The organism is Asinibacterium sp. OR53 (genome assembly GCF_000515315.1).
Taxonomy (GTDB): domain Bacteria; phylum Bacteroidota; class Bacteroidia; order Chitinophagales; family Chitinophagaceae; genus Sediminibacterium.
In genome coordinates, this window is the sequence record NZ_KI911562.1 from 3,437,719 (window position 1) to 3,495,389 (window position 57,671).

Annotated in this window: 50 protein-coding genes and 6 tRNA genes (2 of these 56 only partly in view); 18 read left to right on the forward strand and 38 right to left on the reverse strand. The window is 46.8% G+C overall.

What is annotated here, in order from left to right; all coding sequences use genetic code 11:
• The 5 genes from SEDOR53_RS0115280 to SEDOR53_RS0115300 form a co-directional block, all read right to left on the reverse strand.
• A protein-coding gene (locus tag SEDOR53_RS0115280) for a DEAD/DEAH box helicase (RefSeq protein ID WP_026770499.1) crosses the window boundary here: on the reverse strand, positions 1-911 show its 5' portion. The gene continues 781 nt to the left of window position 1, outside the view; only the first 911 of its 1,692 coding nucleotides appear in the window; it begins with the start codon at positions 909-911; its stop codon lies beyond the left edge, outside the window.
• 54 nt (positions 912-965) lie between these two features.
• A complete protein-coding gene (locus SEDOR53_RS0115285) occupies positions 966-1,805 on the reverse strand; it encodes a prephenate dehydrogenase (RefSeq protein ID WP_026770500.1) in 840 nt (279 codons plus the stop codon).
• Positions 1,802-2,968: a pyridoxal phosphate-dependent aminotransferase gene (locus SEDOR53_RS0115290; protein ID WP_037361439.1), complete on the reverse strand. Its 1,167-nt coding sequence runs from the start codon at positions 2,966-2,968 to the stop codon at positions 1,802-1,804. Before SEDOR53_RS0115290 ends, SEDOR53_RS0115285 begins: the two co-directional genes overlap by 4 nt.
• Entirely contained in the window at positions 2,965-3,801 is an 837-nt protein-coding gene (locus SEDOR53_RS0115295) for a prephenate dehydratase (RefSeq protein WP_037361442.1), read from the reverse strand. The genes SEDOR53_RS0115290 and SEDOR53_RS0115295 overlap by 4 nt, the downstream gene beginning before the upstream one ends.
• 466 nt (positions 3,802-4,267) lie before the next feature.
• The gene (locus tag SEDOR53_RS0115300) at positions 4,268-4,459 is read right to left on the reverse strand and encodes a hypothetical protein (protein ID WP_026770503.1); all 192 of its coding nucleotides are present in this window, start codon (positions 4,457-4,459) and stop codon (positions 4,268-4,270) included.
• Between the two features lie 147 nt (positions 4,460-4,606).
• Between SEDOR53_RS0115300 and SEDOR53_RS0115305 the strand changes: the two genes are divergently transcribed.
• Together SEDOR53_RS0115305 and SEDOR53_RS0115310 are read left to right on the forward strand one after the other, a co-directional pair.
• Positions 4,607-5,173: an RNA polymerase sigma factor gene (locus SEDOR53_RS0115305; protein WP_037361444.1), complete on the forward strand. Its 567-nt coding sequence runs from the start codon at positions 4,607-4,609 to the stop codon at positions 5,171-5,173.
• A 5-nt stretch (positions 5,174-5,178) separates the two neighbouring features.
• Complete coding sequence (locus tag SEDOR53_RS0115310; protein WP_026770505.1) at positions 5,179-6,288, forward strand: S1C family serine protease; 1,110 nt, start codon at positions 5,179-5,181, stop codon at positions 6,286-6,288.
• 128 nt (positions 6,289-6,416) lie between these two features.
• Here SEDOR53_RS0115310 and SEDOR53_RS0115315 read toward each other — a convergent pair whose 3' ends face one another.
• Positions 6,417-7,322, reverse strand: a complete 906-nt coding sequence (locus SEDOR53_RS0115315) for a sugar phosphate nucleotidyltransferase (RefSeq protein ID WP_026770506.1) — start codon at positions 7,320-7,322, stop codon at positions 6,417-6,419.
• A 69-nt stretch (positions 7,323-7,391) separates the two neighbouring features.
• On the opposite strand from SEDOR53_RS0115315, the gene SEDOR53_RS0115320 reads away from it, so the two are divergent.
• Positions 7,392-8,285, forward strand: coding sequence for a 1-aminocyclopropane-1-carboxylate deaminase/D-cysteine desulfhydrase (locus SEDOR53_RS0115320; RefSeq protein ID WP_026770507.1), 894 nt, complete (start codon positions 7,392-7,394; stop codon positions 8,283-8,285).
• A gap of 29 nt (positions 8,286-8,314) precedes the next feature.
• Positions 8,315-9,136 (forward strand): hypothetical protein, encoded by an 822-nt coding sequence (locus SEDOR53_RS0115325; RefSeq protein WP_026770508.1) that lies wholly within the window; start codon positions 8,315-8,317, stop codon positions 9,134-9,136.
• Here SEDOR53_RS0115325 and lipB read toward each other — a convergent pair.
• Entirely contained in the window at positions 9,133-9,840 is a 708-nt protein-coding gene (gene lipB, locus SEDOR53_RS0115330) for a lipoyl(octanoyl) transferase LipB (RefSeq protein WP_026770509.1), read from the reverse strand. The genes SEDOR53_RS0115325 and lipB overlap by 4 nt on opposite strands.
• 44 nt (positions 9,841-9,884) lie before the next feature.
• Here lipB and SEDOR53_RS0115335 point away from each other — a divergent pair, with 44 nt between their 5' ends.
• The 6 genes from SEDOR53_RS0115335 to SEDOR53_RS0115360 all read left to right on the forward strand — a co-directional run bounded on the left by SEDOR53_RS0115335 (position 9,885) and on the right by SEDOR53_RS0115360 (position 15,752).
• On the forward strand, positions 9,885-10,937 hold the full coding sequence (locus SEDOR53_RS0115335) for an RluA family pseudouridine synthase (RefSeq protein WP_157576853.1): 1,053 nt from the start codon (positions 9,885-9,887) through the stop codon (positions 10,935-10,937).
• Between the two features lie 76 nt (positions 10,938-11,013).
• Positions 11,014-12,012, forward strand: a complete 999-nt coding sequence (bioB, locus tag SEDOR53_RS18270) for a biotin synthase BioB (protein ID WP_051416772.1) — start codon at positions 11,014-11,016, stop codon at positions 12,010-12,012.
• Between the two features lie 45 nt (positions 12,013-12,057).
• On the forward strand, positions 12,058-12,759 hold the full coding sequence (locus SEDOR53_RS0115345; protein ID WP_026770511.1) for a hypothetical protein: 702 nt from the start codon (positions 12,058-12,060) through the stop codon (positions 12,757-12,759).
• A gap of 162 nt (positions 12,760-12,921) precedes the next feature.
• On the forward strand, positions 12,922-13,434 hold the full coding sequence (locus tag SEDOR53_RS0115350) for an RNA polymerase sigma factor (RefSeq protein WP_255346357.1): 513 nt from the start codon (positions 12,922-12,924) through the stop codon (positions 13,432-13,434).
• The gene (locus SEDOR53_RS0115355) at positions 13,421-14,737 is read left to right on the forward strand and encodes an outer membrane beta-barrel protein (protein WP_026770513.1); all 1,317 of its coding nucleotides are present in this window, start codon (positions 13,421-13,423) and stop codon (positions 14,735-14,737) included. The genes SEDOR53_RS0115350 and SEDOR53_RS0115355 overlap by 14 nt, the downstream gene beginning before the upstream one ends.
• A 40-nt stretch (positions 14,738-14,777) precedes the next feature.
• Positions 14,778-15,752: a Gfo/Idh/MocA family protein gene (locus SEDOR53_RS0115360; RefSeq protein WP_026770514.1), complete on the forward strand. Its 975-nt coding sequence runs from the start codon at positions 14,778-14,780 to the stop codon at positions 15,750-15,752.
• A gap of 11 nt (positions 15,753-15,763) precedes the next feature.
• Here SEDOR53_RS0115360 and SEDOR53_RS0115365 read toward each other — a convergent pair whose 3' ends face one another.
• The 10 genes from SEDOR53_RS0115365 to rplK all read right to left on the reverse strand — a co-directional run bounded on the left by SEDOR53_RS0115365 (position 15,764) and on the right by rplK (position 30,375).
• Complete coding sequence (locus SEDOR53_RS0115365; protein ID WP_232214787.1) at positions 15,764-16,456, reverse strand: 2-C-methyl-D-erythritol 4-phosphate cytidylyltransferase; 693 nt, start codon at positions 16,454-16,456, stop codon at positions 15,764-15,766.
• Positions 16,435-17,436, reverse strand: coding sequence for a bifunctional heptose 7-phosphate kinase/heptose 1-phosphate adenyltransferase (locus SEDOR53_RS0115370; RefSeq protein WP_051416691.1), 1,002 nt, complete (start codon positions 17,434-17,436; stop codon positions 16,435-16,437). The genes SEDOR53_RS0115365 and SEDOR53_RS0115370 overlap by 22 nt, the downstream gene beginning before the upstream one ends.
• A 21-nt stretch (positions 17,437-17,457) precedes the next feature.
• Positions 17,458-18,888 (reverse strand): APC family permease, encoded by a 1,431-nt coding sequence (locus SEDOR53_RS0115375; protein ID WP_026770517.1) that lies wholly within the window; start codon positions 18,886-18,888, stop codon positions 17,458-17,460.
• Between the two features lie 56 nt (positions 18,889-18,944).
• On the reverse strand, positions 18,945-19,526 hold the full coding sequence (locus SEDOR53_RS18275; RefSeq protein WP_026770518.1) for an OmpH family outer membrane protein: 582 nt from the start codon (positions 19,524-19,526) through the stop codon (positions 18,945-18,947).
• 164 nt (positions 19,527-19,690) lie between these two features.
• Positions 19,691-23,974, reverse strand: coding sequence for a DNA-directed RNA polymerase subunit beta' (gene rpoC, locus SEDOR53_RS0115385; protein ID WP_026770519.1), 4,284 nt, complete (start codon positions 23,972-23,974; stop codon positions 19,691-19,693).
• A gap of 98 nt (positions 23,975-24,072) precedes the next feature.
• Positions 24,073-27,876: a DNA-directed RNA polymerase subunit beta gene (gene rpoB / locus SEDOR53_RS0115390; RefSeq protein ID WP_026770520.1), complete on the reverse strand. Its 3,804-nt coding sequence runs from the start codon at positions 27,874-27,876 to the stop codon at positions 24,073-24,075.
• A 289-nt stretch (positions 27,877-28,165) separates the two neighbouring features.
• Entirely contained in the window at positions 28,166-28,540 is a 375-nt protein-coding gene (rplL, locus tag SEDOR53_RS0115395) for a 50S ribosomal protein L7/L12 (protein WP_026770521.1), read from the reverse strand.
• A gap of 90 nt (positions 28,541-28,630) precedes the next feature.
• On the reverse strand, positions 28,631-29,146 hold the full coding sequence (gene rplJ / locus SEDOR53_RS18280) for a 50S ribosomal protein L10 (protein ID WP_037361455.1): 516 nt from the start codon (positions 29,144-29,146) through the stop codon (positions 28,631-28,633).
• 66 nt (positions 29,147-29,212) lie between these two features.
• Entirely contained in the window at positions 29,213-29,905 is a 693-nt protein-coding gene (rplA, locus tag SEDOR53_RS0115405; RefSeq protein WP_026770522.1) for a 50S ribosomal protein L1, read from the reverse strand.
• A 26-nt stretch (positions 29,906-29,931) separates the two neighbouring features.
• Positions 29,932-30,375: a 50S ribosomal protein L11 gene (gene rplK / locus SEDOR53_RS0115410; protein ID WP_026770523.1), complete on the reverse strand. Its 444-nt coding sequence runs from the start codon at positions 30,373-30,375 to the stop codon at positions 29,932-29,934.
• Positions 30,376-30,517: 142 nt separating this feature from the next.
• Here rplK and SEDOR53_RS18285 point away from each other — a divergent pair, with 142 nt between their 5' ends.
• Positions 30,518-31,006: a YqgE/AlgH family protein gene (locus SEDOR53_RS18285; RefSeq protein ID WP_051416692.1), complete on the forward strand. Its 489-nt coding sequence runs from the start codon at positions 30,518-30,520 to the stop codon at positions 31,004-31,006.
• A 54-nt stretch (positions 31,007-31,060) separates the two neighbouring features.
• Here the strand turns inward: SEDOR53_RS18285 and nusG are convergent, their stop codons facing one another.
• From nusG to rpsU, 11 genes are all read right to left on the reverse strand, one after another.
• The gene (gene nusG, locus SEDOR53_RS0115420) at positions 31,061-31,663 is read right to left on the reverse strand and encodes a transcription termination/antitermination protein NusG (protein ID WP_026770524.1); all 603 of its coding nucleotides are present in this window, start codon (positions 31,661-31,663) and stop codon (positions 31,061-31,063) included.
• Between the two features lie 6 nt (positions 31,664-31,669).
• Entirely contained in the window at positions 31,670-31,864 is a 195-nt protein-coding gene (gene secE / locus SEDOR53_RS0115425) for a preprotein translocase subunit SecE (protein WP_026770525.1), read from the reverse strand.
• Between the two features lie 16 nt (positions 31,865-31,880).
• Positions 31,881-31,952 (reverse strand) — tRNA-Trp (locus tag SEDOR53_RS0115430).
• Positions 31,953-32,062: 110 nt separating this feature from the next.
• Entirely contained in the window at positions 32,063-33,250 is a 1,188-nt protein-coding gene (gene tuf / locus SEDOR53_RS0115435) for an elongation factor Tu (RefSeq protein ID WP_026770526.1), read from the reverse strand.
• Positions 33,251-33,315: 65 nt separating this feature from the next.
• Positions 33,316-33,387, reverse strand: a tRNA-Thr gene (locus SEDOR53_RS0115440).
• A gap of 10 nt (positions 33,388-33,397) precedes the next feature.
• Positions 33,398-33,470 (reverse strand) — tRNA-Gly (locus tag SEDOR53_RS0115445).
• Positions 33,471-33,642: 172 nt separating this feature from the next.
• Positions 33,643-33,725, reverse strand: a tRNA-Tyr gene (locus tag SEDOR53_RS0115450).
• A 13-nt stretch (positions 33,726-33,738) separates the two neighbouring features.
• Positions 33,739-33,811 (reverse strand) — tRNA-Thr (locus tag SEDOR53_RS0115455).
• A gap of 200 nt (positions 33,812-34,011) precedes the next feature.
• Complete coding sequence (locus tag SEDOR53_RS0115460; protein ID WP_026770527.1) at positions 34,012-34,311, reverse strand: HPF/RaiA family ribosome-associated protein; 300 nt, start codon at positions 34,309-34,311, stop codon at positions 34,012-34,014.
• Between the two features lie 140 nt (positions 34,312-34,451).
• Positions 34,452-35,348 carry a tyrosine-type recombinase/integrase gene (locus SEDOR53_RS0115465; RefSeq protein WP_026770528.1) on the reverse strand — a complete coding sequence of 299 codons (897 nt, stop codon included), beginning with the start codon at positions 35,346-35,348 and terminating at the stop codon, positions 34,452-34,454.
• 64 nt (positions 35,349-35,412) lie between these two features.
• Positions 35,413-35,610 carry a 30S ribosomal protein S21 gene (rpsU, locus tag SEDOR53_RS0115470; protein ID WP_026770529.1) on the reverse strand — a complete coding sequence of 66 codons (198 nt, stop codon included), beginning with the start codon at positions 35,608-35,610 and terminating at the stop codon, positions 35,413-35,415.
• A gap of 244 nt (positions 35,611-35,854) precedes the next feature.
• Here rpsU and SEDOR53_RS0115480 point away from each other — a divergent pair, with 244 nt between their 5' ends.
• Positions 35,855-36,445, forward strand: coding sequence for a riboflavin synthase (locus tag SEDOR53_RS0115480; RefSeq protein WP_026770531.1), 591 nt, complete (start codon positions 35,855-35,857; stop codon positions 36,443-36,445).
• On the opposite strand, the gene hscA is transcribed toward SEDOR53_RS0115480, so the two are convergent.
• Both hscA and SEDOR53_RS0115490 read right to left on the reverse strand, forming a co-directional pair.
• Positions 36,442-38,301: a Fe-S protein assembly chaperone HscA gene (gene hscA / locus SEDOR53_RS0115485; protein ID WP_026770532.1), complete on the reverse strand. Its 1,860-nt coding sequence runs from the start codon at positions 38,299-38,301 to the stop codon at positions 36,442-36,444. The genes SEDOR53_RS0115480 and hscA overlap by 4 nt on opposite strands.
• 29 nt (positions 38,302-38,330) lie before the next feature.
• Positions 38,331-38,720 carry an RDD family protein gene (locus tag SEDOR53_RS0115490; RefSeq protein ID WP_026770533.1) on the reverse strand — a complete coding sequence of 130 codons (390 nt, stop codon included), beginning with the start codon at positions 38,718-38,720 and terminating at the stop codon, positions 38,331-38,333.
• 55 nt (positions 38,721-38,775) lie between these two features.
• On the opposite strand from SEDOR53_RS0115490, the gene tyrS reads away from it, so the two are divergent.
• Positions 38,776-40,059, forward strand: coding sequence for a tyrosine--tRNA ligase (tyrS, locus tag SEDOR53_RS0115495; protein ID WP_026770534.1), 1,284 nt, complete (start codon positions 38,776-38,778; stop codon positions 40,057-40,059).
• Positions 40,060-40,113: 54 nt separating this feature from the next.
• Positions 40,114-41,700 carry an amidohydrolase family protein gene (locus SEDOR53_RS0115500; RefSeq protein ID WP_026770535.1) on the forward strand — a complete coding sequence of 529 codons (1,587 nt, stop codon included), beginning with the start codon at positions 40,114-40,116 and terminating at the stop codon, positions 41,698-41,700.
• Between the two features lie 3 nt (positions 41,701-41,703).
• Here the strand turns inward: SEDOR53_RS0115500 and SEDOR53_RS0115505 are convergent, their stop codons facing one another.
• Positions 41,704-42,378: a GDSL-type esterase/lipase family protein gene (locus SEDOR53_RS0115505; RefSeq protein WP_037361459.1), complete on the reverse strand. Its 675-nt coding sequence runs from the start codon at positions 42,376-42,378 to the stop codon at positions 41,704-41,706.
• Between the two features lie 108 nt (positions 42,379-42,486).
• On the opposite strand from SEDOR53_RS0115505, the gene SEDOR53_RS0115510 reads away from it, so the two are divergent.
• A tRNA-Gln gene (locus SEDOR53_RS0115510) sits at positions 42,487-42,557 on the forward strand.
• A gap of 1,083 nt (positions 42,558-43,640) precedes the next feature.
• On the opposite strand, the gene SEDOR53_RS0115525 is transcribed toward SEDOR53_RS0115510, so the two are convergent.
• The 3 genes from SEDOR53_RS0115525 to SEDOR53_RS0115535 are packed head-to-tail and all read right to left on the reverse strand — an operon-like array spanning position 43,641 to position 45,991.
• Complete coding sequence (locus tag SEDOR53_RS0115525) at positions 43,641-44,741, reverse strand: MBL fold metallo-hydrolase (protein ID WP_026770539.1); 1,101 nt, start codon at positions 44,739-44,741, stop codon at positions 43,641-43,643.
• Complete coding sequence (locus SEDOR53_RS0115530) at positions 44,728-45,324, reverse strand: hypothetical protein (protein WP_037361461.1); 597 nt, start codon at positions 45,322-45,324, stop codon at positions 44,728-44,730. The genes SEDOR53_RS0115525 and SEDOR53_RS0115530 overlap by 14 nt, the downstream gene beginning before the upstream one ends.
• A gap of 1 nt (position 45,325) precedes the next feature.
• Positions 45,326-45,991, reverse strand: coding sequence for a hypothetical protein (locus tag SEDOR53_RS0115535; RefSeq protein ID WP_026770541.1), 666 nt, complete (start codon positions 45,989-45,991; stop codon positions 45,326-45,328).
• 669 nt (positions 45,992-46,660) lie between these two features.
• On the opposite strand from SEDOR53_RS0115535, the gene SEDOR53_RS0115545 reads away from it, so the two are divergent.
• Positions 46,661-51,313: a DUF3320 domain-containing protein gene (locus tag SEDOR53_RS0115545; RefSeq protein WP_026770543.1), complete on the forward strand. Its 4,653-nt coding sequence runs from the start codon at positions 46,661-46,663 to the stop codon at positions 51,311-51,313.
• 91 nt (positions 51,314-51,404) lie between these two features.
• On the opposite strand, the gene SEDOR53_RS18290 is transcribed toward SEDOR53_RS0115545, so the two are convergent.
• Together SEDOR53_RS18290 and SEDOR53_RS19400 are read right to left on the reverse strand one after the other, a co-directional pair.
• Positions 51,405-52,724, reverse strand: a complete 1,320-nt coding sequence (locus SEDOR53_RS18290) for a Fic family protein (protein WP_051416693.1) — start codon at positions 52,722-52,724, stop codon at positions 51,405-51,407.
• A gap of 727 nt (positions 52,725-53,451) precedes the next feature.
• Positions 53,452-53,580 (reverse strand): hypothetical protein, encoded by a 129-nt coding sequence (locus SEDOR53_RS19400; RefSeq protein WP_255346348.1) that lies wholly within the window; start codon positions 53,578-53,580, stop codon positions 53,452-53,454.
• Positions 53,581-53,705: 125 nt separating this feature from the next.
• Here SEDOR53_RS19400 and SEDOR53_RS18295 point away from each other — a divergent pair, with 125 nt between their 5' ends.
• Positions 53,706-54,035, forward strand: a complete 330-nt coding sequence (locus SEDOR53_RS18295; protein WP_070415596.1) for a hypothetical protein — start codon at positions 53,706-53,708, stop codon at positions 54,033-54,035.
• Positions 54,028-54,702, forward strand: coding sequence for a nucleotidyl transferase AbiEii/AbiGii toxin family protein (locus tag SEDOR53_RS18705; protein WP_051416695.1), 675 nt, complete (start codon positions 54,028-54,030; stop codon positions 54,700-54,702). The genes SEDOR53_RS18295 and SEDOR53_RS18705 overlap by 8 nt, the downstream gene beginning before the upstream one ends.
• Positions 54,703-54,805: 103 nt before the next feature.
• Here SEDOR53_RS18705 and SEDOR53_RS0115570 read toward each other — a convergent pair whose 3' ends face one another.
• Both SEDOR53_RS0115570 and SEDOR53_RS0115575 read right to left on the reverse strand, forming a co-directional pair.
• The gene (locus SEDOR53_RS0115570; RefSeq protein WP_026770544.1) at positions 54,806-56,797 is read right to left on the reverse strand and encodes a SusD/RagB family nutrient-binding outer membrane lipoprotein; all 1,992 of its coding nucleotides are present in this window, start codon (positions 56,795-56,797) and stop codon (positions 54,806-54,808) included.
• A gap of 20 nt (positions 56,798-56,817) precedes the next feature.
• A protein-coding gene (locus tag SEDOR53_RS0115575; RefSeq protein WP_026770545.1) for a SusC/RagA family TonB-linked outer membrane protein crosses the window boundary here: on the reverse strand, positions 56,818-57,671 show its end. It continues 2,296 nt past the right edge of the window; 854 of the gene's 3,150 nt are visible here — the last part of the coding sequence; its start codon lies off the right edge, out of view; its stop codon occupies positions 56,818-56,820.

Here is a 57,671-nt window from a genome sequence, read left to right on the forward strand (position 1 = left end):
CGTGCCGCCACATCGGTGGCGATCAGTAATTGCAAGCTCTTATCGCGAAACTGGCCCATCACCTTATCGCGCTGCACCTGTGTGAGGTCGCCGTGCAATGCATCGATATCATATCCTTCCCTGGTGAGCCGCTCAGATATTTCCTGTGCGTCTACTTTGGTGCGGGTAAAAATGATACCATAGATACCGGGGTTGAAATCGATGATGCGCTTCAATGTTTGATAACGATGCTGCGCCGAGGTTACATAGTACTGGTGGTCGATGCTTTTATTGGCTGTATTTACTTTGCCAACAGTTACTTCAACTGGTTCTTTCATGTAACGTTTGCTCACCTTGCGTATTTCCGGCGGCATAGTAGCACTGAATAACCAGGTGCTCTCGCGCTGCGGGGTATTCTTGAGGATGAATTCAATATCATCCTGGAAGCCCATGTTCAGCATTTCATCCGCTTCATCCAGTACCACATATTCAATTTGTTCCAGGTTGATCGCTTTTCTTTCGATCAGGTCTATTAACCTGCCCGGTGTAGCCACCACGATCTGCACCCCTTTTTTCAGGTCGCGGATCTGTAGCCCAATAGAAGTACCCCCGTAAACAGCTACTACAGAAACCCCTTTGATGTATTTTTTAAAGAGCTCTATTTCTTTTACGATCTGCAAGCAGAGTTCCCTCGTGGGACAAACCACCAGCGCCTGCGGATGTTTGGCTGCCGCATCGATGATGTGCAGCAGGGGCAATCCGAATGCCGCTGTTTTGCCTGTACCTGTTTGTGCCAGCCCAATAAAATCCTTGGTTCCGCTGAGCAAAACCGGTATCGCCTGTTCCTGTATGGGGGTTGGGTTCACATACCCCAACTCATCGGTTGCCTGAATCAATCTGGCGTCAATTCCCAACCCTTCAAATGTCGTCATGTATTAAAATTTGCCGCAAAGTTACCGTTTCTACAGGGCTTTGCTGTTTTTTGTTTACTTCAATATGCGTCTGATCCCGTTGGCATTTTCAATCAGTTCCTGCAGGTAATCGAAATTTTCCTTCTCCAGGCATGATTTGAATTTGCGCAACTGGGCAATATGTTCATTCAGTACATCCAACACATTTTCTTTATTCTGCATAAAGATGGGCACCCACATAGCGGGATTACTCTTGGCCAATCGCACCGTACTCTCAAAACCACCACTGGCCAGTTCAAAAATGGCGTCCTCTTCTTTTTCTTTTTCCAGTACCGTGTTGGCCAGTGCAAAAGAAGTGATGTGTGATATATGGCTCACATAAGCCACGTGCACATCGTGGTCACCGGCGTTCATGTACACCAGGTGCATGCCCAATAACCGATATACTTCTTCAACACAGGCTACCGCATCGGCATCGCTGTTGGCTTTATCGCAGATCACAGTGGCTTTATCGGTGAATGCGCCTTTTACAGCAGCTTCCGGACCGCTGTATTCCGTTCCCCACATCGGGTGTGTGGCCACGAAGCGCCCTCTTTTTGCATGACCTGCTACCGATGCACAGATCATTTTTTTAGTAGAGCCTACATCCATCACTACCTGTCGGTCTGCCATATCAAGCACCTGCGGCAATAAAGTTTCAGCCGCATTGATCGGCGTGGCCAACACTACCAGATCTGATTGTGCTACAGCTTCCTGCAATGGCAACACTGCATCTATCAGCCCCAGTGCCAGTGCCTTTTCTGCATGCGCGGCATGCTTTTCCACCCCAATGATATGCTTCGCAAAGCCTTTCTCTTTCAGGGCGATGGCCATGGAGCCACCTATCAATCCCGTACCAATGATCGTTACTCTCATATACCTGCGTTGCTGATCCTGTTAATGGCTTCTGTGAACCGTTCTACCGATCCGCACAAGCTGACCCTGATATAAGGTTCTCCGGCTTTGCCGAATATGCCTCCCGGTGTGATGAATACATTTGCATTGTATAATACTGCATCGCTCAGGGCAAAACCGTTTGCATGCGTAGCGGGAATCTTTGCCCACACAAACATGCCTGCCTGTTTTGTATCAAATGCACAACGGAGCAGGGTCAATAATTCAAATACTTTTTCTCTTCTTTCTTTATAGATCGCATTCACTTCATCGTACCAGTCTTTGCCGAGGCCCAGCGCTTTGGCTGCAGCCAGTTGCACGGGCAGGAACATACCGCTGTCCATATTGCTTTTGAAGCGCAATATTTCATCGATCCGCTCTTTCGCGCCCGACAACATCCCCACGCGCCATCCGGCCATATTGGAACTTTTGCTCAGTGAGTTCAGCTCAACAGCAGTTTCTTTTGCCCCTTCCACACTCAGCAAACTGAGTGGTGCATCATTCAAAATAAAACTGTAAGGATTATCGTGGCAGATCAGGATATGGTGTTTCTTTCCAAACGCGATCAGTTTGTTAAAGAGGTCTTTCTGTGGCAAGCGGCCGGTTGGCATGTGCGGGTAATTCACCCACATGAGTTTTACCTTGCTGAGATCTGTTTTTTCCAGTTGCGCAAAATCGGGTTCCCAGTTGCTGGCTTCCGATAATTCATACACTACGGGAGTAGCGCCCGACAGGCGAACGGCGCTGCTGTAGGTAGGATAGCCGGGATCAGGAATCAATGCCTGATCGCCTTCGTTGAGGTAGGTCATGCAAATATGCATGATACCTTCTTTACTGCCGATCAGCGGGAGTATCTCGCTTTCGGGGTTCAGCGTTACACCATACCATTTCGCATACCAGTCGGCAATCGCTTTTCGCAACACCGGCGACCCTTTGTAATTCTGGTAAGCATGCACGTTGGGCTTGGCCGCTTCGTCCTGCAATACTTTGATCACATCGGGATGCGGGGGCAGATCGGGACTACCGATACCCAGGTTGATGATCTGCTTGCCCTGTTTGTTCAGCTCCTCTATTTCGCGCAGTTTTTGCGAAAAATAGTATTCACCAATGCCTTCCAGTCTTTTTGCTGTGTTTACCTGTATCATCCTTTCACCAGTTTTCCCTGTTTATAAATACCGAATGTTTTGACCAAATTGGTCAGTGGCTGCATGGCTTTCAGCACTTCGTTCAATTGTTGCATGCCTTCGAATTCCATATCGGCATAGAAACCATATTTGAAATCGCTGCCCGGTATGGGCATGCTTTGCAATTTGCTCAGGTTGATGCCGGCGCTGGCAATATGTGTGAGCACGCGGGCCAGTGATCCTTTGGAATGATCGGTCTGGAAATAAACCGATGCTTTGTCGGCATCAGGTACCGGCTCCACATCATTTTCTTTTTGCAGCACCAGGAACCGGGTCACATTGTTTTTGAGTGTATGGATATTGGGAGCCAGGATTTCCAGTCCGAATAATTCGGCTGCGAGTCTGCTGGCAATAGCTGCAGCGTGTTGGCGCCGGTGCTGGTGCAGCAGTTTGGCGCTTAAAGCGGTGTCTTCTGTTTCCACCAGTTTCCAGTTGTGCTTTTCGAGGTAGTCGAGACATTGCAGGATGGCCATCGGGTGACTGTGCACTTCGCGGATGTCTTCGAACCTTACACCGGGATTGACCATCAGGTTCTGGCTGATGGAGAGGTATACTTCGCCGGTTACTTTCAGTTTGCTTTTTTGCAGGAGATTGTAATTGGGCAGGATGCTGCCCGCGATGGAGTTTTCGATGGCCATTACCGCGCCGTCGGACTGCTTTTTGTCTTCCGCTATTTTGATAAGTTCCCTGAAAGTATCACAGGGAATTACGTCAATGTTCTTACCGAATATGTGCATGGCGGCTACCTGGTGGAAGCTGCCTTCATATCCTTGAATAGCGATTCTTTTGTTCATAGTGGTTGGGTGGGGGGTATAAAAAATCCCGGCCTTTGAGCCGGGATCGTATTTTGATTCATTTTATCTTTTAAGCTTTCGCAAATACTACCCGGCTCCTTTGTGTAAAGAAGAAAAAGTAATAAAAGAAAAAGAAAGTATTTGTTGTTTTCATTCTGTGTCAAAAATAGCTACTGATTTGATACCAACCATCAATTCATGAAAAAAAATTAAGCTAACAAATAGTAGTTAGGAGTACAGCAGAAGATCACAATCGTACAATTGAAGCCTGTTTTTTGCCAACTGGCGGATGAAATCTGACAACTCGTTAACGGAACTATTCTCTTCACTCAAAAAAGAAAAAAGCCCCTCCGTGGAAACGGAGCGGCCTCTAACGATTGCTTGCCATATGAAAAAATCTTTGATAAGCTACCAGGGGCAGGCAAGCACGCCTCCGTTCGTTTTATATTCGGCAGCCTAAAATAAATTACTTCTTCTTAGCTGAAGTGTCAACAGCAGCTTTAGCAGCTGTATCTGCTTTCTTAGTGGTGTCAGCAGCAGCTTTAGTAGCTCCTGCTGCTGATTCAGTTGCAGTAGAATCTTTAGCAGCATCTTTGTTGGCACCAGAACCGCAGGCAGCAAGAGCGCCGATAGCTAAAACGAATAACAGCTTTTTCATTTGTTGTGTGTTTTTTGTGTGAGTGAATTTCTTTTTAATACCGGCGATACATAAAAGGTAACCTAGGGGCCGGAATATTTTTCAAAAAAACATTTTAGGACTATTTTGGGTTACTTTTACCCTCCTCACAGTATTAAAAGGTGCATAGTGAAAGCTGACAGCAACGAACAGGTGTTATTGAAAGGGTTGGCCAACAATGACTCGAAGGCCATTGATGCCATTTATAAGGAGAATTTCGCATCCATTCAGTCTTTCATTCTGAACAACAATGGCTCTTACGATGACGCAAGGGATGTTTTTCAGGAAGCGATGATTGCCCTCTATGAAAAAGCACAGAGCGAATCATTTGTCTTAACCTGTCAAATTAGAACTTATGTTTATTCAATATGTAGGAGACTTTGGCTCAAACGGCTACAACAACTGGGTCGTTTTACACGGCAAGTTGACCCGCTTGATGAAACAGTGGCGGTGGAAGAAGACCTGGAGATCCATGAGAAGCGGAATGCCGAGTTTGCGATAATGGACCGGGCCCTGAACAGCCTGGGGGAGCCCTGCAAGGGATTGTTGGAAGGATTTTACCTGAAGAAAATGGACATGCAGGAATTGGCGCAGGAATTCGGTTATACCAATGCCGATAACGCCAAGAACCAAAAATATAAATGTTTAATGCGTTTAAAGAAACTCTTCTTTGCGCAATATAATATCGGGGAGTAAGCACTATGATGGACGATATCTTATTACTGGAAGCTATTGAAAGGTACCTCAGCGGCGATATGGACGCCGCCGAACGGGCTTATTTTGAAGAGCTCCGGAAAAATACGCCTGAAATTGACCAGATGGTGGTAGAGCACGGTATGTTCCTGCACCAGATGGATTTTTATGCAGCCCACCGCACACTGAAACACAGCATGCATGAATCCCATGCCCGATTACTGGCCCGGGGCGACATCAATGAAGGCGCCGCACCTTCGGCTAAAGGGCGCGTTATCCAACTCTGGAACAAATACAAAAAAGTAACCGCCATCGCCGCTTCGGTGGGTGGTATCATAGCATTGGTCATCAGTGGCCTCACCGTTTACCTCTCCCCCGCTGTAAACGGCAACCAGTTGCAACAACTGAGCAAAGACATTGAAGTGATCAAAAGGAACCAGCAATACCAGGGTTCATTGATCAACGAAGTAAAAAGCAAGATACCCGAGAATGCCCGGCTCATCAGCGGCGGCACAGGGTTCCTCATCGATACCAAAGGTTATATCATGACCAATGCCCATGTACTCAAAGGTTCGGGCGCTATTGTCGTGAATAACCAGGGGCAGGAATTCAGCGCTACCATTGTGCATATCGACCAGGATAAAGACCTGGCCATTCTTAAGATCAGCGACAAAGATTACGAGCCATTGCACTCGCTTCCCTATAGTATCCGTAAAAACAATACCGATCTCGGCGAAGAGATCTTCACCCTGGGATATCCCCGGAACGACATCGTATACGGAATGGGATACCTGAGCGCCAAAACGGGCTACAACGGAGATTCACTCTCCTACCAGGTGCAGATCAGCGCCAATCCCGGCAACTCAGGCGGACCCGTATTCAATACCAACGGAGAAGTGGTAGGTGTATTGAGCACCCGCCAGGCACAGGCAGAAGGAGTAGCATTTGCAGTTAAATCCAGGAACATTTTCAGCATGGTGGAAGAACTCAAGAAAAGCGACAGTTCCATGGTAAAAATCAAACTGCCGGCACGCAGCAGTCTCCGGGGTGTACAGCGCAAGGAACAAATTGCCGAACTGGAGCCTTGCGTATTCTATGTAAAAGCTTACAGCAGATAATCATCGCTCAGATGAGGATTAGGTCCGATTATGGGCCGTCATCCTGAGCGAGCGAAAGCGAGTCGAAGGATCTGCTGAAAGTTTGGTCAGATCCCTCGACTACGTTCGGGATGACGATGGATATCAAATCAAGCCCAGAGATTATTGGGGTATTCTCCCGCAGCTACCAATTGATCGATGCTGGCCTGTACCACCGGGGCATCTTCTTTATAAGTAACGCCGAACCATTTTGCTGAAGTAGGTATTACTTTCACTACACCTTTTCCGGATGATACGAACTGTCCCGCTACAACAGGAATGAAAAACTCCGACTTGAGGTTATTGATATTCTTATCCAGGAACTCGCCGAAAAAGCCTTCACAAACATCAATAAAGCCCGGAGCAAAACAGAGATAGTTCATGCTCACCATTGCATTTTCGGATAATACATGATGGGTACCAGTCTCGTCTTCAAAAATAATATCACCGTTGGCCTGGCGTGAAATTTTGGTACGTTCGTTGATATCGGTCAGGTTATTATCGGCATCCACTTCGCAAACACCCCTGCTCACACTGCCGTTATCGCTCAACGTTTTATTCAGCTCATATCCGATGATGCAATATGTTTTTTCGTTGCATTTGGTAACGAGAAAATCATAGGCCTTGATGAAAGCATCGCGTCCATAATAATCATCGGCATTGATCACTGCAAAAGGCTCGTGTATCTTGCCTTTACAACATAATACCGCGTGCGCCGTACCCCAGGGTTTGGTTCTGTCGGCAGGTATTACCCGGTTGCCGGTAAAAGATTTGAGGTCCTGGTACACATAATCGATCTCGATCCGTCCCTTGAGCTTGGGTTCAAAAATGGCTTTGAACTGGTCGGCAAAATCTTCGCGGATAATGAAAACGATCTTTCCAAATCCGGCCTGGATGGCATCATAAATGGAATAGTCCATAATGGTTTCACCGGATGGACCGAATGATTCTATTTGTTTCATACTTCCGTAACGGCTGGCCATGCCTGCTGCAAGGATCACAAGGGTGGGTTTCATTGATTGGTTTGTTTTGATACTTTCGAGTGGCGAAGCTAAATCATTCGATTTGAGTAACAAACAGCACGAATGTCCTATAATTCACAAAATATCAATATTCAATCGCTCGGCAGTTGGGTCAGTGGCGACTATACAACGGTTGATGTATTGCGGCTCGACCGCATACACCCGGTTATAAGCGGCAATAAATGGTTCAAACTAAAGTACTACTTCGAAGCTGCCGAACGTACCGGTAAGAAAACCATTGCCAGTTTCGGCGGAGCCTACTCCAACCATATTGCAGCGCTGGCCTATGCAGGACGGGAACGGGGACTGAAAACGATCGGTTTCATTCGCGGTGAAGCCCATTCTCCGCTTTCACATACGTTGGCAGCCGCGCAGTCTTGCGGCATGGAGCTGGTATTCATCAATCGCTCCGATTACCGTTTTAAAGATGCTATCATCCAAACCCATGCCGATCATGGTTGGTATTGGATACCAGAAGGCGGCTACGGACCGGAAGGTGCGAGGGGCGCTTCGGAAATACTCAAACTGGTTGATGTTTCGGGCTATTCGCATATACTCTGCGCAGTAGGTACAGGCACTATGATGGCGGGATTGGTGCGGACAGCATCTGCCAACCAGGAAGTTATTGGCATCAGCGTTATGAAAGGCAATGAAGCGCTGCAAAAAGCCGTTGACGATTTACTGGATGCCGGTGATCAACAGAAGCAACATCGCATCTTACACGGTTATCATTTCGGGGGATATGGCAAGCACCCTTCAAATCTGGTACGGTTCATGCAGGGCTTATGGGAAAATGAACAATTGCCTACCGATATCGTGTACACATCGAAGCTATTATTCGCCGTGAAGGATTGTATTGAGAAAAAATATTTCCATAAAAACAGCCGCCTCCTGGTTATCCATAGCGGCGGCCTGCAGGGAAACAATTCACTACCACCGCATACATTACCTTTTTGATAACCCAACAGCTTTTATCTTTGTACAAGATGAAATCACTACGCTTAATTTTTCCGGCCTGGCTGGCGATGTTTGTTGTATGGAACAGTGCACAGGCCCAGACCACGCTGCCCGGTTTTACCGTTAAAGAACTCACCAAAGGAAAGACCCAGATCAGTTGGATCAATCCTTACCCTTCCTGCATCCAATTGGCCGTACAGCGGTCTTACGACAGTATCACCAATTTCAGGACCATCTTCTCCTCCCAATCGCCCGAATTGCCCTCCAATGGTTTTGTAGACGCGCAGGCAATGCCGGGTTATAAAGTGTATTACCGCATTTTTTATGTGCTGAGGGGCGGCCAGTATTTCTTTAGCAATGTGAAAAGGGTTGGCGATAACAGTCCGGATACCCGCGTACAACCATTACCCAATGCTGCTGCCATGACAGCCGATGCTGTCATACGCATTTATAAACGGGGTGAACTGGCGCTCAAATTACCCTACAAAGACTTCCTGCGTTTTCGTGATTCCATCATCAACAGAACCAGCGATTCCCTGTACACCGTTGATGCCGATTCCATCGACTGGCGGCCCTTTGTTGCCAAGGCATTATCCTGGGTCCCTTCTCCTTATGTATTCACGAACGACAAAGGTTACCTCACCGTGCGCCTGCCCAGTTATAAACAACACCGTTACCGCATTGTTTTCTTAGAAGAAAATGGGCAGGAAATTTTCCAGATCAAAGCAGTGAAAGAAAACGAAGTAGTGCTGGACAAAGCCAGCTTCATACATTCGGGTTGGTTCCAGTTTGAATTGTATGAAGATGAAAAGCTAAAAGAGAAGAATAAATTCTTCCTGGACAAAAACTAGACAAGCGAGGCGTTGAATACTTTTTCAAAATTCTTTCGCACTTCCGTTTTTATTTCATCCATTGGTATTTCGCGGCCCAGCTCTTTTTGCAGGGAGGTCACCTGCTTGTTCTCTATCCCGCAGGGAACAATGTATTGAAAATAATCCAGGTTGGCATTGACATTGAAAGCAAAACCGTGCATGGTAATCCACCGGCTGCATTTGATACCCATGGCGCATATTTTCCGTTCGCGTCCTTTTATATCGGGCTCTATCCACACGCCGGTTTCACCCGGACTCCTTTCTCCCTTCAATCCATAAGTTGCCATGGTAAGGATGATCACTTCTTCGAGGCTGCGTAAATACCATCCCAGGTCGGTACGGAATTTTTCCAAATCCAATATCGGGTAACCTACCAACTGGCCCGGGCCATGGAAAGTGATGTCTCCTCCCCTGTTGATATGAAAATAATCGATGCCCCTGGCCAGCCGCTCCGCTTCGTTGATAAGCACATGCGCTTCTTTTCCGCTTTTGCCCAGGGTATATACGGGCGGATGTTCTACAAACAAAAGATGGTGCAGGGTAGGCCATTCTGTAACCTTTACCAATTCCTGGTTACGGTATTGTGCCTTGACCGTTGTATTTTCCTGCAATAGCATTTCCTGGTAATCCCACACTTCCTTGTAATTTCTTAGACCCAGGTCCTGAAACTGAACTGTTTGCATACAGCAAAGGTATGCCATTGCGTAATTACAACTATTTTTGCCGGATGCACGAAGCAAACGATCATTTACCCGAAGAAGGCTCCGAAGAGCTTTATGAGCGCAAGACTTTTTCGGTAGACAAGGGACAGGAACCTTTCCGGATAGACAAATGGGTGCAGATGCATATCGAAGGAGCCACCCGTAACAAAGTACAGCGCGGTATTGACGCGGGCTTTCTTACCGTGAACGGAAAAGTGGTCAAGAGTAATTACAAGGTCAAGCCGGGCGATGAGATCGTGATGATGAGTCTCATCAACCCCGATCATACCGAACTCAAAGCCGAGAACATTCCCCTGAACATCGTATACGAAGACGATGCCGTGATGGTGCTCAACAAACCGGCCAACATGGTCGTACATCCGGGTGTGGGCAATTTCAGCGGCACTTTGCTCAATGGGGTGGCTTATCACCTGCAACAGCAGAATCCACAGATCGATGAGGAGGCTTTGCCGCGATTCGGACTGGTGCATCGCATCGATAAAAACACCACCGGTCTCATCGTACTAGCCAAGACCGCAGACGCGGCAGCACATTTGGCCAAACAATTTTTCAATCACACCGTTCAGCGCAAATATGTTGCCCTGGTATGGGGCGATGTGCAGGAAGAAGAGGGAACCATCGAAGCGCATATTGCACGCCACAGGCAATACCGTAAAATGTTCGATGCCTATCCCGAAGGCGAAACAGGCAAACATGCCATCACACATTACAAAGTGCTGGAACGTTTCAATTATGTAACGCTGGTGGAATGCGTACTCGAAACAGGAAGGACCCACCAGATACGCGTGCATATGAAACACATCGGCCACACATTATTCAATGATTGGGAATATGGCGGTGATAAAATTTTAAAAGGCACCATCTATACCAAATACAAGCAGTTTGTCGACAACTGTTTCGCGCTTTGTCCGCGTTGCGCCCTGCACGCACGCACGTTGGGCTTCCAGCATCCTGTTACGCAAAAAGAAATGTTCTTCGAATCACCACTCCCCGATGATATGGCGCAGGTCATTGAAAAATGGCGGAACTATATGACCCATCGAAAAGATAACGGGTAGACGAGATATGTAATTATCTTTGTAAACTTCGTTCGCTCGGGATGACGGTCAGTAATTAAATCAGACATTAATGATTATGCAAACAGATATTCGCACCAACTGGACTTTAGAAGAAGTTAAATCGATATACGATACCCCGCTGCTGGAGCTGGTATTCAACGCCGCCACGCTGCACAGGAAATACAACGATACGGCCGAAGTGCAGGTTTGCACCCTGCTCAGCATCAAAACCGGTGGCTGTAGTGAGGACTGCGCTTATTGTCCGCAAGCCGCCCGGTACAATACCGGTGTAAACGTACAGGCCCTGATGAAAAAAGAGGAAGTGCTGTCTTACGCACAAAAAGCAAAAGACGCAGGCTCTACCCGCTTCTGTATGGGAGCCGCCTGGCGTGAAGTGAGAGACAACCGCGATTTCGACCGTGTACTGGAAATGGTGAAAGGCGTGAATGAAATGGGCATGGAAGTATGTTGCACCCTCGGCATGCTCACGGAAGAACAGGCAAAAAAACTGGCCGATGCAGGATTGTATGCATATAATCACAACCTCGATACCAGTAAAGAGCATTACGGAGAGATCATCACCACACGTACTTATGAAGACCGTTTGGAAACGCTTGATCATGTGCGTAAGGCAGGTGTAACGGTTTGTTGTGGTGGTATCATTGGACTGGGAGAAACACATGAAGACCGGATCAATATGCTGCATACATTGGCAACACTGCCCGAACACCCGGAGAGTGTTCCCATCAATGCACTTGTTCCAATTGCCGGCACCCCGCTGGAACACAATCATAAAGTAGATGTATGGGATATGGTGCGTATGATCTCTACTGCCCGTATACTGATGCCTGCTACCATGGTGCGCCTGAGCGCCGGCAGAACAGATATGAGTACGGCAGAGCAGGCGCTGTGTTTCATGGCAGGGGCTAACTCCATCTTTGCAGGCGATAAACTGCTCACAACACCCAATCCTTCTTTTGAAGAAGACAATGTGATGTTCTCTTTACTCGGACTCAAACCCCGTGAAGCATTCAAAGCAGAGAAGCAATATTTGAGTGAGATGGTCAATGGCTGATGTCATCAATTATTGGTAATTTAGCCGTACACCATCAGCTCTGATATGCGTTTTTATTTCATTTTGTTGCTCTTACCACTGGTGTATCAGCCGGCAGCCGGTCAGTGCAAGACTTATAAGCTGACTTCCAGGGGAGATACCATCAATTGCACCGATCTCAAAGGGCTCAAGCAGGGCAAGTGGAAAATACACGTAGATCCCTTGCGTGGAGAACCCGGTTATGAAGACGAAGGAGGTTTTGTAAACAGCCAGCGCGAGGGTGTATGGCGCCGCTTCAATCTCATGGGCGATCTGCTTGCTGTTGAAAATTATCGCTGGGGCTACAAGAACGGTGTATGCAGGTATTTTACCATGGCAGGATTGGAGCATGAAGAAAGCTGGCTGGCCGTAAACCCTGCCAAAGCTTATGATACTGTTGATGTGCAGGATATTCAAAATCCGGACGTATATAAGAAGGTGGTAGTAAAAATAGAGGGGCACTCCCTCCGGCATGGGATTTGGAGGTTTTATTTTCCACCAAGCGGGCAAATATTACGAACTGAAAGATATATGCTGGATCAGCCTTATAGTCCGGAAATGGATCGGATGAAAGAAGATAGTACAAATACTTCTACAAACAAACCGGCAACCGACTCCCTCAAAAACAACGCCGCCGGAAAAACCAAACCCAAACCCAAGGAAGTATTGGAATTTGAAAAGAAAAATGCCGGTAAGAAAATAAAGGTCCGCGACGGCCGTACGGGTTAGGCAACCTTTCTCCACCTGAATCCGTACCTGAATTTAAAGTCGTAAATTTAAGAGAGGATATCGCATTAAAGCGTTCGTCATTAGCAATTGGACCGGAATAATACCACAATAACGGCTCTCATCAGCGGTTGCTGTAAGAATGACCGCCATTGTCAGCGTGACTTGTATCATGCCATGCATGGGTATGCCATGAAAATTTGCTATCGGTATGTTAATAAATTGGAAGAGGCGGAAGAGCTCGTCAATGAATCCTTCATCAAGCTTTTCAGGAATATCGGGCAGTTCGACGATAGACGCCAGGCAGATACCGAAGCCTTGCTGAAAGGATGGTTCAAGAAAATTGTTGTGAACACCTGTATTGATTACTTGCGCAAATCGCACCTGAAACTGGTGAGCCGGGAAACAGTACCCGAGGTTGAATCATTTTCCGATATACAGGAAAATGGCCTGGACAGGCTTTCTTACCGCGAAATCATTGAAGCCATTCGCAAACTGACGCCAGTATACCGCACCGTCTTTAATCTCTTTGTAATTGAAGGATTGACCCATGAAGAAATAGCTGAACAGCTGGGGATCAGCGTGGGCGCTTCTAAATCCAATCTCTCAAAAGCAAGACATAACCTCCGAAAAATCATTATGCAGCAAACCGATTACAAAATATATGTACCATCCTGATGACGATAATGAGCTGGACCGCCTGAGCAGGGATGCTGCCGAACACGCAGCATCGCCTGGCAACGCCTCCTGGTCACGTATGGCACGGGAACTGGACAAAGTCATGCCCCAGGAGAAGAAAAGAAGACTTGTGTTATTATGGTGGCTCCTGCCCTGTTTATTGGCAACCGGCTTATCGTTTTATTTCTGGAATCAATACCATGAGCGTCCGCAGGCAAAATTAAAATCGCCTGTCGCTTCGCCTGTGCATCAAGACAGTGAACCTCCTGTTACCAGTTTACCTGAGAATACCATTCTCAAAACGCATCCGCCTGCATCTGTAACAGAAGAAGCATCTCCACTATTAGCTCAACCCAATCATACTTCTATTGATCAAAAAAATACACTCCGTTCTAATGATTCACCTGCATCTTCTTTGTCACAACAGTTAGGCTCTTCTGTTTTACCTCCTCCCGCTTATGATGAAATCAGGAGTCAGCAGCCTGCTACAAAAGAAGTTTCCGGAAACAACACTTCTATGCATAACGGGCTGGATCATCCGCTGGCAACAGGTGTTGGCAATGATGCACATCATAAGGATACAACCATCCTGCAGCAAAATCATCACTCTGTAGACACTTCATTGATTGCTCACCAGGAACCCAACACTTCTTCTCGGTATAGTAAATTCAGTATGGGAGTAATAGCGGGTACAGATCTCAGCAACGTGAAATTCAGGTATACCGAGACTCCCGGCTATAATATAGGATTAATGGCGGGTTATCATTTGAACAAGCACTGGTCATTGCATACCGGGGCCATTTACACGAAGAAGAATTATAAAATGGATGGAGCAGACTTTACGGCTCCCAAGGGTAGTCCCGCCAGTTACTGGAACCTCACGAATGTAGAAGGAGATTGCTCCATGTGGGATATCCCGCTCCTGGTGCGTTTCCATCCGGGTAAAAAATCGACCAGCCGCTTTTCTTTCAGCACGGGCCTTTCTTCCTATTTCATGAAAGACGAAAATTACGATTACTATTATCCCTCGCCCACTACAGGCGCGATCGTAAAAAAATCGGGTTATTACAATACGGGAAGCTCCTACTGGTTCTCCGTTGTACATCTTTCTGCGGGGTTTGAAAAGCCCATTGGCAAGAAGGTATCCATGCAGTTGGAACCTTACATCAAACTGCCGCTTGCGGGTCTGGGCGTGGGTAATATGCGACTGAACAGCCTGGGATTTAACGTAACGGTTCAATACAGGAGCAGCAAAGAAGCAAGAATATCCACATCGTCCTCCGCTATGCTCGTTTCACATTAACGAATGGTTATCTTTACCGCGAATTAATCTGTTCATTGTTATGCTTAAAGTCGGTGTTTTCGGCGTAGGACATCTGGGAAAATTTCACCTGAATAACTGGAAAGAAATTGAAGGTATCAAGCTGGTAGGCTTTTTCGACCCGAACAATGAAAACGCCAAAGCCGTGGCAGAACAGTACGGCCTGAAACGTTTCATGGATGAGGAGAAACTCATCGACTCCTGCGATATCATTGATGTGATCACCCCTACCGATCACCATTTCAGTGTCTGCATGCAGGCTATCCGCAAGGGTAAACACGTGTTTGTGGAGAAACCCCTTGCGCATACCATACAGGAAGGGCGCGACCTCGTAAATATGGTCCGTGAAGCCAATGTAAAAATGCAGGTGGGACATGTGGAGCGTTTCAACCCTGCCTTTCTCGCCATCAAGGACCTGAACCTGAACCCCATGTTCATTGAAGTGCACCGCTTGGCGCAGTTCAATCCCAGGGGAACCGAAGTAAGCGTGATCCTGGACCTCATGATACATGATATTGACATCATCCTCAACCTGGTGAAGAGCGATGTCAAACATATTTCGGCAAGTGGTGTGGCGGTGATGACCGAGACACCCGATATTGCCAACGTGCGCATAGAGTTCAACAACGGCTGCGTTGCCAATTTAACCAGCAGCCGCATCAGCATGAAGAAGATGCGCAAAATGCGGCTCTTTCAGAAAGATGCTTATATCGGTATTGATTTCCTGGAGAAGAAAACAGAGATCATCAAACTCAAACAACCCGAGGACAAGAACGTTTTTTCTTTCGATATTGAAACACAGCATGGCAAGAAAACCCTGGCTATTGCCAACCCCTCAATTGATACCGTGAATTCCATCAAACTGGAACTCGAATCTTTCGTGGATTCCATTGTAAATAACAAGCCCGTAGTGGTTAGTGAGATCGATGGGTTCCTGGCGATGGAAGTGGCGCATCAGATACTCGAGAAGATCAGTAGTACCAGCATATTGGTTTAACCATTGCAACGTCATCGATCTACCATAATGCTCTCTGCTATCAGCAAATCCACCGGCCTTGTAATTTTAATGTTACTGTGTTCTCCCTCCACGAGATGAACAGTTTTACCACTGGCTTCTACTACAGTAGCTTCATCGGTGAACGCTTCGTTGTATGAGGTGTTGAATGCGGGAAGTAATACTTCACTTAAAAATGTTTGCGGGGTTTGTACAATGCGCACCTGATTACGGTTCGCTACCTTGCTCGATGTGCCCTCTGCGATCCGGATACTATCTGTTGCGGCTACGGCTGGTATAGCCGAACCATGCACCAGCGCCGCTTCGTAGCAGCGATGGATCAATGCTTTGCTCACCAAACACCTTACACCATCGTGCACAAACACAACAGCAGGCTCCTGTATTTTTTTCAACCCATTCTGTACTGAATGAAAACGGGTGGGACCACCATGTACAATGGTTGTTCTCGCGTCTGCCTGCAAATCGGCGATGATCTTTTCTCCTGCCTGTTGGTGTTCTTCAGGTACCACCAGGATAATTTGCATATCGGGATAAGATTCCAAAAAGGTATGGATCGTGTGCCACAATACCGGTTTGTTTTTCAGCAGCAGGAATTGCTTGGGCACTTCAGTGCCCATTCGCTGGCCATTGCCTCCGGCTACTATCACTGCATATTTCTTCATATTCAATCCAGCAACAGGCAACATTCGTTGTACAACTTTTCTTTATCGATGGCTGCGGTACCTACTTCTTCGCATACCAGTCCGCCCGCAATATTGGCCATATCCGCTGCCAGGTGCATGTTTTTGGTTGCAGCATACACCAATGCCGCTACTGCTATCACCGTATCGCCGGCTCCACTCACATCGGCTATATTCCGTACATGGGTAGGGATGATCCTGGCTTCGCCATCGACCTGGTAAAACACTCCTTTTTCCGATAAAGTGATCAGTGATATCCTGTGCTGTAATTTTTTTTGTAACGCCTGGTGTATGTGTTTGAGCTCCTCTTCGTCAACTGCATCGGTTACCATGTTCAACCCCTCTCTTACTTCTTTGAGGTTGGGTTTGAAAATATCAACTCCCTGGAACGATAAAAAGTTTTTCCGCTTGGGGTCTACAGCTGTGGTCACACCTGCCGATTGGCAAAGCGCTATCAGTTCTTTGATGACCCTGGGTGTGAGTACCCCTTTATTGTAATCTTCCAGGATGAGTACATCCGGCTTGTGTTTACTGAAAAAATCCGCCACGTGTTGCAGCAACATATCTTCTGTTGCCTTGCCAATATCTTCCGTTTCTTCCGCATCCAATCGCATCATCTGCTGGTTGCGGCTCATAACGCGGGTTTTGTTGGTAGTAACCCTGCCCGGATCTGTAACCAGGTAATCGGTATTGATACCGCTTTGCTGTAACAGTTGTTTCAGCAAAGTACCATTCTCATCATTTCCCAGCACCGCAATCACTGAAGTGGCTGCTCCCAGCGACGCGGTATTCAGCGCCACATTGGCTGCCCCTCCCACCCTCAATTCTTTTTTCTTCAATGCAACTACCGGCACCGGCGCTTCAGGCGATATCCTGTCTACATTACCCCACCAGTAAGTATCAAGCATAATATCCCCTACCACCAATACTTTGCTGTTGCTGAAATTTTTAAAAAGTTGTTCAAAGTCCATCTCTTCTTTTTTCATCTGTTCAGTTCCGCGAACCGCTCATTGCTTGTTTCGCCCTGCAAGATAATACAAAGGAAGTCCGATCAGTGTAATGCCGAGCCCCCACAACGAATAAGTAGGAGAAGCCCATACCAGCGCCACACAAAACAATGCCGCCAGCACAATGTATATCATGGGCATTACCGGGTATCCGAATGCCTTATAAGGTCTTGGCATATCGGGACGCTTCCTGCGCAGGATAAATATTCCGACGATCGTAAGCACATAAAATATCACCACAATGAATGACACCATGGTAAGCAGGTCTCCATAGTGTCCGCTCAAACACAATAAAGAAGCCACAACACACTGTATCCACAAAGCATATTCGGGCACAGCATTCTTATTCAGTTCTCCTGTTTTTTTGAAAAACAATCCATCGTTGGCCATCGTATAATAAACCCTGGCTCCTGCCAGGATGAGTCCGTTGTTGCAACCAAACGTAGAAATCATGATCATAACAGCGATCACAATAGTGCCTGCATTGCCAAAAATGGCATTGGCAGCGGTAACAGCCACCCGGTCGTTCTTGGCATAGGCGATGGACTGCAAAGGCAGTACATGCAGGTACATGAGATTAGCCGTAATATAGATGATGGTAACAATGAGGGTGCCCAGGAAAAGACTGAGTCCTATATTCCTTTGCGGGTTCTTGATCTCTCCTGCTATAAAAGTGACGTTGTTCCAGGAGTCGCTGCTGAATATAGAACCTACCATCGCAGCGGCAATAGCGCCTACCAATACTGCACCCGAGATGGACTTCCAGGCAGTGGGCTGCAGCATGCCTTTATCGTCTTTCACACCCAGGTCCTGCATGGCATTAAAGCCTGTGTGCCAGTTTTCGGCCCAATGGCTTTGCTTTACCAACAGAAATCCGAATACGATGAGCCCGAATAAAGAAAGTAGTTTGGTAACAGTAAATGTGCTTTGTATGATCTTGCCTCCCCTCACTCCCTTGGTGTTGGTATAGGTGAGGAAACAGATCATGGCGATGGCGAGCACCTGCGCCGCCGATATCTTCATAAAGCCCAGGTTGGCTATGATATTATCTTCTCCTACTGCCGGTATCAGGTAAGCGGTAAAGCGACTGAACGCCACCGCCACCGCTGCAATGGTAGCAGTTTGTATCACGGAGAAAAAGCTCCATCCAAAAAGAAAGGCCACGAGAGAATTATACGCTTCTTTGAGGTATATATACTGGCCGCCCGCTTTGGGGTACATGGCGCTCAGCTCGCCATAGCTCACTGCCGCCGTAATGGTCATGAAGCCGGTGATCAGCCATACCAGCACCAGCCAGCCCGCGCTGCCCACGTTCCTGGTAATATCCGAGCTTACGATGAAGATACCCGAACCGATCATGCCACCGGCTACGATCATGGTAGCGTCGAAAAGACTGAGCGAAGGCCTGAAGCCTGTTTGCTGTGTACTCATAAAAAATCCCGTTGTTTATAAACGGGATTTGAAGATAATAAATATGGTGGAAGTTCCTATTTCTTCTTGTATTTCTGGTTCAGGCCGTTAACCACATCTTTGGTAATGTCGTAAGCCGTATCCTTGAAGTATAAAAGGTCGGAGAGATTAGAGAAGATATAAGAATAGCCTTTGTTTTTGTTGTACTCTTCCAGGAATTCCTTGATTTTCTTTTGCACGTCCTGCCTTTTGCGAATGCTCTCTTCCTGCAATTCGCTGGTGAGCATTTGTTCTTTGCCCTGGTAAGTTTTATCCATCTGCTGCAGTTCCTGCTGCCTGCTGGCCAATTCAGCCTGCGTAAGGCTTTGGGCACTGCGCTGCAATTCTTGGTATTTTGCAGCAAAAGCGTTTTTCAGGGCATTCAGCTGGCGCGTCACTTCCTGGTCTTTGGCTTCCAGTCCTTTCTGTATCTCTTTGTAATATTCGAATTGTGTTTGTATGGAATCTATTTCGAAATAGGCAATCTTGAAGCTACCGGCAGGAATTGATTTGGTATCGACTGTCTGTACAGTGGCTTTCTTGCCTGAGAAATGCAGGTAAAACAAAACAGCTACCGCCAGTACCAGTACTATATTCAAACCCAGTGAAACATTTTTCATTTATTCTCTTTTGTGCTGTAAAATTAGACTCATTCAATGGCTCTGGCCTTTTGCAGAGCAAGATTAACAAGACCTTTGCAGGTAGCGATCTATGTAAAAAAGTAGGAAGCACATTAACTTCCTACTTTTTATCATGTAACCTGTCTGCATTGACAGACAAGGCATTATTCATCATCATCAAAGCTCATCGCTTCACGTGTAGTGGCCAGTACTTCGTACTCTTCCTTGCTACCTACGATCATGTTCTCGAACTCTTTCTGTCCGGTACCGGCAGGTATCAGGTGACCAGTAATCACGTTCTCTTTCAGTCCCAGCATCGCATCGGTCTTACCCTGGATAGCAGCCTGGCTCAACACTTTGGTAGTTTCCTGGAATGATGCAGCAGAGATCCAGCTCTGTACACCCAGTGAAGCTTTGGTGATACCCAGCAGCACCGGCGTTGCAGTGGCGGGCTTGGCATCCCTTACTTCTACCAGTTTCTTATCGCTCCTGCGGAGGATGGAATTCTCTTCACGCAGTTCACGGAGGGTGATGATCTGTCCGGGTTTCATCTTAGCGCTTTCACCTGCTTCGGTTACTACTTTCTTATCGAAGACCCTGTCGTTCTCTTCGATAAAGTCGAACCTGTCTTCGAGATCTTCTTCGAGGAACTTGGTATCTCCTGCGTCTACGATCTCTACTTTTTTCATCATCTGGCGAACGATCACTTCAATGTGTTTGTCGTTGATCTTCACACCCTGTAAACGGTATACTTCCTGGATCTCGTTCACAACGTACTCCTGTACGGCGAAAGGTCCTTTGATAGCAAGTATATCGGCGGGCGCGATCTGTCCGTCTGACAGCGGTGTACCGGCTTTCACGAAGTCGCCGTCCTGTACCAGGATCTGGCGTGTCAACGGAACCAGGTATTTCTTCACCATACTGTCTTTCGACTCAACGATGATCTCGCGGTTACCACGTTTTACGTTACCGAAAGCTACCACACCATCGATCTCACAAACGATCGCAGGGTTACCCGGATTACGTGCTTCAAACAATTCTGTTACACGGGGCAGACCTCCGGTGATATCCCTGAGCTTACCCAGTACACGCGGTATCTTAACCAGTACCTGTCCGGCTTTTACATCATCTCCTTCTTCGATCACGATATGCGATCCAACGGGCAGGTTGTATTGTTTGTTTTCTTTTCCTTCTACAATAACGGTAGGTATCTTGGTCTTGTCTTTTGTTTCGATAACCACTTTCTCGCGGTGACCGGTTTGTTCATCCGCCTCATCGCGGTATGTGATACCATCGAGTACGTTTTCAAATTTGATCTTACCGTTCTGCTCTGCTACGATTACGTTGTTGAACGGATCCCATGTACAGATCACATCTCCTTTCTTCACTTGTTGTCCGTCTTTCACAGCCAAGGTAGCACCATAAGGGACGTTGTTGGTGATCATCAGCCTGTCGTTCTTCACATCCATGATCCTTACCTCGCCGGTACGGCCGATAACGATCTTCACTTTATCACCTTCATTGTTCAATGCTTCTACTGTTCTCAGACCATCGAACTGGATGGTACCGTCGAATTTCGCGTTCAGGCTCGATTCAACAGAAGCAGATCCCGCAACACCACCCACGTGGAAGGTACGCAGTGTCAGCTGTGTACCAGGCTCACCGATTGACTGTGCAGCGATGATACCTACGGCATCACCTTGTTGTGTCAGGTAGCCTGTTGCCAGGTTGCGTCCGTAACATTTTACGCACACACCGCGCTTGCTCTCGCAGGTAAGCACAGAACGTATTTCTACGGTTTCAATGCCTGCTTCTTCAATAGCTTTTGCGACTTCTGCAGATATTTCTTCACCCGCAGCGATGATCAGTTCATCGGTAACGGGATGATAGATATTGTGTAATGAAGTACGGCCATCGATCCTGTCTGCCAGCGGTTCAATGATGTCTTCATTGTCTTTCAGCGCTGTAGTAGCGTTTCCGCGCAGGGTGCCGCAATCCTCTTCACCGATCACCACATCCTGGGCCACGTCTACCAGACGACGGGTCAGGTAACCCGCATCGGCTGTTTTCAGGGCCGTATCGGCCAAACCTTTACGGGCACCGTGTGTAGAGATGAAGTAATCCAATACGTTCAATCCGTTCTTGAAGTTCGACAGGATGGGGTTTTCAATTACCTCGCTGCCTGTGCTGCCGCTCTTACGGGGCTTGGCCATCAGACCACGGATACCCACCAGCTGTTTTACCTGTGTCTTACTACCACGCGCTCCGGAATCCAGCATCATGTAAACAGAGTTGAAGCCCTGCTTATCGTTCTGCATTTCACGGATCAGTGTTTCAGTGATACGGGTATCCACACGGCTCCAGATATCGATTACCTGGTTGTATCGCTCGTTATTAGTGATCAGACCCATGTTATAGTTTTCCCACACTTCTTCCACTTCTGTCTTGGCGTTCTCCAGCAGTTCATTACGCTGGTCGGGCACGATCAGGTCGTTCACGTTGAACGACAATCCACCACGGAAGGCCATACGGAAACCGAGGGTCTTGATATCATCGAGGAATTTCGCTGTCTTAGGTACATCGGTGATCTTGATGATGTCGCCGATGATCTCACGAAGACTTTTCTTGGTGAGCAGTGCATTCACGAATCCTACTTCATGCGGTACGTGCTGGTTGAACAGTACGCGACCTACGGTAGTATCGATCAGTTTTTTCACCAGTTGTCCGTTCACACGCACATTCGTTTTCACTTTGATATGCGCATGCAGGTCAACCGCTCCTTCGTTGTAAGCAATGAGCACTTCATCCATGCTGTAGAAAGCCTTGCCTTCTCCCCTGATCACTTCATCACCCATGGTCTTCTTGCCTTTGGTGATGTAGTACAGTCCCAGTACCATGTCCTGTGAAGGCAGGGTGATGGGCGTACCGTTCTGCGGGTTGAGGATGTTGTGTGAAGACAGCATCAGCAACTGTGCTTCCAGGATGGCTGCATTGCTCAAAGGCACGTGTACCGCCATCTGGTCGCCGTCGAAGTCGGCGTTGAAAGAAGAAGTAACCAGCGGGTGCAGCTGGATCGCTTTACCTTCTACCAGCTTGGGCTGGAAAGCCTGGATTGACAAACGGTGCAGCGTTGGCGCACGGTTCAGCATTACAGGGTGCCCTTTCAATATGTTTTCGAGGATATCCCAGATCACGGCTTCTTTGCGGTCTACCAGTTTCTTGGCCGACTTCACCGTTTTCACGATACCTCTTTCAATCAGTTTACGGATCACGAATGGCTTGAACAGCTCGGCTGCCATGTCTTTAGGCAGACCGCATTCGTGTATTTTCATTTCAGGGCCTACCACGATCACAGAACGACCGGAGTAGTCCACACGTTTACCCAACAGGTTCTGACGGAACCGTCCCTGTTTACCTTTCAGTACATCGGAAAGTGATTTCAGTGCACGGCCACCTTCGGCTTTCACCGCATTGGATTTACGGCTGTTGTCGAACAGTGAATCGATCGCTTCCTGCAGCATACGCTTTTCGTTACGCAGGATCACTTCAGGCGCTTTGATCTCCAACAAACGCTTCAAACGGTTGTTACGGATGATCACACGACGGTAAAGGTCGTTCAGGTCTGAAGAAGCGAAACGGCCGCCATCCAATGGAACCAGCGGACGCAGTTCCGGAGGAATTACGGGGATGTATTGCATCACCATCCACTCGGGGCGGTTGGTAATACGTGTGCCGGCGTCGCGGAAAGATTCCACTACGCTCAGGCGCTTCAGTGCATCTGCTTTACGCTGCTGTGAAGTTTCGGTAGCAGCGGCATTACGGAGTGAGAAGCTCAGGCCGTCCAGGTCGATCCTTTCCAACAGTGCATGCACTGCTTCAGCACCCATTTTAGCAATGAATTTCTGCGGATCTTCATCGGGCAGGTATTGGTTGTCCTTGGGCAAATTGTCCAGGATATCGAGGTATTCTTCTTCAGTGAGCAGGTCGCCGGTGTTCAGGCTCTCTTTCACACCACCCTGGATCACTACATAACGCTCATAATAAATGATGGTCTCTAATTTCTTGGAGCTCATACCCAGCAGGTAACCGATTTTGTTGGGCAGGCTCTTGAAGTACCAGATATGCACTACGGGCACCACCAGTTTGATGTGGCCCATGCGCTCACGGCGTACTTTCTTTTCTGTTACTTCCACACCGCAGCGGTCGCACACGATGCCTTTGTAACGGATACGCTTATATTTTCCGCAGGCACATTCGTAATCCTTTACGGGTCCGAATATCCTTTCGCAGAACAAACCGTCGCGCTCCGGTTTATAGGTACGATAGTTAATGGTTTCAGGCTTCAGCACTTCGCCAAAACTTCTTTCCAGGATGCTGTCGGGCGATGCCAGACTGATCGTGATCTGTGAAAAAGTTGATCTGGGGCGATTGTCTTTTTTGATGGCCATATCTAAGCTTGTTGAAATTTTTTGTTAGTTGATTGATCTGTTGATTTGATTCAAGTGAGATACGATGCGCGTTGAACGCACATCGTATCTCAAAAAGATTATTCAAATTTCAGATCCAGACCCAAACCTCTCAGTTCATGAACCAATACGTTGAATGATTCAGGAACGCCGGCACGTGGAATGTTTTCACCTTTCACGATGGCTTCGTAAGTTTTGGCCCTTCCAATGATATCATCTGATTTCAGTGTCAGCAATTCCTGCAGGATGTTGGATGCACCATAAGCTTCCAGTGCCCATACCTCCATCTCACCGAAACGCTGTCCGCCGAACTGCGCCTTACCACCCAACGGCTGTTGTGTAATCAAGCTGTATGGTCCGATTGAACGGGCGTGCATCTTATCATCTACCATGTGGTGCAGTTTGATCATGTAGATCACACCCACAGTGGCTTTCTGGTGGAAACGCTCTCCGGTCTCACCATCGTACAGGTAAGTATGTCCGTTCCTGGGTATACTTGCTTGTTTGCAGTATTCTTCGATTTCATCTGTAGAAGCACCATCGAAGATCGGCGTAGCGAATTTCACGCCCAGGCGCTTGCCTGTCCAGCCCAGGATGGTTTCATAGATCTGTCCGAGGTTCATACGGGAAGGTACCCCCAGCGGGTTCAGTACAATGTCTACCGGTGTACCGTCTTCCATGAACGGCATATCTTCTGCACGAACGATCTTGGCAACGATACCTTTGTTACCGTGACGGCCCGCCATCTTATCTCCCACTTTCAGCTTACGCTTCACAGCCAGGTAAACTTTAGCCAGTTTCAATACACCTGCGGGTAATTCATCACCAATAGAGATGTTGAATTTCTCACGCTTGTAACGTCCGAGTTCTTCGTTGAAACGGATGCTGTAGTTGTGCAACAATGTATTGATCTGGTCGTCCGTTTTAGCGTCACCAGTCCAGCCCAGCGGATTCACGTTCTGGTAGTCGATGGCGGCCAGGTTCTTTTGATTGAACTTAGCGCCTTTACCAATGAGCATTTCGCCGAAATTGTTGCTCACACCTGTAGAAGCTTTGTCTTTCAACAGGGTCTGTAATTTGTCGAGCAGCAATTCTTTGATGCTCTCTTCATTCTGCTGGTGTACTTTTTCTACTTTCTCCAATTGTGCTTTCTCACGGATCTTGCCATTCTTGTCTTTCTTCGCACGCTGGAACAGTTTTTTATCGATCACCACACCTTCGGTACCGTTCGGTGCTTTCAGTGAAGCATCTTTGGCATCACCTGCTTTATCACCAAAGATGGCGCGCAGCAGTTTTTCTTCCGGTGTAGGATCTGATTCTCCTTTAGGAGTGATCTTACCAATGAGGATATCGCCTTCTTTGATAGTAGCACCAATACGGATGATACCATTTTCGTCGAGGTCTTTGGTAGCTTCTTCTGAAACGTTCGGGATATCGGGCGTAAGTTCTTCTTCACCCAGTTTGGTATCACGTACTTCCAGTTCGTATTCTTCAATGTGTACAGAAGTAAACAGGTCTTCACGCACCACTTTCTCACTGATCACGATGGCATCCTCGAAGTTGTAACCTTTCCAGGGCATGAATGCCACTTGCAGGTTACGGCCCAGTGCGAGTTCTCCGTCTTTGGTTGCATAACCTTCGGTAAGGAAATCACCTCTCTTCACTTTCTGTCCTTTCCTCACAGCCGGGCGCAGGTTGATACAGGTAGCCTGGTTGGTTTTGATGAACTTGGTGAGCTTGTACACCTGCAGGTCATCGTTGAAGCTGATCAGGCGGTCCATATCGTTCCTGTCGTAACGGACATGGATCTCGTTGGCGTCTACAAATTCAACCACACCATTACCTTCTGCGTGTATCTGGATACGTGCATCGCGGGCAGCTTTGCCTTCCAGTCCGGTACCTACGATCGGCGCCTCGGGGCGGATCAGCGGTACAGCCTGGCGTTGCATGTTCGATCCCATCAGCGCACGGTTGGCGTCGTCGTGCTCGAGGAAGGGGATCAGCGAAGCACTCAGACCAACAATCTGGTTGGGTGCCACGTCCATATATTCTACTTCTTCTTTGTCCAATATGGGGAAATCACCGGTCTGGCGGGAAACCACTTTATCTTCCACGAACTGTCCTTTTTCATTCAAAGGAGAGTTACTCTGGGCGATCTTGGCGGTATCTTCTTCTTCTGCGCTCAGGAAAGTGAGTTCTTTCATGTTCACTTTACCGTTGTCTACCTTGCGATAAGGGGTTTCAATGAAGCCCATATCGTTGATAGCAGCGTGTACGCACAGTGTAGAGATCAGACCGATGTTCGGTCCTTCCGGTGTTTCAATGGTACACAGACGGCCATAGTGTGAATAGTGTACGTCACGCACCTCGAAGCCTGCACGCTCACGGCTCAAACCTCCTGGTCCGAGTGCAGAAATACGACGCTTGTGCGTGATCTCCGACAGCGGGTTGGTTTGGTCGAGGAACTGCGACAACTGTGAGGTTCCGAAGAATGAGTTGATCACGGATGACAGTGTACGCGCGTTGATCAGGTCAACCGGCGTGAACACCTCGTTATCACGAACGTTCATCCTTTCACGGATGGTGCGGGCCATACGGGCCAGACCTACGCCGAATTGTGCATAGAGCTGCTCTCCTACGGTACGTACACGACGGTTGCTCAGGTGATCGATATCATCGATCTCGGCCTTACCATTGGTGAGGCGCACGAGGTATTTGATGATCTCGATGATGTCCTGCTTGGTGAGTACTTTTTTCTCCAGCGGATAATCGAGGTTCAGTTTGCGGTTGATCTTGTAACGGCCTACTTCACCCAGGTCATAACGCTTGTCGGAGAAGAATAATTTATCGATGATACCACGCGCAGTTTCATTATCCGGCGCATCAGCACCACGCAGTTGGCGGTAGATGTGCTGAACCGCTTCCAGTTCACTGTTCGAAGTATCTTTATTCAGTGTGTTATAGATGATCGCATAATCACCACCCACGTCTTCTTTCTGGATGAATACGCTCTTCACTTCCATTTCGATGATGGTATTGATACCGTCTTCGTCCAGGACAGTGTCGCGCTCCATTACGATCTCGTTACGCTCGATGCTCACTACTTCACCGGTATCTTCATCCACGAAATCTTCCACCCATGTTCTCAATACGCGGGCAGCCAGTTTTTTACCTATGTGGTGTGACAGCGTTTTCTTGTCAGCCTTCACTTCATCGGCCATACCGAAGAGTTCCAGGATGTCTTTATCGGTTTCGAAACCGATAGAACGCAGCAAAGTGGTTACGGGGAATTTTTTCTTACGGTCGATATACGCGTACATCACGTTGTTGATGTCTGTAGCGAATTCCATCCACGCGCCTTTGAAAGGGATCACGCGGGCAGAATAGATCTTGGTTCCGTTGGGGTGAACGGACTGGCCGAAGAATACACCGGGTGAGCGGTGTAACTGTGATACCACTACACGCTCTGCTCCGTTAATTACGAAAGTACCGCGGGGAGTCATGTAGGGGATATTACCCAGGAACACATCCTGAACGATGGTCTGGAAATCTACGTGCTCTTCATCGTTACAACTCAGGCGCAGTTTCGCTTTCAGGGGAACTGCGTAAGTGAGTCCGCGCTCCATACACTCATCAATGGTGTAACGTGGCGGATCGATGAAGTAATCCAGGAATTCCAGCACGAAAATGTTGCGTGTATCGGTGATAGGAAAGTTTTCCTTGAACACACGGAACAGCCCTTCCACATTGCGCTTGTCGGGCGTAGTTTCTAACTGGAAAAATTCTCTGAATGATTCTAACTGAATGTCGAGCAGGTCAGGAGCTTCAGCCAAATGTTTAGTTTTTCCGAAGCCGACCCTGTTGTTCAATGTTGTAGTAGACATATATGTGTAAAACCGGTTTTATGCGAAAAAAATCTGTAAGAACCGAAATGCCCTTAGCGTACAATCGGCGCATCCACCATTCAAACGTCAATGATAAAGATGTCCACCCGCTAGTTTTCCTAAAATAAGGATGGCAAAAGTAATGATAATTCGGGATTCGAAAAAACAAATTTTAGACCAAAACAGGTATAGGGGCAAAGAAAAATTAAAATCCTGCCGAAATGGCGCAAAAAAGGCCGTCCCTGTATTACACCGGGACGGCCTTTAGATTATGTCTGAGACAGTAAGCTTACTTGATCTCTACTTCAGCGCCAGCATCTTTCAGCTTAGCGGCCAGTTCATCGGCTTCAGCTTTAGAAACGCCTTCTTTTACAGGCTTGGGAGCGCCGTCAACCAGGTCTTTTGCTTCTTTCAGTCCGAGGCCAGTCAGTTCTTTAACGATCTTCACTACGCCCAGCTTGCTTGCACCACCGCTAACGAGGATCACATCGAAAGATGTTTTCTCTTCAACAGCAGCAGCTCCGCCACCGTCGCCACCAGCTACTACTACTGCAGCTGCAGCGGGTTCGATACCGTAATCAGCTTTCAGTACATCTGCCAGTTCCTGAACTTCTTTTACTGTCAAGCCTACTAATGTTTCGGCTAATGATTTAACGTCTGCCATGTGTTTAAATTTTTTCCGCCTTCAAGGTCTTTTGAACTCCGGCGGAGGGTTTAAAAAAATTTGTTTTATTTAATGTTAATACATCCAAAATTATTCTGCAGCCGCAGTTTCCGCCTGCTTCTCGTGGTGGTGCAACAAGGCAGCCAGTACACGTTTGGCAGGAGATTGCAGCAATCCGATCACTTCGCCGATCAGTTCGTTCTTCGTCTTGATCTGGGTCAGTGTTTTCAGGTTGTTGTCGCCGGTGTATACATCACCATTAATGAATGCAGCTTTCAATACCGGTTTTTCACCGTTGCTCTCCTTACGGAAAGAGCTGATGATCAAAGCGGGCTCCTTGGGGTTCTCAGAGAACATCAGGGCGGTTACATTGTTCAATGCCGGATAAACGCTTGCGTATTTTTCTGCATCCAATGATTCCAGCGCTTTGCGGATAAGGGTATTCTTGGCCACTTTCATCTCCACCTGCTTGTTAAAGCAAGTGCGACGCAGTGCAGATACCTGTTCTACGCTCAACGATTCTGTATCGGTGATGTAGAAGTTATTATATTGGGCGAACTTGCCTTTCAGCAGTTCAATCACCTCGTTTTTTTGATCTTTAGTCATAACTGATCTGTTTTATAAACCCGGGTCATTTCCCATCCCGTTTTACCGGGACAAGATCACCAGGAATTAGTTCATTAATGATTTAGTGTCCAATGCGATACCCGGACTCATCGAACTGGCCATGCTTACGCCTTTGAGGTAGATACCTTTGGCAGAAGAAGGTTTCAGTTTGATGATGGCGTTGATCAGCTCGGCGCTGTTCTCGGCGATCTTGTCAGACGTGAAAGATACACGGCCGATAGAAGCGTGTACGATACCCGCTTTGTCTACCTTGAACGCGATCTTACCGCCTTTCACCTCATTCACAGCCGCTGCTACGTCATTGGTAACAGTACCTGTTTTGGGGTTGGGCATCAGGTTACGGGGACCGAGTACTTTACCCAGCTTACCGATCTTAGGCATTACAGAAGGTGTAGCGATGATCACGTCTACGTCTACCCATCCGCCTTCGATCTTGCTGATGAATTCGTCCAGTCCTACAAAGTCAGCGCCTGCTTCTTTAGCAGCCGCTTCTTTATCGGGTGTGCAAAGCACCAGTACTTTTTTGGTTTTACCGGTACCATGAGGTAATGATACGGTACCACGTACCTGCTGGTCTGCTTTCTTGGGGTCAACACCCAAACGGATATGCAGGTCAACGGAACTATCGAATTTTGTACAATTGATTTCTTTTACTAGGGTAGAAGCTTCCTTCAGGGAATAAGCTTTGTTTTTATCCACCTTAGTAACTGCTACTTTTCTTTTTTTGCTGAGTGCCATTTTCTAAAAGTTTTAAGGTGAATAAATTAGTTTTCCCAGGGGGCTTTACCATCAACGGTGATACCCATACTGCGTGCAGTACCGGCTACCATGCTCATGGCGCTGTTTAAAGTAAATGCGTTCAGGTCGGACATTTTATCCTTGGCAATGGCTTCTACCTGTGCCCAGGTTACTTTACCTACTTTTTCGCGGTTGCTTTCTTTAGAACCTTTCTGGATTTTTGCGGCTTCCATCAGCTGAACAGCAGCGGGGGCTGTTTTGATGATGAAGTCGAAAGACTTGTCAGAGTAAACGGTGATCAAAACAGGAACTACTTTTCCCATTTTGTCCTGGGTCCTGGCATTGAACTGCTTACAGAACTCCATAATGTTAACACCCTTCGAACCGAGGGCGGGGCCTACGGGAGGCGCGGGATTGGCTTGTCCGCCTTTCACCTGCAGCTTCACAAAGCCTGAGATTTCTTTTGCCATTTTCTTTGATTTAATTGGTTATAGCGTCCCGGCTTTTACCGGAACTCCCAAAGTCAATCATTCTTTCAAAAAGAACTTTTGGGGCGGCAAAGGTAGGTAAAATATCAGAAAACAAAGTATTTTTCATGATATATTTGGTCGTATGACAACATTTTGCGGTTCCCTCCTGGCCAGCAGCCCGGCTTTAACCGATCCTCACTTCAGCAATACCCTGGTTTTCATTGCCGAACACAACGACAAAGGCGCCATGGGCTTTGTGATCAACCGGGTATTTCCCAGGTGGTTCAATGAGTTGGAAGCTTACCGGCATCTGCCTGCCCTGACCTTATACGCCGGCGGACCGGTTGACCAGGAGCACCTGTTCTTCCTGCACCGCCGTCCCGATCTGATCCCCAGTGGTCAACCGGTGGCCCAGGGCATTTGCCTCGGTGGCGATTTTGAGCAGGCCCTCCGGTATTTATCTGCCGGCATTGTGGTCCCCACCGATCTGCTCTTATTCATCGGCTATGCAGGATGGGATGGCGGTGACCTGGAAGCGGAGTTGGCGGAAGGCAGTTGGGAGATCCGGAACCCTACCCTTAGCTGGGATGAGCTGCAAGCACTGGTCCGGAGTTCTGGTCGTTTCCAGTAATAAAAAAGGCTGTCCTGCAGGACAACCTTTCGAATATAATAAGCCAACCGCTACTTAACTCAGTTTCTCTACCTGCATGTAGTTGAGTTCTACAGGGGTAGAACGGCCGAAGATCTTCACGGTCACTTTCAGTTTCTTCTTCTCGTCGTTCACTTCTTCGATCACACCGTTGAAGTCGTTGAAAGGTCCTTCAATGATCTTGATGGTTTCTCCTACGATGAACGGCTCGCTGAGCATTACGCCCTGGTCGTTCATTTCGTCTACCTTACCCAGCATTTTGTTCACTTCGCTCTTGCGCAGGGAGATGATATTGCCTTTGGATCCTTTTCCGTCGGTGAGAAAATGCATCACGTTGCTGATGTTGCTGATATGTTGTACCATATCATCGTTCAGCTTACCATCCAGCACTTCCATCATCACATAACCCGGGAAATAGTTCTTTTCGCGCATTACTTTTTTACCGTTCTGCACTTTGTATACTTTTTCCATGGGAAGGAATATCTGCTTGATGATCTCCTGCCATCCGCTGCGAATGATATCCTTATCCAGGTATTCTTTTACTTTCCGCTCCTTACCGCTTACCACGCGCAGAACATACCATTTGGTTTCCTGCTGCGGTGTAGCTGTAGTGGGGGTGGTATTTACGGATGCTTCCATCTTTTCTTACTTAAACAATGAATAAATCAGTTTCAGCACCTGGTTGCTGGCGAAATCCATCGCCCATACCATGGCGGTAATGATGATGGTAGCTACCAGCACAATTACGGTGCTCTGCTGCAACTGCAACCAGGTTGGCCAGGTTACTTTTTCCATCAGTTCCTGGTAGCTCTCTTTAAAATAGGTAGTGATCTTATTCATATAAGCCATTTCTGTGCACGGGCACTAGGATTCGAACCCAGATCAAAGGTTTTGGAGACCTCTATACTAACCGTTGTACTATGCCCGTAGAAAGCTAAAAGCTATTCCGGGGGTTCCGAAACAGCTTTTAGTTTATTATGTCAGCAAATGTACCAAAAATTTCCATTTGCCATGAAGCTAAAAGCCGGTGGGCTTAGCTTATTTAACGATTTCAGTAACCTGACCGGCACCTACTGTACGTCCACCTTCGCGGATAGCGAATTTCAGACCTTTCTCCATCGCGATGGGCTGGATCAGTTTTACAGAGAGGTTGATGTTATCGCCGGGCATTACCATTTCTGTTCCTTCGGGCAGGGTAACTTCACCAGTTACGTCTGTAGTACGGAAATAGAACTGGGGACGGTATTTGTTGAAGAACGGAGTGTGACGTCCACCTTCTTCTTTGCTCAGTACGTATACTTCTCCTTTGAAATCTGTGTGAGGAGTGATAGAACCGGGCTTACAGATTACCATACCGCGACGGATGTCTTTTTTCTCAATACCGCGGAGCAGCAGACCTGCGTTATCACCAGCCTGACCTTCATCCAACAGTTTCTTGAACATTTCAACACCAGTTACAGTAGAGCTCTGTGCAGCTTCCTGCAGACCAACGATCTCAACAGCTTCACCAACTTTGATGATACCGCGCTCGATACGGCCTGTAGCAACTGTACCACGACCTGTGATTGAGAACACGTCTTCTACTGACATCAGGAACGGCATATCAACCGGACGGGGGGGCAGCGGAATGTAAGTATCTACAGCTTCCATCAGTTCATCGATGCATTTAACCCATTTTTCTTCACCAGCCAGGGCGCCTGTAGCAGAACCTTTGATGATGGGGGTGTTGTCACCGTCGAAACCATAAGAAGTCAGCAGTTCGCGGATCTCCATTTCAACCAGTTCCAGCAGTTCAGGATCGTCTACCAGGTCAACTTTGTTCATGAATACCACGATACGGGGTACACCTACCTGGCGGGCCAGCAGGATGTGCTCCTTAGTCTGGGGCATCGGACCATCGGTAGAAGCTACTACCAGGATAGCACCGTCCATCTGGGCAGCACCGGTGATCATATTCTTCACATAGTCAGCGTGACCAGGACAGTCAACGTGCGCATAGTGACGGTTTGCAGTTTGATATTCTACGTGTGCAGTGTTGATGGTGATACCACGCTCTTTTTCTTCGGGAGCGCCGTCGATCTCATCATATTTCTTAGCCTGCGCCAGACCTTTCTTAGATAAGATGTCCGTAATGGCAGCAGTCAAAGTGGTCTTACCATGGTCAACGTGACCAATAGTACCAACGTTTACGTGAGGTTTTTCCCTCTTAAAGGTCTCTTTAGACATTTTTATCGATTTTAGTTGTATTTTAAAAATTTATACTAAACTACTTTTCCTCTTTCACAAATCCGAGCCGTTAGTGAGAATCGAACTCACGACCTCTTCCCTACCAAGGAAGTGCTCTACCACTGAGCTACAACGGCTTTTGAGTTGAGCGGAAGACGAGGATCGAACCCGCAACCTATAGCTTGGAAGGCTATCGCTCTACCAATTGAGCTACTTCCGCATTTTACTTGTCCACCGAAGCCTTGCCTCCTCCGTAATACTACGGCGACCGAGGGCGAAGGTGGAGTCATCATTTAAAGAACTATGATCACTGGATGATGATTACTTTTTTAAAAAAGAATTCATCGTCACTAGTGATCGAGATCACCTACGCTAAAGCTTCGGTGATCAAGTGGGCAGGAGTGGATTCGAACCACTGAAGTCGAAAGACAGCGGATTTACAGTCCGCCCCATTTGGCCGCTCTGGAACCTGCCCTTGATTTATTTAGAGCCGAAGATGGGACTCGAACCCGCGACCTACTGATTACAAATCAGTTGCTCTACCAACTGAGCTACTTCGGCAAAATGTAAAAGAACGCTCCTATTTTTTGGGATGGCAAAGGTAACGGAAAACTTCATTCAGCAAAATTTTGCCATGATTTTTTTCGGCTAGTTTTCAACAGCTTGCGCCGGCTCCGGAGGAAACGGTCCGGAAGCCCCGGCCGGGCCCAATAAAAAAGGCCCCCGAAAGGGAGCCTTACAACCAATTTTTTCGATTCCTTTTATGCCGCCAGTTTCTGTTTTTTCCTTTTTATCTGCGTAACGATCGACTCCATTGCACAATCAAATGATTCTTCGAACGACTTCGACGACGACTTCACAAAAAACTCGTGCCTTGGTACATGAATACGGATCTCAGCCACTTTGTCCTTGATCGTATGCACCACGTTATCCAGCTTCAGGAACACATCTACTTTCAAGATCCTGTCGTGGAAAGTGCTCAGCTTGCTGAGCTTACGTGACACATAATCTACCAGTTTGTCATCAGCATTAAAATGCACTGTTTGAATGTTAACGTTCATAGCAACTCACGTTTTATCGGTGAAAAAATAATATTTGAAAGAACTTATTGATCCGTTTTCAACGGACTAACAATGTACGTCAAATGGTGAGAAAAACGAAAAAAACTGAGCGGATTTTTTGACAATTTTAAGAGAATTTCTCAGGCCTTCGGATGTGCCTTTTTGAACACTTCTTTCAGCTTCTCGATCGTGTTGTGGGTGTACACCTGGGTGGCCGCCAGGCTGCTGTGGCCCAGCAGCTCTTTTACCGCGTTCAGGTCGGCCCCGTTGTTCATCAGGTGGGTGGCAAAACTATGTCGCAGCACGTGCGGACTCTTCTTCTGAACCGTGGTTACGGCCCCCAGTTTGGCTTTTACAAACGCATACACGGAACGGGGCTGCAGCGGCTTGCCCTTTTCGGTTACAAATAAGCGGTCGGCTATAGCCAGTTCACCGGTTTTATCGCTTTGATACTGTTGCAGTTCCGCTACCAGCTCCCTGGAAACCGGTATGATGCGCTCCTTATTTCCTTTTCCCAGTACTTTCAGTTGCGACTGCGCTCCATCGAGCTGGCTATATTTAAGATTGACCAACTCGCTCAAACGCATACCCGTATGATAAAACAGCATGAGCACCAAGCGCTGTGTGCGGCCCTGCCATCCCTCTTCGTAGAGTTCGGGGTTGAATAAGCCTTCCATGCTTTTTTCTTCCACAAAAACCGGCAGCCTTTTACCTTGTTTGGGCGATACAATGGTGGTCATGGGCGTTTGCTCCAACTCCCCTATTTTCAACTGGTATTTAAAAAAAGATTTAAGTGAAGATATTTTCCGGTTGATGGACCGCGCCGCTATCTCGTCTTCTTTCAGTTCTGCCAGCCAACTCCTGATCATCATGGAACTGATGGCGGACAGGCCTGGCGACTCGAACTGGCTGGCCAGGTAGGCGAAAAACTGCTCCAGGTCGGTCCGGTACCCAATAATGGTATGCTGCGAATAGCGCCGCTCGTATTTGAGGTGGTCCAGGAAGGACTGCAAGGATGGGTATTCGGGTATGGACATAAAAAAAGTAGCTTAAAGTTAAACAACCTTCGCTACTTACTATATTCAGGTGGATAAAAGGAGATTATCTTTCTATCTTTCCACTTGCTATCTGCTGCTTGTAGATGGCCTTCAGCACATCTCCACGACGTCTTACAGACGGCTTGGTAAATGCCTGACGCGACCTCAATTGCAATAAAACCTTGCTTTTCTCAAATTTCTTCTTGTACTTTTTGAGCGCTTTGTCGATGTTCTCGCAATCTTTTGAATCAATGATGAGCATAATGTTGATACCTCCTCGGGCGTTTTTTAGGACTGCAAAGATACAGGGCGTCAGTCATATAAACAAGCTCATAGAAAAATTTATCCGTCTCCTGTATGATCGTCACCCCGAGGTCGTCACCCTGAGCGAGCGAAGCGAGTCGAAGGGCCTCATAAAGTGTTCAGCAGGTCCCTCGGCTCGCTGCGCTCGCTCGGGATGACGAGTAAAATGGCAAAAGATCAGACATTCCTCATTACTTTGCGTCATGTTTACAGGCATTATCGAATCGACAGGAAAAATCGTCTCTATTGAGAAAAAGGGCTCCAATGCCAGTTTCTGGGCCAGTTCTCCCCTCTCGGGCGAACTGAAAATAGACCAGAGTGTGAGTCACGATGGCGTTTGCCTAACGGTGGATGAGCTGAAAGACGGCATGCACCGGGTAACAGCCATTGAAGAAACCCTGAAAAAGACCAACCTGGGTAGCTGGGCGGCCGGCAGCGAGATCAACCTGGAAAGATGTATGGTCATGAACGGCCGGCTCGATGGCCATATTGTACAGGGGCATGCCGATTGCACTGCTATCTGCCAGGAAAGAAAGGAACTGGATGGCAGTTGGGAGTTCATCTTTCAATTTCCTGCGGAGTTTGCCCACCTGGTCATTGAGAAAGGGTCTATTGCCGTTAACGGGACCAGTCTTACCTGCTTCAATGTGAACCGCGATCATTTCACGGTAGCCATCATTCCTTATACATTCGAACATACCAGTATCAAGCACGTGCAAGCTGGCACGGCGGTCAACCTTGAATTCGATATACTGGGTAAATATGTGCAGCGCTGGATGAGCCTGGGGCGTTAGCCTATCTGCTTTCCTTTCATCGCTTGGCTCACGGCCTGGTCCATGGCCCGTTCGGCAAAAGGCCGCGTTATATCGTTGAGTTCTTCTGTTTTTTTCTGAATGAGGTTCTTATCGTCCATCGTCAACGCCAGTTGCAGGGCCTGCATGGCTTGTGCGGTGGTTTGCAGTTCTTCCGCTGAAAGCAGGCTGGGATTTTTGGAGATGAATTTTTCTGTAAGGCCCAGTAATTGTTCTCCTTCTGTTTTGGCTTCTACCAATGCCCTTGCCTGCATATCGTCTCCGGCATGGGTGATGCTTTCCAGCAGCATTTTTTCTACTTCTGTATCGGTGAGTCCGTATTGCGGCTTTACTTCTATACTTTGTTCTACTCCGCTGCGCAGCTCTTTTGCTTTCACCACCAATATTCCATCGGCATTGATGAGGAAACTTAGTTCTACTTTGGGTAAGCCCGCGGGCATGGCCGGGATGCCGGTGAGGTTGAATTCGGCCAGCTTGCGATTGTCTTTTACCAGGTCGCGCTCACCCTGGAATACTGAAATACGCATACCGCTTTGTCCGTCTTTCTGCGTGGTATATTGACGCCCCACTTTGGTAGGGATTTTTGAATTACGGGGGATGAGCACGTCCATCAATCCACCCATGGTTTCTATGCCCAGGCTTAACGGTGTGATATCAAGCAGTAAAAAATCTTTGTTGTTGCCGGCGAGGATATCGGCCTGTACTGCGGCGCCGAGTGCTACTACTTCATCGGGGTTCACTGAGTCGTTCACCGGTTTTCCGAAAAAAGCGCTCACCGCCTGCTTTACAGCAGGTATACGGGTGCTACCTCCTACCATCACCACCGTATCGATATCGGCGGTAGTGAGTTCTGCGTCTTTCAAGGCATTCCTGCAACAGCCGATGGTGGTATCGATCAATGGTTGTATCAGCGAGGCAAACAGGGTTCTGCTCAATCCCAGTTTTCCGCCATTCCATTCATCGCTGAACAATTCATCTGTACTCAATGCACGCTTGGCCGCTTCGGCTTTCAGTCTTAATGATTGTGCCAGTTGTTTATCCTGGTGCAATACAGTTGCATCGATGCCTCGTTCTTTCATCCAGTATTGCATGATGGTCCTGTCGAAATCATCGCCTCCCAAATAGGTATCGCCATTGGTGCTCAGCACTTCATAAATGCCGTTGCTGATGCGTAACAGGGAAATATCAAAAGTGCCGCCACCCAGGTCGTACACTGCGATTGTTTTTTCTTCTTCCTTATTCAATCCCATGCCGTAGGCCAGACTGGCGGCAGTTGGTTCATTCACAATGCGCAGCACATCCAATCCTGCCAGTTTACCTGCGTCGCGGGTAGCCTGCCGTTGTGCGTCGTTGAAATAGGCCGGCACGGTGATCACCGCTTTGGTTACGGGTGTTTTGAGAATATGCTCGGCGCGCTGTTTCAGTTCTTTGAGTATAAGGGAGGATAATTCAATGGGTGAATAAAAACGATCGCCCACCTGCACTTTCACCAGGCTATCGGTATCATCATCGATCACTTTATAGGTGAAGAAACCGGCATTGTCTTTTACGTCTTTATAACTTTTTCCCATCAACCGCTTCACACTAAAAATGGTATGCTGGGGATCTGTTTCCAGGTAAGCTTTCGCTGTTTCGCCCACTTCGGGGTTGCCCATGGCATCGAAATGAACGATGCTGGGAACGAGGCTGCTGGTATTGTGTTCTTTCAAAGCGGCCGGCTGCTTGTTTTCCGGGTGAATGATGGCCACCAGGCTGTTCGTGGTGCCCAGGTCGATGCCTACGATCATTTCTGCCTGTTGTAAACTGCCGGTTGCTATATTGATGCCTATTCGAGCCATGAGCGTTGTGCGTTGTTAGTTGTGAGATGTTAGATTTCTACTACATCTGTCTTACTGAGGTAATCGTGTAAAGGTTTGCCCAGGAAGGGGATGAAAAACATGTCGATGATGGTGATGCGTACAAGGCTTCGCAGGATGATCTGCGGGAAAGATGGTTTTCGCTGCTGGGCATTGATCACTTTTGAAAAAGTGAACCATTTGCCGGGTGTGCGGCTGAACAATCCTTCAAAAAAACAATAATAGATGAACAGTATGCCAAAGAAGAACCATCCGAATTTGTAATAAGGGTAATGCCAGTAAATCACATACCAGTCCCACACCTTGTACCCGGCATAAGCGAGTATGAAAATGATCACGGTATCGATAAAAAAATTAAGTGCGCGGGTGCCATCTCCAACTTTGCGCATGTTTTTATTCATGACGCGAAAGTAGCGAATCCGCTCCATTTCCTATTTTTGCGCAAATTCGAAGTAAATGACGCTCATAGAAGAACTCAGGTGGAGAGGAATGGTGCAGGACATCATGCCTGGCACGGAAGAACTGTTGCAGAAAGAAATGGTATCCGGCTATATTGGTTTTGACCCTACCTCCGATAGTTTGCATATCGGAAGCCTGGTTCCTATTCTCTTACTGGTACACCTGCAAAAGGCCGGTCATAAGCCTTATGCGTTGGTAGGCGGCGCCACCGGCATGATTGGTGACCCCAGTGGCAAGAGCGAAGAAAGAAACCTATTGAGTGCAGAAGTGCTGCAACACAACCAGGAAGGCGTTCGCAAGCAATTGTCCAAATTCCTGGATTTCGACAGCGCCAAACCCAATGCGGCAGTTATGGTGAACAACTATGATTGGTTCAAAGGCGTTGGCTTCCTCGAGTTCATCCGCGATGCCGGCAAACACATCACCGTCAATTATATGATGGCGAAAGACAGTGTGAAGAAAAGACTGGAAGGCGAAACCGGCATGAGCTTTACTGAATTTACTTATCAACTGATACAGGGCTATGATTTTTACTGGCTCTACGAGCATAAAAATTGCAAACTGCAAATGGGTGGCAGCGACCAGTGGGGTAATATCACCACCGGTACTGAACTGATCCGCCGCAAAGCTGGTGGGGAAGCGTTTGCATTTACCTGTCCGCTCATTCGTAAAGCCGATGGCGGTAAATTCGGCAAAACGGAGAAAGGCAATGTATGGTTGGATGCTACTAAAACATCGCCCTACCAGTTTTACCAGTTCTGGCTCAATGCCAGTGATGATGATGCCAAACAGTGGATCAAAATATTTACCCTTCTGCCCCATACTGAAATTGATGCGTTGCTGGTTGAGCACGAAGCAGCGCCACACCAGCGTGCATTGCAAAAAAAGCTGGCACGTGAACTGACGGTGTTCGTGCACAGTGAACACGATTATGATTTTGCCGTGAAAGCATCGGAGATACTGTTTGGCAATGCTACTACCGAAGCTTTGCAAAGCCTGAATGAAGAGCAATTATTGCAGGTGATGGAAGGTGTTCCCACGGTAGAGGTGAGCAAATCGCAACTCGAAACGGGATATGATATTGTAAGCTTCCTGGCCGACACACAAATTTTCCCCAGCAAAGGAGAGGCGCGTAAAATGTGGCAGTCGGGCGGCATTGGCATCAACAAAAGAAAGATTGGCAGCGATGAAAATTTGCTGAAGCAGTCAGATCTCTTGCAGGATAAATATTTGCTGGTGCAAAAAGGCAAGAAAAATTACTACCTCGTAAAAGCCGTATAGCTCATCAACAGGTATTGGGCGTGAATTCGTATATTCATCGGCTCAACCTGTTATATGAGACAAAAATTGCAGTTCCTTTCCCTGTTCGTTTGTTTGGCATTTACTGCCGTTCGTGCGCAGATTCCCAAAGCGCCTGAGAAAAAAGAAGGTGATGGTCCTTATACCCAACTGATCATCCGGGGTGTTACATTGATCAATGGTACTGGTGCGCCGCCTTTTGGTCCGGTTGATATTGTGGTAGAGCAAAACCGCATTGTGCAGATACAAACGGTGGGAAGCCCGGGGGCGGCCATTGATCCAGCCCGAAGGCCGGTGCTCAAACAGGGCGGGAAAGAACTCAACTGTGAAGGCATGTATGTGTTGCCCGGCCTCATAGACATGCATGGGCATATCGGTGGCAAAGAGCAGGGCACTCCTGCCGAATACGTTTTCAAACTGTGGATGGCGCATGGTATTACCACCATCAGGGATCCATCGGCCGGCAACGGACTGGATTGGACACTTGACGAGAAACAAAAAAGCGCCGCCAATCTCATTACAGCACCCAGGATATATGCCTATACGGTATTCGGACAAAGCAGTAAAACACCCATCACCACTGCCGACCAGGCACGTGCCTGGGTACAAGAGAATGCACGCAAGGGGGCCGATGGCATCAAATTTTTTGGTGCACGACCAGAGGTTATGGATGCTGCACTTCGTGAAAATAAAAAACTGGGATTGCGATCTTGTTGCCACCATGCGCAACTCGATGTAGCGCGTTGGAATGTGTTGAATTCTGCCCGTGCCGGACTCACCAGCATGGAGCACTGGTATGGTTTGCCCGAGGCATTGTTCACCGATAAAACCATCCAACAATACCCACTCGATTACAATTACAACAATGAGCAGGATCGTTTTGAAGAAGCGGGCAAACTGTGGAAGCAGGCGGCCGCACCTTACTCAGAACATTGGAATAAAGTGATGAATGAATTGTTATCGCTCGATTTTACATTGGATCCTACATTCAATATTTACGATGCCAACCGCGACCTGCAAAGAGCGCGCAGGGCTGAATGGCATGAGTGGTATACGTTGCCATCGCTTTGGCAGTTTTACGAGCCCAGCCGGCAATCGCATGGTTCTTATTGGCATCATTGGGGAACGGAGCAGGAAGTGGAATGGAAAAACAATTACCGGTTGTGGATGACATTCGTGAACGAATACAAAAACCGCGGCGGACGTGTGACTGCCGGGTCTGATAACGGCTTCATTTATGAAACTTATGGATTCGGTTATATCCGCGAGCTGGAGTTGTTGCGTGAAGCAGGTTTCCATCCGTTGGAAGTGATCCGTTCAGCTACTTTATACGGAGCGCAGGCCCTTGGCGCCGATAAAGAAATCGGCAGCGTGGAAACGGGTAAGCTGGCCGATCTGGTGGTCATCGATGCCAATCCTTTGCAAAACCTGCAAGTGTTGTATGGCACGGGAGCCATTACCCTTACCAAAGAAAACAAAGTGGTGCGCAGCGGTGGCGTATTGTATACCATTAAAGATGGCATTGTGTACAATGCCAAACAATTACTGGCCGACGTGAAAGCCATGGTAGATGCTGAAAAGCAAAAAACCGGCTGGCAATTGAAGCAGCCGGGGATGCAATAATTTTTACAGGGATTTGATGGCTTTCCACATAGCTTCCGCTACGAGCAGGTTACCGGCTGCATTCAGGTGTACCCTGTCGCGCGTTAAAATGCCTGATTCTTTGTTATCGGGATTGTTTTGGAGTTCGTATTCGTGGAAAAGGGTGCGCAGGTCTACCAGCGGCAAAGATTCTTTGGCTGCAAACTGCCTGATCCAACTACTGTACTGGTTCATATCGCCATCCTGTTGGTTGGAGAAATCTTTCTTCTCACCTATTACGGCGGGAGTGCAGAGAATCACTTTAGAACCAGCAGCCCTTAATTTCTTAACAATGGCTTCATAGAATTTCCCGAACTTATCGTAATCGGTACCGGTGCCAAAGCTGGATTTATGCCACACATCGTTTACACCAATGTAAATGACTACGATGTCCGGGCTCTTGCTGATTACGTCTTCTTCCATCCGCAGGTAAAGATCATATACTTTGTTACCGCCGATACCAGCGCCTATCAGTTCATATTTATTTTCTGCTCCTTCCTGTTTCAGGAGCGAGTCCATTAGCCGGATATAGCCGCCTGGCTGGGCCCCTATCTGGGTAATAGAATCACCAAAAAATATTACTTTTTTCTTCTTGTCATAATTGAATGACATGAGCAGGATACAGGCAATAAACGCGGCAAAAAGGATGAGTTTTGACATAAGGCTTACAATAAGGAGTTCAATATACGAACAGAACGGTTAAAAAATTTGGAACAATTCTCTCCTACCCCTATTTTTGCACCCCATTCCACTACGGAATGCATGGATTGCCCGATAGTATAATGGCAGTACAACTGATTTTGGTTCAGTTTGTCTTGGTTCGAATCCAGGTCGGGCAACAAGCGCCTCTCGCGATAGCGAGGGGCGCTTTTCTTTGGTAGCGATGAAAGCTTTGCTTTCACAAGCGAACGAAGGAAATTGCCACGGCCACGTAGTGGTCGTGAGGCGTTTGGGTAATGGACATTGTAGTGGATCAGCGGAGGCCGACGAAGGAGGCCGGAGCTAATGCAGGTTGGGCAACTCAAGGCAGCATCTAACAAACCTTAACACTTAACAACACTAAAACCCGTTACGGCATTGACTTGTAGCGGGTTCTTTCATTTTGTGGATTTCTTTAGTGTCCGTCAATTTCCGAAAATATCTTTACACATTTATTTACACTTATTGGTGCCTTCAACCACATGTTACCTTCTTATAGTCCCGTCTGGAATTGGCGCAAGAAAAACCGCCATAACAATCTCAGATCCATTCACTTTAGAATCGGACTGATCAATGTCTACAAGTATCACACGGTAAACGTCCCGCAAAAAGTTCGCGAAGACTAATGGCCTGGTAAAACAAATGCCTGGGTCAAAAACCCCCATCCTTTTGCATTTGTCATCAATGAGCGCATAAAAGAAAAGATGAATACCCTGGACAAACTTTGCGAAAGATATTACAAGGCAAAAAAGCCGCTTAACTTTCCAGCCATTCTCCGGGAGCTCGTCAAAGACTATAATCCTAATTCCTTCAATGCCGAGATCATTTTTAAGGATCTGGATGATACGATCTTTTTGACTTCAAAAAATACTGTCAGGATCGCGCGGAGCTTAAGTCTTCAACCATCATTGGCCACTTAAACGCCTTAAAAAAATCGTATACTGGTCACGCAAAGTTGGACACATAACAAAAGAACAGCAAGAAATCATTTTCGAGGACGTTCATATCTCTGTTAAACGCAAGTCTTCCGTTCATTTGGAAGAAGAACAAATCATTCAATGGTGAGATCACAACTTTGTTCCGAAAAAAGCAAACTCGCCCGAGATCGCGATATTTTTTTGCTATAGGTCTACACGGAGTACTATTTTGGAGATTGGAAGGAGGCGCTTAAGTCGGATATCAAATCGGATCGGGTACATGGCGCCTTCTCCAGCATAGGCACACTAAACTTGAATCGCCGCCGGAAAAGCCACCACTTCCCATTGCGCGGCTTTGTCGTCCATCGCAATCCTCGACCGGATCGTGCCCTCCGTAAATTTGACCTCGTGTAACCTGCCACCCAGTTCCCGTAATAGCTTCTCTACGTTCTTTCTGCGTTTCTTCGGTTTGCCGGCACCCACAATAGGGGAAGTCATATATACCTGCTTACTGTGTTTCTTGAATACCTCCAACATCGCTGCTTGCGGGAGTTTATCATGCAAATTCCACGGCGTCAGCTTGGCAACGGGATCTTCCACGAGCAATCGTTTCCAGACCTCCGGATGATAGCCGTTCTCAGAACCATGATGTGGGATCTTGAACAGCGAGGCGCGCTGGTCAATCGTTGCACAAGCGTTGAGAATATTATTCCATCCCTCATCGGCCGCCGAACCCACCTCGAGGTCGGCCCCAAGCAATGCGCGGTGATTTCCGAGCTTGATAAACGTAACAACCGACTTCGCATTGGGCGACCGAACGACGATCTTCTTGTTCGGCGGCCCGAATTCTGTGATCAGGCTGGAAACCTCCGCGTCGAATGTTGCAATTGTCGCATCCGATGGTGAAAGGCTAATCACCTCACTGCTGATGCCTTCGCCCAGCTGCTCCCGGTACAGCACCCGATCCTGCCCCGCCCAGATTGGCTGAACCTTCCTGGCCAGCAAAATGTCCATACAACGACCAAATTCCACTGTCGACGAATTCGATTGATTTGTTTTCAGCTTCGAATAATCCAACTGTACAAATTGCAGGAATTTTCTTAGATCATTCGCCCTGGCAAAGGCGAACTTCGAATTAACGCAGGCTTCCAGCACAGCGGCTATACCCAGAATATGATCATCATGCCAATGCGTGCAAATGATCAAGCACACGTCACTCATCGAAACACCAATCTTTTGCAAGTACTCTAGCGGCAAAGCTCGACGGGTGATTGGATTGATACAAGAATCAATGATCAGCCACCTGTTGTTTCCCAAATGAACCACAGCCGATTCCCCATAGCCGCCGCCCGTTCCCAATAAGGTAATTTCTCCGGTAGTACTTCCTGGGCTATCAAATGTCGCCATCGTTGTTAAAAAATTCATACAATTCCGATCCCTTGTCTGTCGCCACATCAAATTCCTCTTGCGACCAACTGGTCAGCCGTTGAAAACGCATCAGGGCATTTTTTTCCACCTGGTTGCCGTTAAACGAGCGGCCGATACTCCAGTAAAAAACTGCTCCTATGCTCAAAAGTTCCCGGTCACCAGGTGATACATCCCGAATTTCAAATTCACCTATTTCAAAGGTTCCAGGTTTGGTCAGGTCTTCCATTCTGGCTTCAAATTCCGTGTCGGTCAATTTCGTAATATGTCCTTTCCATCTTTGTTCGCTCGTAAAAAACCCCTTCGCCTGTAACGGCAGTGCCGCCTGGACCAGCCGCTCGACTGTTTCACCCAACCGGCCACGATCGTCCTCCCGATGGGTCGAGCCAGACATAAACTCACCCACGTTATCCTGTTGCCGCTGCCAATTGAATTGCTCGATCGTTCCCTCGATCAACCTTTCCTTGCTCACCATATAGGCCTGTCCCTGGAAAAGGCTGGCAGAGTTTGTCACCTTGCTGGGCACCGAAGACAATGATCGATCCGTATTCTGTATATTGAACATATTATTTTGTTGCATTCATGACTTCCCATAAAACGCCTGGCACTTCACTCGCTGATGCTACGGACTCGGCGAAATCTTCCTTCAGCAGCGTCTGCAACCCCCTCACCCCGTCCGACAGGTCGAAATGATCGTTGATGTATACTAGCAGGCTGTATGGCGTTGGCAGCGGAATATCTGCCGGCGCAACCCGGATCCGCTTAGATCCCATCTTTCCATCCGATCGCTGGACCTCGCCGACATCGAGAATAAACAGGCGGGGATCCTTGAACAAACGCTTCCAATTTGTCAAACCGCCCAGCCGATTACCCACTTCATAATAACGTTCCTCATCCGGCATCGCGTAATATAGCAGATGATTGAGCCCGACCGCCTTCACCGGTGTTTCTTTTAATATCCCAAAAATACTCTTGACCAGGTCATTGAGCGCATCAAAAAGGGCATCCCTACTAGTCCTGACTTCCATCCTTTCAGTGCCGATCTCGAATTCACACCAATCCAATTTGAATTTAACAATGCTTGGATGGATAATCTCAACGACGGCATCCTGGGCCTCCTGCTCACGAATCAATTTTTTCTGAGCCAGCCAGAAGGGTTGAATGATCACAGGGTTGAAATTACCTACAACGACAATACTCAATCGATATACCTCCAGGTACTCTTTCAGCATATGCTCATTCGATGATTAAAGTGTGCAAAACAATTAAAAACGCTTATTAATCATAAAGTTACGACAGATTTTCAGAAAACAAAATTTATCGGTTTCGCGGTCCTGAACAGCACGATAAGCCGAAAATGCTGTCACCGAGCACAAAATACTGGAAATTAGGCCATCCACATAACCGTGAAAATACCTTTTTTTGGTGTTTTACCCCTATCACTGAATAAATTTTCTAGAAATCACCTGCATGGACCCAATGTTGCCCCATCTAAACAACCTTCGCCTCGGACCGGATCTCCACAGATGTTACGGAAAGGGTTTCTTTGTTTAACAAAATAGGCATCCTTGAAAAGAACTAGTTTACTTGGGCCATTTGTATATCAGGTGTTTAGTTCGGTAACCAATCTTAAGTCCCCCAAAAAGTGGTTCGAGAAACGTCCAGCCCAGGCAACAAGTGACCCGCAGCAGTAGCTGCGGTTTTGCTTTTCTGTAAAAGCCGAATTTATGACTCTTACACTTAGGTAAAGTACAAAGGAAAAAGACTCGCATTTCGTTTATCGTCAGACTACATGAACGCTCAATTCCTTTGTTTTCGCTTAGAAAATTTTCTTGTTCGTCTTCAGTAATTTCTCTTATTTTACTCTCCCCCCAATCCATCCATTTATAAATGTTAACCCCATGCAGGATACCCTCACTGTACGGCTAGAAGCTGCGCGCAAGGAATTGCTGGACCTCGGAATGAGAAACCCGCTACTAAATTATCGCCCCACCTCAGCCCGTGGCCTATCCATTGTAGATGAGAAATCAGAGATGATCTACCAGTTACTGGTCAGTACACAAAAAACAATGGGGTTCGGCAGCCGTTCTACAAAAAAAGGCGAATCGGGATTAGAAGAACTACTGATACCTGAGCTATCTCAAGAGGAACTTGAAGATCATTATTCGGACAATAAGCTCCAGACCAATGAATCAGATACATCATTACAGTACAAATTGTTGAACACATTTTATGCAGCCAATACGTTCATTGAAGAGCAGGGCGTAAATGCACTTTTTCTAGCTCTTGGCATGCTCGAATGGTATGAGTCTGAGAACAGCAAAGAACAAAGACTGGCGCCCCTTGTACTCGTCCCCGTTAAATTGCATCGTTCTAGTGCTCGAGACCGCTTTAGCCTTAGCTACAATGAGAATGAGATACAGGCAAATATATCACTGGAAGCAAAACTTAAAACAGAGTTTAGCATTGGGATGCCCGTCTTTCCTGAACCGGACGACTTCAATATAAATTCTTACTACGAAAATGTAGAACAGGCTATCGCTGAAATGTCTAATTGGAAATTGCAACACAACAATATACAGTTAGGCTTCTTTTCCTTCGGTAAGTTTATGATCTATCATGATCTTGACAGTTCTAAATGGCCAGATGATAAAAAGCCAGTTGCACATCCATTGCTTAACCAGTTATTCGGAGAAGGGTTTTCCAATGTACAATTGCAGTATGATGAATCCTCGTTTATAGATCGCGATACGCCGGCTGACAAACTCTTTCAGGTAGTGGATGCAGATAGTTCGCAAATATTGTCCATGTTGGCAGTGCGGCAGGGTAAAGATATGGTTATTCAAGGACCGCCCGGTACCGGTAAGTCACAGACCATCACCAATCTGATTGCAGATGCAATAGGTAATAATAAAAAAGTATTGTTTGTCGCTGAAAAAATGGCTGCTTTGGATGTTGTGAAACGAAGACTTGACAGTATACATCTCGGCGAGGCTTGCTTAGAATTGCATAGCCATAAGTCAAATAAGAAATTACTTCACGATGAACTTAAACGCATTCTAGATCTCGGGAAACCGACCTTATCAAGGCTGGAACAGGAACTTACATTATTGGACAATTTCCGAGGTGAACTAAATGACTATTGTGAGGCTGTAAACGCAGTGGTAGGAGCAAGCGGCTTATCTGTGCATACCATTATTGGACATTTGCTACAAATACGCATGCAGTCACATGGAGCCACTTTGCAGGAAATCCGTATCTCTAATATCAACAATTGGGATAGCCAGCAGCTGATAAGAGCCGAAGCGTTCGCAGAAAGAATAAAAGTTCGTCTTAAAGAGATTGGCACACCATCACGCCTTTCTTTTTGGGGAAGTAAACTAAAAGTACTCATGCCCAAAGAGGAAGAACAGATGCGCAGTCTGTTAATAAAACTTTCAATACATGTGCAGGTATTATCAGAACTGGCCAAACAGTCTGCTGCAATTCTATCCGTATCTCTTCCTCACGATAAAAAAGACATGGAGTCAATAGCGCCGACACTGCTTGCGGCTTCTGAGGCACCACAATTGGAAAAATTATCTATTACTGACAATAGATGGAATAATAGACAGGAGGAGATAATAGACCTCTTGAATATGCACGCTGTGTTTTGGCCTGCATGCGAAAAACTAGAAGATGAATTGATACATAACGGGTGGAAGGAGTCTTTGATTGACGTGCGAACCAACTTAGTTAATTATGGCGACAAATGGTATCGCTTTATTAAAAAGGATTATAACCGTGCAATAAAGAAATTAAAGGGCTTATGCAAAACCTCGCTTCCTCCCACAAACATTTTAAGGCTGGAACTGGTAGATACCATATTAGAAACACAAAAGCTTTCCACAAACATTAATGCACAGGAATCACTCAGTAGTTCACTATTTGGAGAAAGATTATTTCCTAAAGCAAATTTTATTGAACTCAAAACTTGCGCAATCTACCTCGGTCGTATACATAAAGGCATAGAGGCTAGTGCCCTAAGCTCGCAATTATTAATGTTACTGGAGACCGGCTTTGACCGTATGAAATTTGCAAATTTGTACCAGGAAATAACAGATGCTTTGCAGCATTATGACAGTTTGATAGCAACATGGACCGATATCGCAAAAATGCGACTACCATCCGGTAAATATAGTGATCAGCTTAACTATTATCAATCCTGGAGCACCTCCTTTCTCGATATTCATAAAATAATTGCCTGGAACAATTTGGTCGAAGCCGCCCAAGAAGAGGGGTTTGATTACCTGATTGAACATAGTATCGATTGGGAAGGTGCTGCAGAACATCTTACCACTGCATTGCGCAAAACCTATTTTGAACATTTACTCACCCATGCAATAGAAAAATACCCCGCACTGCGTCGTTTCGAGCGTGCCAGTCACGAAGAAGTCATAAGACGTTTTCAGGAAATGGACCGTTTGCAACAACAATATAATCGCACAAAGGTAGCACTAGCCCACTACACCTCTATTCCACGCGGAGAAGCAGGTGGTCAATTGGGTACTCTTAAAACGGAATTTAATAAGCGACGTGGTCACAAACCTATCCGCAAACTAATGTCAGAAGCAGGCCATGCGATACAAGCAATCAAGCCAGTCTTTATGATGAGTCCGCTTTCCATCGCTAATTTCATTCCACCAGGAAGTGTTGAATTTGATCTTGTAATATTTGATGAAGCCAGTCAGGTTAAACCCGTAGATGCATTAGGCGCTATCCTCCGAGCAAAGCAGGTAGTAGTAGTTGGCGACAGCAAACAATTGCCACCGACGAGTTTCTTTGATTCTATGAGCAAAGAGAATGATGATGAAGATAACGTAACTGCAGATATGCAAAGTATACTTGGATTATTCGATGCTAAAATGAATGCTCGACGCATGCTCCGTTGGCATTATAGAAGTAAACATGAGTCGCTAATTACCCTTTCCAATCATGCGTTCTATGAAAACAAACTGGTTATATTCCCCAGCCCAGGCTCTCGCCATCGGCTCGGTCTAGTATATCATCATCTTCCTCAAACGGCTTATGACAGAGGCAAAACACGTTCGAATATATTGGAGGCTGAAGCGGTTGCGGATGCCGTAATCAGCCATGCGCAGATGCATCCAAAGCAAAGCCTCGGTGTGGTGGCTTTTAGTACAGCGCAAAAGGATGCTATTCTAAATGCATTAGAGATTAAACGCCGACGCCAGCCTGAACTGGAAAACTTCTTCAATGGTCATCACAATGAACCCTTTTTTGTAAAGAATCTGGAAAACGTACAAGGCGATGAACGTGACGTAATATTTATCAGTATTGGTTACGGGAAAACAGCAGAAGGGTTTGTGGCTATGGCATTCGGGCCACTAACCAACGATGGTGGTGAAAGGCGGTTAAACGTACTCATCAGTCGTGCCAAAATGCGATGCGAAGTCTTTACGAATATTACAGCTGACGATATAGACACTACACGCACCAAAAGTATAGGGATACGAATACTAAAGGATTTTCTGTATTTCGCACAACACGGGAAACTTCATCTGGTCGAGGAAACCGAACTCGGACCGCAAAGTCCATTTGAAGAGATTGTTGCGCAGCAATTAACTACCGCAGGCTATATAGTCCGCAGTCAGGTTGGCTCACATGGATTCTATCTTGATTTGGCAATCGTCGATTCTCAAAACCCAGGACGTTATTTGCTAGGTATAGAATGCGACGGCGCTTCATATCATAGTGCCCGCTCGGCCCGCGACAGAGATCGCCTCCGGCAGCAAGTACTAGAGGGCATTGGTTGGCGCATACACAGAATATGGAGCACTGATTGGTTCCGAAATCCTGATCAAGAATTAAAACGGGTAATAGGAGCGATCGAAAAAGCGCGTGTACAAATGGAGGTCGATGACGCAGAACAGGACAAACAGCGAGAACTACATGAATCTGCTCAGGCAATACTCCGCGAAACAGCAATGTTGGAAGTTAAAGCACCAGTATATTATACTACTGGCCGGCTGAATGAATCCATTGTCGGCGTAGAATTACACCTTCATCCAGTTGGCAAACTCGCTGAATGGATGGAACAGATTGTCCAGATTGAAAGCCCAGTCCATTTTGATGAGGTAGCAAGGCGTATTACTGAAGCAGCTGGCATCGCCCGCATTGGCAGCCGTATACGAGAAACATTACAAATGGCAGCGTCTTTCGCACAAAGTCAAGGCACACTCAGTATGAAAGATGAATTTTTATGGATACCAGGCATACAGAAAGCAGTAGTACGTGATCGCAGTCTACTGCCCTCCTTTTCTCGAAAACTCGAATTCATTGCACCAGAAGAAATGATGCTAGCCATACAGAAGACGGTGGCTGATGCAGTGGCCATCCAAGCATACGCTGCTATTCCCATTATAGCAAAAATGTTTGGATGGCTGCGTGTAACTGAAGAAATGCGTGAATCAATTCAAGCAAACATTAATACAGCGATCACCAACAATATCATCGCCTTGGATAAAGAATGGCTAAAACCAATAAAAGATTGACAAGAAAATACAGAATATTAGCCGAATATTTGATTGAGTCGAGCAGCATATTCTGCCGGCAGTTTCCTTCACCTACGCTTTGCATCATTATCTATTTGCCTTGTATCTTTTTCATAAAGTCAGGCCTCGGCAAAAATTGCATTCTGTGGCCGGTCCTGCGCTTTTCAAATATTCCTTGTTCTGCAAGACCGTTTAAATCATTTCTTGCCGTTTGATTACTGACTCCAAACTTATTCTGTACCTGCTGAACCGTAAAAAACAGTGTAGAGTCCTGCATCAGTTCCTGTAGAAGGATGATCTGTCGTTCATTAAAGTTGGTATGTCTGAGCAGGGTTAATGCATTCTGCTTTTCCGTCGTTTTTCGCTTGATATATTGCCTGAGTTCATCCAGCGCTTTGTCTATGGATTTAAGATTGTAGATGATAAAATAAGTCAGGTCATTGTCATCCTGTTCAGTATGCAGGTACGCCTTGGCATACTGCGCTTTGGAATGCAGGATAATCCTTGAAACGGACATGTATTCGATTAGCCAGTACCCGTGTTTCAACAGATACCAGTAAAAAAGGGTTCGCGCCGTACGCCCATTACCGTCAGGGAAAGGGTGAATATACCCCATCAGGAAATGAACGATAATACCTCTGGTGATGGGATGAAGAAAAAAGGAAAGTTTCAGGTCATCATTAGCGAAGTTGCAGAAGGCCTTCATGAGGTCGTCCAACTGTCCGGCCACGGGAGGGCTATATAATACTGCCCCGGTCTGAACATCAACGACATTGAAATCATCTGTGGTCCTGAAAGTGCCCGGCTCTTCCCCATAAAGGGTGTCTTTGGTAATAATGGCCTGCAGTGTTTTGATCCTGTCGATGGTGAACGGTTCCTCCTTATGTGCTACGATCCATTTCATCGCCTCGTAGTTATTCAGGATCATCTGCTCGGAATGGTTGCGGGGCTTACGGTTGTTCTCCAGCATTTCTTTGGCCACTTTTCGGGTGGTTGCCGCACCTTCCAGCTGACTAGACGCAATGGCTTCTTCCATCAGTGAACTGATCAAATACCGATCCTGGTCCTCCGAGGGAATGACAGTATCACCCTGCAGGTTGCCGCCAAGGTTCATGTCAAACGTATGGAGATATTCCTGTACGACTGTGGGCGTATTTACCTTGAAGCTGAACCCGGGAAGCTGGGAAATAGTCAGTGATTTTTGCCCGATACGTGCCGTCTTTACACCGGCCCAAAGCTGCTGGGGGTCCATCCCCCAGTCTGATGCCAGGTATTTCCATTTATCGTAGTAGTGATATTTCGTGTCATTGAGTTCGAATAAAAGCCTGAATTGCTCGTTATTCAGGCTCGCGAGGAATTCCGCATAATTGAAATTCCTGGGCACAATCGGAACCCGTTCCGGCTTATTCATAATAACTCCAAATTTTGTCAAAATTAGGAGTTTTGACAAAAAGTCCGCTAGAATACCTCAAAAAACTCCAAAAATTTTACAAATTAGGAGTTTCTGTCAGTTAGAAAGCAGTCAACTTTGGTCAATAATAAAAGGTAACAATATACAATTCTAACCCGCTCTTAATGGAAACGTATAATAGGCGAGTTCAATGGTCGAAGGAAAAGGTCTAAGGCAATTGCACTGCGCGTACCGATGGACTTTCGACTGAAAGCTTGCTGAAGAAATACTACGAAAAAAACAGGGGCAGTATTATGATCCTGCTCGAGTACAATGCCAGAATGCACAATCTTTTAAAAAGCTATCTGCGATAAAGCAGTTTTTTCGGCATTCCTTCGGGAGCGCTTCGGGGCCCCTTCGCACCTGCTTCGGGATTGATTCGGGTTTCCTTCGCACCTGCTTCGGTGTTTCTTCGGGATTGCTTCGGGAATTTGCGAAGCGATCCCGAAGCGGTCTCGAAGGATCTCCGAAGGAAACCCGAATCAATCCCGAATCGATCCCGAGAGACAGTCGAAGAACACTCGAAACGCTCCCGAAGCAGCTTCGAATCACAGAACTATTTTCCTTCAACAGACCATTAAATATCAACCAATTAATAGGGGTGGTGTAAGCTTCCCCCGAATGTTACCCATATGAGGTTGGAGTTAACTGAGGGTCCATCCCCGAGTCTGCGGCCAGGTATTTCCATTTATCGTAGTAATAATTTCGTGTCGTTGAGTTCGAATAAAAGCCTGAATTGCTCCTCATCCAGCTTCGCAAGGAATTCCGCGTAATTGAAATTCATGGGCACAATCGGAACTCTTTCCGGTTTATTCATAACAACTCCAAATTTTCACTAAATTAGGAGTTTTGACAAAAAATTCGCTAGAACACCTAAGAAACTCCAAAAATTTTACAAATTAGGAGCTTCTATCAGTTAGAAAATTGATTAATTTTACACCAGTGAAGGAAAATGTGAACATAACAGAGATTTTACCCAAAGAATCATTCTGGGATATGAAATTCGATCAGCTAAAAGCTGACCGGGATAAATCTCTTATTGTTGCAAGAGCGCTTTATTTCACTACCCCCCAAACCTTTGACAGAGATATCGAACGACTCGAGAGGATTTATAGTAAAACTGAGATCCTTCACGAATTGAAATCCACCAAAGAACTTCTAAGCAATAAATTGCTTGCTTTAGTTGCCAGTCGATATCATGTTCCCGCCTTTAATCGTTTTACTCATCCGCGTCAAAATAAAGCGGAAAGACGTCAATTGAATCATGTCTGATAATCAGGCTGTTTCCCAGGAATTACTGGAAACTATACACGAATTGCAACAACTATCATCTCTTTCCGAGTTTGGGCTTGCCGGCGGGACCAATTTGGCACTGAGATATGGACATCGTATTTCAGTTGACATCGACCTGTTTTCACCTTCTATGATTGGAATAAAGGGTTTAGAAAACATTTGTGAGCAGATCAAAGTCGAGATCATGCAAAATGTTCCTTTACTCGACGAATTTGAGATCAACGATGCAATCAGGATGGTTACTGTCAAAGACATAGGTGTATTGAAATTGAAGAGTCTTTGCTCGCGCATGGCAAAAAAAGATGCGTATGATCTTGATTTAATAACTGACCAGAAGGGTTATTCGTTAGAAGAATTAATCGATAGATATCAGGAAAAAGAAACCAGTTTTTCAAGTGAGGCTGATGAATGGGCATTCGACCTGGACGAGCACCCAAATCCAGCTGATGACCCAAAAGCATTATTGGCTTTTGATGAAACCGGTTACATAGCTGCTGACAACAGACCTACACACTCAGATGATCAACTTAATATTATTCCATCCAGCAAGTTATATAGAGTCGCAAAAGCAAGCTGGCGCAGGAAAGTCAGAGATTATATGAGTAAAAGAGGTTTTCAATTGCCACCAGCAAAGCCGGTTAACTAGACTCTCTCCTCCTTTTTGTATAACCTATCCGTTCAATAAAAAGAGGCCGCCTCTTTTGAGACAGCCTCTTTTCATTAAAGATTAATCACATGATATTGGATCGCTAATTTTTAAGATACCCATAATATTCATCATCCGTTGCACAATCCCACCAAACCGGCATACTCCAGATATTGGGATCAGCAGCATGTTTATTTAACGCAAGTGTATTTACAGAGTTGTAATTGATCTCATAAACCGGCGGCAACTGCCAACGGCGCATCCAGTACCTGGGATCTGTTGGGGAACCACCTGTTAACTGCGACTGGCCTGTAAACAAAGGTCCACGCTGATAACCCGGGTAAACAACACCAAAGCCAGCAATGTTACCGGCGCTGAAATTAAAGCGCCGCATATCATTCCAGTTTTCAATGCTGCAACCCATCGCGACATACTTTTGCAACATGATGTCTGACATTGTCAGCGCACCCGGGGCAACGGCAGTACTCGCCATATAAGCAGTGATGGCATTTTGATCCATAGGTGCCATATCAGGATTGGTAGCAGTATATCCAGCGGCTTTCCATTGGGCCAGTTTAGCCTGCATCATATCCATATGTGCCTGGATACCGGCTTTATATGCTGTATACGCATTTCCCGCATCTCCTTTTCGCATATAAACTTCGGCCTTGATAAAACACATTTCATGGTAAGTCACGATCTCCTGGTCTGAAACTGGCCGAACCTGGAATGAACCGGTAGACGCCACCACGCCGGCGTTGAACGCGGCGGTAGAAGGATACCAGCTCACATCTGTTTGTCCCTGTGCAGTGATGCCTGATGTAGCAACAGAACTGCTGCGCAGGTTTACATAAATGGTATCGCCTGCATACAGGTAATTGGTGCTGTTAACAAAAATAGAACCGGCCTTGTAGATCACTACTACGTTATTACCACTGCTGCTGGCATCATAACGTCCTGCTGCTATCTGTACGGCAGCAAAATTTGCACGGTCTGTTGGATCGGCGATAGTGTATGTTATTTTCGTATTTACAGCGGCATAAGTGGGTGTTTGAATAGAAGTGGCGCCTCCTTTCAATAAGCGGGCTGCGGGGCCATAAGAATCCACGCCCTGTGCACGGGTCCAGGTATAAGAAGCCACTTTACCATTGCCATCCAGTTGCACGCCCGACATATAAGCCGGTACAATTTTACTCATGCGGGGATCTGTTACACCTGAACCACGCATATTGGTCAGCAGGTTATAATAGTACTGAGAAATGCGGTTGGAACTTCCGTAAGCTGCGTAGTCAAAGTTGCCGTTTGTTACCACCGGATCGCCATACAAATAATCGGTTATTGTGCTGTTGTTGAAGCCCGGGCCTACGATATTGTCGGCAATGGACTGCGGGCCCTTCGACAAACAATACAGCACAGAATCCGGATTGAACTCCGCTTTTTTCGACAGCTTGAGCATATAACGGGCTTTCAATCCCCAGCACATTTTTATCCACTTGCTTACATCTCCGCCGTTCCACAGATCGCCGGTAGCCAGCGCGGGCGCTGCGGCATCCTGGGTTTTACCGAACAAGCTGATGGCTTCATTCAATTTTGCCATGCATCCGTTATAAATGGTTTTGCCATCATCTGGTTTGGGACTCGGGTTCCCTGTTCCTGCCTGCGTATAAGGCATTTCTCCATACAAGTCCAGCATCTGCATATAACCCAATGCATGGAATACATCTGCCGCAGCCATATAATGATAGGCCCCCTGCTTCTGGGCCGAGTTATACATATCAACCACATTGGAAGACACTTCTACAAACCATGTTTGATAGGGCGTTGTTGAATTGCCGCTGGCACATTGCCATGTGGTACTGAATGAATTGGGGTTACCACTGTTGGAATAATAAACACCCGCCTGGCACGACGTACGAAAATTGGTAACGCCCGATGTGTACTGGTAAAAATGTTCTATCCAGGGTAGCCTGTTTTGAACCAATACGTTTTTATTGTTCGGGTTATCCGGATCCGTATTTACATCCAGGAACTTCTTACATGAGGTTGCTCCCAGTGCAAGCAGTGAAATCGCCAATATATATTTTGAGCTTTTCATAATCTTCATTTTTTCATTGGTTAAAACATAATATTTACCCCGAAAGTGAAACTCGCTGTTGCAGGCACACCCAGGTAATCTATACCTGTAGAACCTGAACCTCCTGTTCCGCCCGCAGCGCTTACTTCAGGATCCATTCCTTTGTAATTTGTCCATGTAAATAAATTCGTTCCCACAGCGGTTGCTGTAAGTCCCTTGATGATCTTCTTGTTCTTGAAATAATCTGAGAAGTCATAAGACAACGACAGGGAACGCAGTTTCACCCAATTAACAGAAGTGATAAAATTGTATGAGTTGGCCGCATAATTCTGCCAATACTGCTGTATGAGATAGTTGCCGGAATAGGTTGTTCCATTGATCACGTACGACTGTCCCGCTGTATAGGTTTGGTTGAAATCAGCACCTGTAAGGCTGTTAACACCAGACACGGTTACCGATTGGCGACCGTTCTGTGTTGTTAATTTGCTCAACCCGTTTGTAACCATCGCATACGCTGTACCATTGAACACATCTCCTCCCTTGCGGATATCGAGCAGGAATGACAAAGCGAATTTTTTGTAGCGGAATGTATTGTTAAACCCGCCGATCCAACTCGGTTCACGGTTACCTACTACCGGGTTGGTCGTGTTCAGTTTGTAGAATCCTGTAGAAGGATCTACCTGGTAACGTCCGTTGGGTATTTCAACGCCTTTGGCATCCAGTTCACGCAAATAGGGCTGGCCCGTCATTCCCAAAAAGTAACCACCGTTGGGGATGGATGCCGCTTTGATGGTTCCGAATTGAGCATCCGTAGGGTAGAAATAAGCTACACCCGGAATGAAGGCTCCCAGCCTGCCTTTGTTATAAGAAAAATTCAGTGTCGCATCCCATGTGA

Coding starts and splice junctions, on each gene's coding strand:
- rplL (WP_026770521.1), bottom strand. CDS start 28,540: ATGGCAGACGTTAAATCATTAGCCGAAACATTAGTAGGCTTGACAGTA.
- SEDOR53_RS0115545 (WP_026770543.1), top strand. CDS start 46,661: ATGCAGGATACCCTCACTGTACGGCTAGAAGCTGCGCGCAAGGAATTG.
- SEDOR53_RS18290 (WP_051416693.1), bottom strand. CDS start 52,724: ATGAATAAGCCGGAACGGGTTCCGATTGTGCCCAGGAATTTCAATTAT.
- SEDOR53_RS0115315 (WP_026770506.1), bottom strand. CDS start 7,322: ATGAAACCCACCCTTGTGATCCTTGCAGCAGGCATGGCCAGCCGTTAC.
- bioB (WP_051416772.1), top strand. CDS start 11,014: ATGCAAACAGATATTCGCACCAACTGGACTTTAGAAGAAGTTAAATCG.
- rplA (WP_026770522.1), bottom strand. CDS start 29,905: ATGGCACTCAGCAAAAAAAGAAAAGTAGCAGTTACTAAGGTGGATAAA.
- SEDOR53_RS0115570 (WP_026770544.1), bottom strand. CDS start 56,797: ATGAAAAGCTCAAAATATATATTGGCGATTTCACTGCTTGCACTGGGA.
- SEDOR53_RS0115345 (WP_026770511.1), top strand. CDS start 12,058: ATGCGTTTTTATTTCATTTTGTTGCTCTTACCACTGGTGTATCAGCCG.
- SEDOR53_RS0115370 (WP_051416691.1), bottom strand. CDS start 17,436: ATGAAAAAAGAAGAGATGGACTTTGAACAACTTTTTAAAAATTTCAGC.
- SEDOR53_RS18705 (WP_051416695.1), top strand. CDS start 54,028: ATGTCTGATAATCAGGCTGTTTCCCAGGAATTACTGGAAACTATACAC.
- SEDOR53_RS0115535 (WP_026770541.1), bottom strand. CDS start 45,991: ATGCTGAAAGAGTACCTGGAGGTATATCGATTGAGTATTGTCGTTGTA.
- SEDOR53_RS0115335 (WP_157576853.1), top strand. CDS start 9,885: ATGCACGAAGCAAACGATCATTTACCCGAAGAAGGCTCCGAAGAGCTT.
- nusG (WP_026770524.1), bottom strand. CDS start 31,663: ATGGAAGCATCCGTAAATACCACCCCCACTACAGCTACACCGCAGCAG.
- SEDOR53_RS0115360 (WP_026770514.1), top strand. CDS start 14,778: ATGCTTAAAGTCGGTGTTTTCGGCGTAGGACATCTGGGAAAATTTCAC.
- SEDOR53_RS0115500 (WP_026770535.1), top strand. CDS start 40,114: ATGAGACAAAAATTGCAGTTCCTTTCCCTGTTCGTTTGTTTGGCATTT.
- SEDOR53_RS0115525 (WP_026770539.1), bottom strand. CDS start 44,741: ATGGCGACATTTGATAGCCCAGGAAGTACTACCGGAGAAATTACCTTA.
- rpoC (WP_026770519.1), bottom strand. CDS start 23,974: ATGGCCATCAAAAAAGACAATCGCCCCAGATCAACTTTTTCACAGATC.
- SEDOR53_RS0115465 (WP_026770528.1), bottom strand. CDS start 35,348: ATGTCCATACCCGAATACCCATCCTTGCAGTCCTTCCTGGACCACCTC.
- rpsU (WP_026770529.1), bottom strand. CDS start 35,610: ATGCTCATCATTGATTCAAAAGATTGCGAGAACATCGACAAAGCGCTC.
- SEDOR53_RS0115505 (WP_037361459.1), bottom strand. CDS start 42,378: ATGTCAAAACTCATCCTTTTTGCCGCGTTTATTGCCTGTATCCTGCTC.
- rplJ (WP_037361455.1), bottom strand. CDS start 29,146: ATGACTAAAGATCAAAAAAACGAGGTGATTGAACTGCTGAAAGGCAAG.
- secE (WP_026770525.1), bottom strand. CDS start 31,864: ATGAATAAGATCACTACCTATTTTAAAGAGAGCTACCAGGAACTGATG.
- SEDOR53_RS0115325 (WP_026770508.1), top strand. CDS start 8,315: ATGAAATCACTACGCTTAATTTTTCCGGCCTGGCTGGCGATGTTTGTT.
- hscA (WP_026770532.1), bottom strand. CDS start 38,301: ATGGCTCGAATAGGCATCAATATAGCAACCGGCAGTTTACAACAGGCA.
- SEDOR53_RS0115490 (WP_026770533.1), bottom strand. CDS start 38,720: ATGAATAAAAACATGCGCAAAGTTGGAGATGGCACCCGCGCACTTAAT.
- SEDOR53_RS0115365 (WP_232214787.1), bottom strand. CDS start 16,456: ATGTTGCCTGTTGCTGGATTGAATATGAAGAAATATGCAGTGATAGTA.
- SEDOR53_RS0115300 (WP_026770503.1), bottom strand. CDS start 4,459: ATGAAAAAGCTGTTATTCGTTTTAGCTATCGGCGCTCTTGCTGCCTGC.
- tuf (WP_026770526.1), bottom strand. CDS start 33,250: ATGTCTAAAGAGACCTTTAAGAGGGAAAAACCTCACGTAAACGTTGGT.
- SEDOR53_RS0115375 (WP_026770517.1), bottom strand. CDS start 18,888: ATGAGTACACAGCAAACAGGCTTCAGGCCTTCGCTCAGTCTTTTCGAC.
- SEDOR53_RS0115480 (WP_026770531.1), top strand. CDS start 35,855: ATGTTTACAGGCATTATCGAATCGACAGGAAAAATCGTCTCTATTGAG.
- SEDOR53_RS0115530 (WP_037361461.1), bottom strand. CDS start 45,324: ATGTTCAATATACAGAATACGGATCGATCATTGTCTTCGGTGCCCAGC.
- rpoB (WP_026770520.1), bottom strand. CDS start 27,876: ATGTCTACTACAACATTGAACAACAGGGTCGGCTTCGGAAAAACTAAA.
- SEDOR53_RS0115295 (WP_037361442.1), bottom strand. CDS start 3,801: ATGAACAAAAGAATCGCTATTCAAGGATATGAAGGCAGCTTCCACCAG.
- SEDOR53_RS0115320 (WP_026770507.1), top strand. CDS start 7,392: ATGTCCTATAATTCACAAAATATCAATATTCAATCGCTCGGCAGTTGG.
- lipB (WP_026770509.1), bottom strand. CDS start 9,840: ATGCAAACAGTTCAGTTTCAGGACCTGGGTCTAAGAAATTACAAGGAA.
- SEDOR53_RS0115310 (WP_026770505.1), top strand. CDS start 5,179: ATGATGGACGATATCTTATTACTGGAAGCTATTGAAAGGTACCTCAGC.
- SEDOR53_RS18285 (WP_051416692.1), top strand. CDS start 30,518: ATGACAACATTTTGCGGTTCCCTCCTGGCCAGCAGCCCGGCTTTAACC.
- SEDOR53_RS0115290 (WP_037361439.1), bottom strand. CDS start 2,968: ATGATACAGGTAAACACAGCAAAAAGACTGGAAGGCATTGGTGAATAC.
- SEDOR53_RS0115285 (WP_026770500.1), bottom strand. CDS start 1,805: ATGAGAGTAACGATCATTGGTACGGGATTGATAGGTGGCTCCATGGCC.
- tyrS (WP_026770534.1), top strand. CDS start 38,776: ATGACGCTCATAGAAGAACTCAGGTGGAGAGGAATGGTGCAGGACATC.
- SEDOR53_RS18275 (WP_026770518.1), bottom strand. CDS start 19,526: ATGAAAAATGTTTCACTGGGTTTGAATATAGTACTGGTACTGGCGGTA.
- SEDOR53_RS19400 (WP_255346348.1), bottom strand. CDS start 53,580: ATGAATAAACCGGAAAGAGTTCCGATTGTGCCCATGAATTTCAATTAC.
- SEDOR53_RS0115355 (WP_026770513.1), top strand. CDS start 13,421: ATGTACCATCCTGATGACGATAATGAGCTGGACCGCCTGAGCAGGGAT.
- rplK (WP_026770523.1), bottom strand. CDS start 30,375: ATGGCAAAAGAAATCTCAGGCTTTGTGAAGCTGCAGGTGAAAGGCGGA.
- SEDOR53_RS0115460 (WP_026770527.1), bottom strand. CDS start 34,311: ATGAACGTTAACATTCAAACAGTGCATTTTAATGCTGATGACAAACTG.